At 66.2% G+C, this 55,663-nt stretch carries 53 protein-coding genes (1 of these 53 only partly in view); 28 read left to right on the forward strand and 25 right to left on the reverse strand.

Going from position 1 to position 55,663, the window contains the following annotated elements:
- The 6 genes from murG to lpxC all read left to right on the forward strand — a co-directional run.
- Window positions 1-221, forward strand: the 3' end of a protein-coding gene (gene murG, locus QZ471_RS22900; RefSeq protein ID WP_295468193.1) for an undecaprenyldiphospho-muramoylpentapeptide beta-N-acetylglucosaminyltransferase. 850 nt of this gene lie to the left of the window's left edge; 221 of the gene's 1,071 nt are visible here — the last part of the coding sequence; its start codon lies beyond the left edge, outside the window; its stop codon occupies window positions 219-221.
- Window positions 222-255: 34 nt separating this feature from the next.
- Window positions 256-1,674, forward strand: a complete 1,419-nt coding sequence (gene murC / locus QZ471_RS22905; protein WP_295468317.1) for a UDP-N-acetylmuramate--L-alanine ligase — start codon at window positions 256-258, stop codon at window positions 1,672-1,674.
- A gap of 65 nt (window positions 1,675-1,739) precedes the next feature.
- On the forward strand, window positions 1,740-2,591 hold the full coding sequence (locus QZ471_RS22910) for a cell division protein FtsQ/DivIB (protein ID WP_295468195.1): 852 nt from the start codon (window positions 1,740-1,742) through the stop codon (window positions 2,589-2,591).
- Window positions 2,592-2,607: 16 nt separating this feature from the next.
- Entirely contained in the window at window positions 2,608-3,852 is a 1,245-nt protein-coding gene (gene ftsA, locus QZ471_RS22915) for a cell division protein FtsA (RefSeq protein ID WP_059230295.1), read from the forward strand.
- Between the two features lie 54 nt (window positions 3,853-3,906).
- Window positions 3,907-5,088, forward strand: a complete 1,182-nt coding sequence (ftsZ, locus tag QZ471_RS22920; protein ID WP_295468198.1) for a cell division protein FtsZ — start codon at window positions 3,907-3,909, stop codon at window positions 5,086-5,088.
- 109 nt (window positions 5,089-5,197) lie between these two features.
- A complete protein-coding gene (lpxC, locus tag QZ471_RS22925) occupies window positions 5,198-6,112 on the forward strand; it encodes a UDP-3-O-acyl-N-acetylglucosamine deacetylase (protein WP_295468200.1) in 915 nt (304 codons plus the stop codon).
- A gap of 59 nt (window positions 6,113-6,171) precedes the next feature.
- On the opposite strand, the gene QZ471_RS22930 is transcribed toward lpxC, so the two are convergent.
- The 4 genes from QZ471_RS22930 to QZ471_RS22945 all read right to left on the reverse strand — a co-directional run bounded on the left by QZ471_RS22930 (window position 6,172) and on the right by QZ471_RS22945 (window position 8,170).
- Window positions 6,172-6,510 (reverse strand): HopJ type III effector protein, encoded by a 339-nt coding sequence (locus tag QZ471_RS22930; RefSeq protein WP_295468202.1) that lies wholly within the window; start codon window positions 6,508-6,510, stop codon window positions 6,172-6,174.
- Window positions 6,507-6,800 (reverse strand): DUF1244 domain-containing protein, encoded by a 294-nt coding sequence (locus tag QZ471_RS22935; protein WP_295468204.1) that lies wholly within the window; start codon window positions 6,798-6,800, stop codon window positions 6,507-6,509. The genes QZ471_RS22930 and QZ471_RS22935 overlap by 4 nt, the downstream gene beginning before the upstream one ends.
- Window positions 6,801-6,815: 15 nt before the next feature.
- Window positions 6,816-7,514 (reverse strand): dihydromonapterin reductase, encoded by a 699-nt coding sequence (gene folM / locus QZ471_RS22940; protein ID WP_295468206.1) that lies wholly within the window; start codon window positions 7,512-7,514, stop codon window positions 6,816-6,818.
- Between the two features lie 95 nt (window positions 7,515-7,609).
- Window positions 7,610-8,170 carry an antibiotic biosynthesis monooxygenase gene (locus QZ471_RS22945; RefSeq protein ID WP_295468208.1) on the reverse strand — a complete coding sequence of 187 codons (561 nt, stop codon included), beginning with the start codon at window positions 8,168-8,170 and terminating at the stop codon, window positions 7,610-7,612.
- A gap of 214 nt (window positions 8,171-8,384) precedes the next feature.
- Here QZ471_RS22945 and QZ471_RS22950 point away from each other — a divergent pair, with 214 nt between their 5' ends.
- From QZ471_RS22950 to QZ471_RS22960, 3 genes are all read left to right on the forward strand, one after another.
- A complete protein-coding gene (locus QZ471_RS22950) occupies window positions 8,385-8,846 on the forward strand; it encodes a flavodoxin (protein ID WP_295468210.1) in 462 nt (153 codons plus the stop codon).
- Between the two features lie 102 nt (window positions 8,847-8,948).
- Entirely contained in the window at window positions 8,949-9,332 is a 384-nt protein-coding gene (locus QZ471_RS22955) for a CidA/LrgA family protein (protein ID WP_295468212.1), read from the forward strand.
- The gene (locus QZ471_RS22960; protein ID WP_295468214.1) at window positions 9,325-10,014 is read left to right on the forward strand and encodes an LrgB family protein; all 690 of its coding nucleotides are present in this window, start codon (window positions 9,325-9,327) and stop codon (window positions 10,012-10,014) included. The genes QZ471_RS22955 and QZ471_RS22960 overlap by 8 nt, the downstream gene beginning before the upstream one ends.
- Here QZ471_RS22960 and QZ471_RS22965 read toward each other — a convergent pair.
- The gene (locus tag QZ471_RS22965; protein WP_295468216.1) at window positions 10,011-10,817 is read right to left on the reverse strand and encodes a transglutaminase family protein; all 807 of its coding nucleotides are present in this window, start codon (window positions 10,815-10,817) and stop codon (window positions 10,011-10,013) included. The two genes, QZ471_RS22960 and QZ471_RS22965, sit on opposite strands and share 4 nt — an antisense overlap.
- A 279-nt stretch (window positions 10,818-11,096) precedes the next feature.
- Here QZ471_RS22965 and QZ471_RS22970 point away from each other — a divergent pair, with 279 nt between their 5' ends.
- Window positions 11,097-11,567 carry a phosphate-starvation-inducible PsiE family protein gene (locus QZ471_RS22970; RefSeq protein ID WP_295468218.1) on the forward strand — a complete coding sequence of 157 codons (471 nt, stop codon included), beginning with the start codon at window positions 11,097-11,099 and terminating at the stop codon, window positions 11,565-11,567.
- 230 nt (window positions 11,568-11,797) lie between these two features.
- Here QZ471_RS22970 and QZ471_RS22975 read toward each other — a convergent pair whose 3' ends face one another.
- Window positions 11,798-14,413: a DEAD/DEAH box helicase gene (locus QZ471_RS22975; RefSeq protein ID WP_295468220.1), complete on the reverse strand. Its 2,616-nt coding sequence runs from the start codon at window positions 14,411-14,413 to the stop codon at window positions 11,798-11,800.
- A gap of 124 nt (window positions 14,414-14,537) precedes the next feature.
- Between QZ471_RS22975 and QZ471_RS22980 the strand changes: the two genes are divergently transcribed.
- The gene (locus tag QZ471_RS22980; RefSeq protein WP_295468222.1) at window positions 14,538-14,708 is read left to right on the forward strand and encodes a hypothetical protein; all 171 of its coding nucleotides are present in this window, start codon (window positions 14,538-14,540) and stop codon (window positions 14,706-14,708) included.
- Window positions 14,709-14,801: 93 nt separating this feature from the next.
- On the opposite strand, the gene pyk is transcribed toward QZ471_RS22980, so the two are convergent.
- Entirely contained in the window at window positions 14,802-16,253 is a 1,452-nt protein-coding gene (gene pyk / locus QZ471_RS22985; RefSeq protein WP_295468224.1) for a pyruvate kinase, read from the reverse strand.
- A gap of 196 nt (window positions 16,254-16,449) precedes the next feature.
- Here pyk and QZ471_RS22990 point away from each other — a divergent pair, with 196 nt between their 5' ends.
- Complete coding sequence (locus QZ471_RS22990; RefSeq protein ID WP_295468226.1) at window positions 16,450-16,836, forward strand: hypothetical protein; 387 nt, start codon at window positions 16,450-16,452, stop codon at window positions 16,834-16,836.
- Between the two features lie 56 nt (window positions 16,837-16,892).
- Window positions 16,893-17,255 (forward strand): PilZ domain-containing protein, encoded by a 363-nt coding sequence (locus tag QZ471_RS22995; RefSeq protein ID WP_295468228.1) that lies wholly within the window; start codon window positions 16,893-16,895, stop codon window positions 17,253-17,255.
- Here QZ471_RS22995 and QZ471_RS23000 read toward each other — a convergent pair.
- The 3 genes from QZ471_RS23000 to QZ471_RS23010 are packed head-to-tail and all read right to left on the reverse strand — an operon-like array spanning window position 17,216 to window position 20,252.
- Window positions 17,216-18,052 carry a hypothetical protein gene (locus tag QZ471_RS23000; protein WP_295468230.1) on the reverse strand — a complete coding sequence of 279 codons (837 nt, stop codon included), beginning with the start codon at window positions 18,050-18,052 and terminating at the stop codon, window positions 17,216-17,218. The genes QZ471_RS22995 and QZ471_RS23000 overlap by 40 nt on opposite strands.
- Complete coding sequence (locus QZ471_RS23005) at window positions 18,049-19,044, reverse strand: MoxR family ATPase (RefSeq protein WP_295468232.1); 996 nt, start codon at window positions 19,042-19,044, stop codon at window positions 18,049-18,051. The genes QZ471_RS23000 and QZ471_RS23005 overlap by 4 nt, the downstream gene beginning before the upstream one ends.
- A complete protein-coding gene (locus QZ471_RS23010; RefSeq protein ID WP_295468234.1) occupies window positions 19,041-20,252 on the reverse strand; it encodes a DUF4350 domain-containing protein in 1,212 nt (403 codons plus the stop codon). The genes QZ471_RS23005 and QZ471_RS23010 overlap by 4 nt, the downstream gene beginning before the upstream one ends.
- Window positions 20,253-20,360: 108 nt before the next feature.
- Here QZ471_RS23010 and sbcB point away from each other — a divergent pair, with 108 nt between their 5' ends.
- Entirely contained in the window at window positions 20,361-21,812 is a 1,452-nt protein-coding gene (sbcB, locus tag QZ471_RS23015; protein WP_295468235.1) for an exodeoxyribonuclease I, read from the forward strand.
- A 275-nt stretch (window positions 21,813-22,087) separates the two neighbouring features.
- Here sbcB and mvaT read toward each other — a convergent pair whose 3' ends face one another.
- Window positions 22,088-22,471, reverse strand: a complete 384-nt coding sequence (gene mvaT, locus QZ471_RS23020; protein ID WP_295468236.1) for a histone-like nucleoid-structuring protein MvaT — start codon at window positions 22,469-22,471, stop codon at window positions 22,088-22,090.
- 307 nt (window positions 22,472-22,778) lie between these two features.
- On the opposite strand from mvaT, the gene purU reads away from it, so the two are divergent.
- Window positions 22,779-23,630 carry a formyltetrahydrofolate deformylase gene (gene purU, locus QZ471_RS23025; protein WP_295468237.1) on the forward strand — a complete coding sequence of 284 codons (852 nt, stop codon included), beginning with the start codon at window positions 22,779-22,781 and terminating at the stop codon, window positions 23,628-23,630.
- A 13-nt stretch (window positions 23,631-23,643) separates the two neighbouring features.
- Window positions 23,644-23,832, forward strand: a complete 189-nt coding sequence (locus tag QZ471_RS23030; RefSeq protein WP_295468239.1) for a hypothetical protein — start codon at window positions 23,644-23,646, stop codon at window positions 23,830-23,832.
- On the opposite strand, the gene QZ471_RS23035 is transcribed toward QZ471_RS23030, so the two are convergent.
- Window positions 23,820-24,041 (reverse strand): hypothetical protein, encoded by a 222-nt coding sequence (locus QZ471_RS23035; protein WP_295468241.1) that lies wholly within the window; start codon window positions 24,039-24,041, stop codon window positions 23,820-23,822. The two genes, QZ471_RS23030 and QZ471_RS23035, sit on opposite strands and share 13 nt — an antisense overlap.
- 111 nt (window positions 24,042-24,152) lie before the next feature.
- On the reverse strand, window positions 24,153-25,004 hold the full coding sequence (nadC, locus tag QZ471_RS23040) for a carboxylating nicotinate-nucleotide diphosphorylase (protein ID WP_295468244.1): 852 nt from the start codon (window positions 25,002-25,004) through the stop codon (window positions 24,153-24,155).
- 286 nt (window positions 25,005-25,290) lie between these two features.
- On the opposite strand from nadC, the gene QZ471_RS23045 reads away from it, so the two are divergent.
- Window positions 25,291-27,480: a DUF1631 domain-containing protein gene (locus QZ471_RS23045; RefSeq protein WP_295468246.1), complete on the forward strand. Its 2,190-nt coding sequence runs from the start codon at window positions 25,291-25,293 to the stop codon at window positions 27,478-27,480.
- Between the two features lie 63 nt (window positions 27,481-27,543).
- On the opposite strand, the gene QZ471_RS23050 is transcribed toward QZ471_RS23045, so the two are convergent.
- A complete protein-coding gene (locus QZ471_RS23050; protein WP_295468248.1) occupies window positions 27,544-28,836 on the reverse strand; it encodes an NAD(P)/FAD-dependent oxidoreductase in 1,293 nt (430 codons plus the stop codon).
- A gap of 256 nt (window positions 28,837-29,092) precedes the next feature.
- Complete coding sequence (locus tag QZ471_RS23055) at window positions 29,093-29,572, reverse strand: MOSC domain-containing protein (protein WP_295468250.1); 480 nt, start codon at window positions 29,570-29,572, stop codon at window positions 29,093-29,095.
- Between the two features lie 82 nt (window positions 29,573-29,654).
- Between QZ471_RS23055 and QZ471_RS23060 the strand changes: the two genes are divergently transcribed.
- Both QZ471_RS23060 and ampD read left to right on the forward strand, forming a co-directional pair.
- Complete coding sequence (locus tag QZ471_RS23060; protein ID WP_295468252.1) at window positions 29,655-30,131, forward strand: FAD/FMN-containing dehydrogenase; 477 nt, start codon at window positions 29,655-29,657, stop codon at window positions 30,129-30,131.
- The gene (ampD, locus tag QZ471_RS23065) at window positions 30,131-30,691 is read left to right on the forward strand and encodes a 1,6-anhydro-N-acetylmuramyl-L-alanine amidase AmpD (RefSeq protein ID WP_295468254.1); all 561 of its coding nucleotides are present in this window, start codon (window positions 30,131-30,133) and stop codon (window positions 30,689-30,691) included. Before QZ471_RS23060 ends, ampD begins: the two co-directional genes overlap by 1 nt.
- Here ampD and QZ471_RS23070 read toward each other — a convergent pair.
- Window positions 30,688-31,485, reverse strand: coding sequence for a TatD family hydrolase (locus QZ471_RS23070; protein WP_295468256.1), 798 nt, complete (start codon window positions 31,483-31,485; stop codon window positions 30,688-30,690). The genes ampD and QZ471_RS23070 overlap by 4 nt on opposite strands.
- Window positions 31,482-32,474 (reverse strand): catabolite repressor/activator, encoded by a 993-nt coding sequence (gene cra / locus QZ471_RS23075; RefSeq protein WP_295468258.1) that lies wholly within the window; start codon window positions 32,472-32,474, stop codon window positions 31,482-31,484. The genes QZ471_RS23070 and cra overlap by 4 nt, the downstream gene beginning before the upstream one ends.
- Window positions 32,475-32,754: 280 nt before the next feature.
- Here cra and ptsP point away from each other — a divergent pair, with 280 nt between their 5' ends.
- The 8 genes from ptsP (at window position 32,755) to QZ471_RS23115 (ending at window position 46,659) form a co-directional block, all read left to right on the forward strand.
- Window positions 32,755-35,637 (forward strand): phosphoenolpyruvate--protein phosphotransferase, encoded by a 2,883-nt coding sequence (ptsP, locus tag QZ471_RS23080; protein ID WP_295468259.1) that lies wholly within the window; start codon window positions 32,755-32,757, stop codon window positions 35,635-35,637.
- Window positions 35,634-36,602 carry a 1-phosphofructokinase gene (pfkB, locus tag QZ471_RS23085; RefSeq protein ID WP_295468262.1) on the forward strand — a complete coding sequence of 323 codons (969 nt, stop codon included), beginning with the start codon at window positions 35,634-35,636 and terminating at the stop codon, window positions 36,600-36,602. Before ptsP ends, pfkB begins: the two co-directional genes overlap by 4 nt.
- Window positions 36,599-38,356, forward strand: coding sequence for a PTS fructose-like transporter subunit IIB (locus QZ471_RS23090; protein WP_295468264.1), 1,758 nt, complete (start codon window positions 36,599-36,601; stop codon window positions 38,354-38,356). The genes pfkB and QZ471_RS23090 overlap by 4 nt, the downstream gene beginning before the upstream one ends.
- A gap of 73 nt (window positions 38,357-38,429) precedes the next feature.
- Window positions 38,430-39,785 (forward strand): chloride channel protein, encoded by a 1,356-nt coding sequence (locus tag QZ471_RS23095; protein ID WP_295468266.1) that lies wholly within the window; start codon window positions 38,430-38,432, stop codon window positions 39,783-39,785.
- Between the two features lie 203 nt (window positions 39,786-39,988).
- The gene (locus QZ471_RS23100) at window positions 39,989-42,430 is read left to right on the forward strand and encodes a glycogen/starch/alpha-glucan phosphorylase (protein WP_295468268.1); all 2,442 of its coding nucleotides are present in this window, start codon (window positions 39,989-39,991) and stop codon (window positions 42,428-42,430) included.
- A 187-nt stretch (window positions 42,431-42,617) separates the two neighbouring features.
- Window positions 42,618-44,714 carry a glycogen debranching protein GlgX gene (glgX, locus tag QZ471_RS23105; protein ID WP_295468270.1) on the forward strand — a complete coding sequence of 699 codons (2,097 nt, stop codon included), beginning with the start codon at window positions 42,618-42,620 and terminating at the stop codon, window positions 44,712-44,714.
- Between the two features lie 167 nt (window positions 44,715-44,881).
- Window positions 44,882-45,892, forward strand: a complete 1,011-nt coding sequence (locus QZ471_RS23110) for a class 1 fructose-bisphosphatase (protein WP_058763561.1) — start codon at window positions 44,882-44,884, stop codon at window positions 45,890-45,892.
- Window positions 45,893-46,053: 161 nt separating this feature from the next.
- The gene (locus QZ471_RS23115) at window positions 46,054-46,659 is read left to right on the forward strand and encodes a hypothetical protein (protein WP_295468273.1); all 606 of its coding nucleotides are present in this window, start codon (window positions 46,054-46,056) and stop codon (window positions 46,657-46,659) included.
- A gap of 33 nt (window positions 46,660-46,692) precedes the next feature.
- On the opposite strand, the gene copD is transcribed toward QZ471_RS23115, so the two are convergent.
- The 8 genes from copD to QZ471_RS23155 form a co-directional block, all read right to left on the reverse strand.
- The gene (copD, locus tag QZ471_RS23120; protein ID WP_295468275.1) at window positions 46,693-47,592 is read right to left on the reverse strand and encodes a copper homeostasis membrane protein CopD; all 900 of its coding nucleotides are present in this window, start codon (window positions 47,590-47,592) and stop codon (window positions 46,693-46,695) included.
- Window positions 47,593-47,600: 8 nt separating this feature from the next.
- Window positions 47,601-47,975 (reverse strand): copper homeostasis periplasmic binding protein CopC, encoded by a 375-nt coding sequence (gene copC, locus QZ471_RS23125; protein WP_295468277.1) that lies wholly within the window; start codon window positions 47,973-47,975, stop codon window positions 47,601-47,603.
- A gap of 33 nt (window positions 47,976-48,008) precedes the next feature.
- Entirely contained in the window at window positions 48,009-49,793 is a 1,785-nt protein-coding gene (locus QZ471_RS23130) for a SulP family inorganic anion transporter (RefSeq protein WP_295468279.1), read from the reverse strand.
- Window positions 49,794-50,015: 222 nt separating this feature from the next.
- The gene (locus QZ471_RS23135) at window positions 50,016-51,227 is read right to left on the reverse strand and encodes an ammonium transporter (RefSeq protein ID WP_295468281.1); all 1,212 of its coding nucleotides are present in this window, start codon (window positions 51,225-51,227) and stop codon (window positions 50,016-50,018) included.
- A 196-nt stretch (window positions 51,228-51,423) separates the two neighbouring features.
- Window positions 51,424-52,008 (reverse strand): YigZ family protein, encoded by a 585-nt coding sequence (locus QZ471_RS23140; protein ID WP_295468283.1) that lies wholly within the window; start codon window positions 52,006-52,008, stop codon window positions 51,424-51,426.
- Window positions 52,005-52,661 (reverse strand): TetR/AcrR family transcriptional regulator, encoded by a 657-nt coding sequence (locus QZ471_RS23145; protein WP_295468285.1) that lies wholly within the window; start codon window positions 52,659-52,661, stop codon window positions 52,005-52,007. Before QZ471_RS23145 ends, QZ471_RS23140 begins: the two co-directional genes overlap by 4 nt.
- 70 nt (window positions 52,662-52,731) lie before the next feature.
- Window positions 52,732-54,108, reverse strand: coding sequence for a nucleobase:cation symporter-2 family protein (locus tag QZ471_RS23150; RefSeq protein ID WP_295468287.1), 1,377 nt, complete (start codon window positions 54,106-54,108; stop codon window positions 52,732-52,734).
- 66 nt (window positions 54,109-54,174) lie between these two features.
- Entirely contained in the window at window positions 54,175-54,972 is a 798-nt protein-coding gene (locus QZ471_RS23155) for an outer membrane protein OmpK (protein WP_295468289.1), read from the reverse strand.
- 286 nt (window positions 54,973-55,258) lie between these two features.
- On the opposite strand from QZ471_RS23155, the gene QZ471_RS23160 reads away from it, so the two are divergent.
- On the forward strand, window positions 55,259-55,636 hold the full coding sequence (locus tag QZ471_RS23160) for a hypothetical protein (RefSeq protein WP_295468291.1): 378 nt from the start codon (window positions 55,259-55,261) through the stop codon (window positions 55,634-55,636).
- Window positions 55,637-55,663: the final 27 nt, after the last annotated feature.

Raw genomic sequence — 55,663 nt, forward strand, 5'->3', positions numbered from 1 at the left:
ACGACCACCAGACCAGCAACGCCCGCTTTCTGGAGCGTGCCGGTGCCGGCGTGGTGCTGCCCCAACATTCCACCCGCCCGGCGGATCTCGCCGCGCAGCTCACCGAGGTCCTGATGCATCCCGAACGTCTCGCCGACATGGCCACCCGTAGCCGTGCCCTGGCCAAACCCGAGGCTACCCGTGCGGTAGTGGACGCCTGCCTGGAGGTGGCCCGTGGTTAAGTCGCAAAGCGCCATTCAGGCCGAAGTTCGGCGTATGCGCAGCATCCGGCGCATCCATTTCGTCGGGATCGGCGGCGTCGGCATGTGCGGTATCGCCGAGGTACTGCTGAACCTGGGCTACGAAGTCTCGGGATCGGACCTCAAGGAGTCCGCGGTGACCGCGCGCCTGCAGCAGTTCGGTGCGCGCATCTACATCGGCCATCGCGCCGAGAATCTGGACCAGGTCGATGTGCTGGTGGTGTCCAGCGCCATCAACAAGTCCAACCCCGAGGTATCCGCCGCCCTCGACCAGCGCATTCCCGTGGTACCCCGCGCCGAGATGCTCGCCGAGCTGATGCGTTATCGCCACGGCATCGCCGTCGCCGGTACCCATGGTAAGACCACCACCACCAGCCTGATCGCGTCGGTGTTCGCCGCCGAGGGCCTGGACCCCACCTTCGTCATCGGTGGTCGTCTCAACGCCGCCGGCACCAACGCCCAGCTCGGCACCAGCCGCTATCTGGTGGCCGAAGCCGACGAAAGCGACGCCAGCTTCCTGCACCTGCAGCCCATGGTCGCCGTGGTCACCAACATCGACGCCGACCACATGAGCACCTACGAAGGTGACTTCAATCGGCTCAAGCGCACCTTCGTCGACTTCCTGCACAACCTGCCGTTCTATGGCCTGGCCGTGCTCTGCGTCGACGACCCGGTGGTCCGCGAGATCATTCCCCAGGTCGCCCGGCCCACCGTCACCTACGGCACTGCCGAAGACGCCGACGTGCGCGCCGTGGATATCCGCCAGGAAGGCATGCGCACCCATTTCACCGTGCTGCGCGACGGCCATGCGCCCCTAGCCGTGTCGGTCAACATGCCCGGCGTACACAACGTGCTCAACGCCCTGGCCACCATCGCTATCGCTACCGACGAGGGCGTCAGCGACGAAGCCATCCGCAATGGCCTGTCCGGCTTCCAAGGGGTAGGGCGCCGCTTCCAGGTCTATGGCGACCTGCCGGTCGCCGGTGGCAGCGTCATGCTGGTGGACGACTACGGCCACCATCCGCGCGAAGTCGCCGCGGTGATCAAGGCCGTGCGCGGTGGCTGGCCGGAGCGCCGGTTGGTGATGGTCTATCAGCCGCACCGTTTCAGCCGTACCCGCGATCTCTATGAGGACTTCGTCCAGGTACTGGCCGACGCCAACGTCCTGTTGCTGATGGAAGTCTATCCGGCCGGTGAAGAGCCCATTCCAGGTGCCGATAGCCGTCAGCTCTGCCACAGCATCCGCCAGCGCGGCCAGCTCGATCCCATCTATGTGGAGCGGGGCGCCAACATCGCGCCGCTGGTCAAGCCGCTGCTGCGTCCCGGCGACATCCTGCTCTGCCAAGGTGCCGGCGACATCGGTGCCCTGGCGCCCCAGTTGCTCAAGCACCCGCTGTTCGCCGCTGCCACCGCGCCGGCCGGAGGCTCCTCATGAGCCGTCAACTTTCTTCTTTCCAGCCGGTGACCTCCGTCGCCGGCGCACACGTGGAGGGCTGAACCTTGGTCGCCACCCTACGTCACAGCCAACCCTTCGGCCGTTCGCGGCAGGTCGAGCCGCGCGGTGCGAGCCGCCTGGTCGCCGAAGAGCCTCTATCGGTCCGCCTGCCACGCCCGAGCCTGGGGCTGCTCAAGCGCATCCTCTGGCCGTTCCTGCTGCTGGGCCTGGGCTTCGGTACCTACGAAGGCGCCCAGAAGCTGCTGCCCTACGCCGATCGCCCGATCGCCAAGGTCAGCGTCAAGGGCGATCTGTCCTACCTCAGCCAGCAGGCGGTACAGCAGCGGATCGCGCCCTTCGTGGGCACCACCTTCTTCCAGGTCGACCTGGCCGACATGCGCCACGAGCTGGAGACCATGCCCTGGATCGCCCATGCCGAGGTGCGCCGGGTCTGGCCGGACGAGATCAGCATCCGCCTGGAAGAGCAGATGCCCATCGCCCGTTGGGGCGACGAAGCCCTGCTGAATAACCAGGGTGAGGCTTTTGCCCCGCAGGATCTGGCCAACTATGACAATCTACCGCGGCTGTACGGGCCCAAGCGGGCGCAACAGCAAGTGATGCAGCAGTACCAGATGTTCAGCCAGATGCTCCGGCCGCTCGGTTTCACCGTGGCGCGGCTGGAAATGCAGGAGCGCGGCAGTTGGTACCTCACCACCGGTCAAGGCCTGGAACTGGTGTTCGGCCGCGACCAACTGGTGGAAAAGATGCGCCGCTTCATGCGCCTGTACGATCAGGTGCTCAGGGCACAGATGGACAATATCGCGCGGATCGACCTGCGCTATCCGAACGGTCTGGCCGTGGCCTGGCGCGATCCCGCTATCGCCGCCGCCCCCGTGACCGAACCGGCCAAGCATTGAGGAGAAGTTTCTAACTATGGCAAGCGTGCAAAGCGGCAAGATGATCGTCGGCCTCGACATCGGCACTTCCAAGGTCGTGGCTCTGGTCGGCGAAGTGTCTTCCGATGGTCAGATCGAGATCGTCGGAATCGGCACCCATCCGTCGCGCGGGCTCAAGAAGGGCGTGGTGGTCAACATCGAATCCACTGTCGCCTCCATCCAGCGGGCCATCGAAGAAGCCCAGCTGATGGCCGGTTGCCGGATCCATTCGGCCTTCGTCGGCATTGCCGGCAATCACATCCGCAGCCTGAACTCCCACGGTATCGTGGCGATCCGTGACCGCGAAGTGAGCCCCGCGGACATCGAGCGGGTACTCGACGCCGCCCAGGCCGTGGCCATTCCCGCCGACCAGCGCGTGCTGCACACCCTGGCCCAGGACTACGTGATCGACAACCAGGAAGGGGTGCGTGAACCCCTGGGCATGTCCGGCGTGCGCCTGGAAGCCAAGGTCCATGTCGTGACCTGCGCCGTCAACGCCGCCCAGAACATCGAAAAGTGCGTCAGACGTTGCGGCCTGGAAGTCGACGACATCATTCTCGAACAATTGGCGTCGGCCTATTCGGTATTGACCGACGATGAAAAGGAATTGGGTGTCTGCCTCGTCGATATCGGCGGCGGCACCACCGATATCGCCATCTTCACCGAGGGCGCCATTCGCCATACCGCCGTGATACCTATTGCTGGCGACCAAGTCACAAATGACATCGCCATGGCGTTGCGGACCCCAACGCAATATGCCGAAGAAATCAAGATTCGGTATGCTTGTGCCTTGGCGAAGCTGGCCGGCCCGGGTGAAACCATCAAGGTTCCCAGCGTGGGTGATCGTCCGCCGCGAGAATTATCGCGTCAGGCCCTCGCAGAAGTGGTCGAGCCCCGTTACGATGAGCTATTTACGTTGGTGCAAGCGGAATTGCGCCGCAGTGGTTACGAGGATCTGATCCCGGCAGGGATCGTACTCACCGGTGGGACCGCGAAGATGGAAGGCGCGGTCGAGCTGGCCGAAGAGATTTTCCATATGCCAGTACGCCTGGGGGTGCCCCAGACGGTGAAGGGACTGACGGATGTCGTCAGCAATCCTATCTATTCCACAGGCGTCGGCTTGTTGCTCTATGGTCTGCAAAAACAGACCGATCCTTTGCCGGTTGTTTCTGGCGGATATAGCAGCGAAACCAAATCCACAGTCCTGGAACGCATAAAGCGTTGGGTCCAGGGCAACTTGTAATTCACAATTAAACCGCGGCAGTAGGCGAATTATCCGAAAGGAAGAGAGGGGACCATGTTCGAACTCGTAGACAACATTCCACAAAGCGCCGTGATCAAAGTCATCGGCGTGGGCGGTGGCGGTGGCAATGCCGTCAACCACATGGTCAAAAGCGGTGTAGAAGGCGTCGAATTCATCTGTGCAAATACCGACGCCCAGGCACTGAAGAACGTCACATCCCGTACCGTGCTGCAACTCGGCCCAGGCGTCACCAAGGGTCTGGGCGCCGGCACCAATCCGGAAATCGGTCGCCAGGCGGCCATGGAAGATCGTGAGCGCATCGCCGAAGTCCTCGAAGGCGCCGACATGGTCTTCATCACCACCGGCATGGGCGGTGGCACCGGTACCGGCGCCGCGCCGATCATCGCCGAGGTCGCCAAGGAAATGGGCATCCTGACCGTCGCCGTGGTCACCCGTCCGTTCCCCTTCGAAGGCCGCAAGCGCATGCAGGTCGCCGACGAGGGTATCCGTGCCCTGTCCGAATGCGTCGACTCGCTGATCACCATCCCCAACGAGAAGCTGCTGACCATCCTCGGCAAGGACGCCAGCCTGCTGGCCGCCTTCGCCAAGGCCGACGACGTCCTCGCCGGCGCCGTTCGCGGTATCTCCGACATCATGCAGCGTCCCGGCCTGATGAACGTCGACTTCGCCGACGTCAAGACCGTGATGGGCGAGATGGGCATGGCCATGATGGGTACCGGCCACGCCAGCGGTCCGAACCGTGCGCGCGAAGCCACCGAAGCCGCTATCCGCAACCCGCTGCTGGAAGACGTCAACCTGCACGGTGCTCGCGGTATCCTGGTCAACATCACCGCCGGCCTGGATCTGTCCCTGGGCGAATACGCCGCCGTGGGTGAGATCATCGAGGACTTCGCGTCCGAGCACGCGACCGTCAAGGTCGGTGCGGTGATCGATCCGGAAATGCGCGACGAGCTGCACGTCACCGTGGTCGCTACCGGCCTGGGCGCGCGCATCGAGAAGCCGGTCAAGGTGGTGGACAACACCACCCAAACCCTGGCCGCCGCGCGCCAGGAAACGGCCCCGGTCAACTACGACGACCTCAAGTACCCGACCTCGATGCGCTCCGGTCGTGGTAGCCAGAATCATGGCGGCTCGGCGGCAGCGGCCAAGGTCAATCCCAACGACGATCTGGATTACCTGGACATCCCGGCCTTCCTCCGTCGTCAGGCTGATTGATCGGGTATATTACAAGCGCGGGTGTGATTAGTGGGCATCGATTTTCGCTTCTGTTATCATCGCGATTTCGTTGACCACCATTCGCACCCTGCGACCGAGCGGCCCTGGCATGATTAGACAACGCACCCTCAAGAACACCATCCGCGCGACCGGCGTGGGCCTGCATTCCGGGGAAAAGGTTTACCTGACCCTGAAACCGGCTCCCGTGGACACCGGCATCGTGTTCCGTCGCACCGATCTCGATCCGGTTGTGGAAATTCCGGCCTGGGCTGAGAACGTGGGTGAAACCACCATGTCGACCAACCTGTTCAGCGATGACGGCGTCAAGGTCGGTACCGTCGAGCACCTGCTGTCGGCCATGGCCGGCCTGGGTATCGACAACGCCTACGTCGAGCTGTCGGCGGTCGAAGTCCCGATCATGGACGGCAGCGCCGGTCCCTTCGTCTTCCTGATCCAGTCCGCGGGTCTGCAGGAACAGGAAGCGGCCAAGCAGTTCATTCGCATCAAGCGCGAAGTGACCGTCGTCGATGGCGACAAGCGCGCTACCTTCGTGCCCTTCGACGGTTTCAAGGTGACTTTCGAGATAGATTTCGATCATCCGGTGGTCAACAACCGCACCCAGAAGGCCTCGGTGGATTTTTCGAGCACTTCCTTCCTCAAGGAAGTCAGCCGCGCCCGTACCTTCGGCTTCATGCGTGACCTGGAATTCCTGCGTTCGCACAACCTGGCCCTGGGTGGCAGCGTCGACAACGCCATCGTGGTGGACGAGAAGGGTGTGATCAACGAAGACGGCCTCCGCTACGAGGACGAATTCGTCAAACACAAGATCCTCGACGCCATCGGCGACCTGTACCTGCTCGGCAAGAGCCTCATCGGCGAGTTCCGTGGCTACAAATCCGGCCACGCCATGAACAATCGCCTGCTGCGCGCGCTGTTGGCTGATCGCGATGCCTGGGAAGTGGTGACCTTCGAAGACTCCGGTCTGGCACCCATTTCCTACATGAGACCCGCGGCTGCTGTCTGAGCCTGGCTCCATAAAAAAGCCCTGCAGATGCAGGGCTTTTTTATGGGCGCCGAAAAGCCTCAGCGGCGACTCAGGGGCTCACCCTGGAAGCTGACACCGGCCAGGCCATGGGCGATGAGCGCGCGGATGTTGCCGTGGTCGCTGCCCTCGGGGGTCTGCAGCACGCTGCGATAGTGCTCGCCAAAGGCCAGCAAGGCTTCCTCATCGCTCAGGCCTTCGAGCTTGGCCAGGCCCAGGGTCTTGCAGGAACCCTCGTTCTGGCCGGCAGCGTTCTGCACCTCGCCGTTGCGAAAGGCGGTCGGCTGGTAGTGGTAGTGCGCGGCAACGAAGGCCAGGGTGTCGGCGAAGGCATGAGTGCCGCTGGCGAGGCTCGCGCGGAAGCTGGACAGGTCGCTCATTTGGACTGCTGCTCCTGGAAGGCGGCGGCCTGGGCAGGGCTGGCTTCGGCCTGATACTGGGCCTTCCAGTCGGCATAGGGCATGCCGTAGACCACCTCGCGGGCGTCATCCAGGCTTAACTCCAGGCCCTTTTCATCGGCCGCGGCCTTGTACCACTTGGACAGGCAATTGCGGCAGAAGCCGGAGAGGTTCATCAGGTCGATGTTCTGTACATCGGTGCGCTTGCGCAGGTGCTGTACCAGGGTGCGGAAGGCGGCAGCCTCAAGTTCCAGGCGGTCTTGTTCGGTCATGGGTGACTCCTTTGGCTAACGACGGCCATGGCGCAGGTGGCGCCCGCCGTTGACGGTGAAGGTGCTGCCGGTCGCGTATTGGGTCGACAGCAGATAGAACACGGTATCCACGATGGGATCGGCGCCAGGTTCGAAGTCCAGCAGCGCCTTGTCCAGGGTCGCCTGGCGATAGGCCTCGTCGGCGCCTTCCTTGAAGATCAGTAGGCCAGGCGCGATGGTGTTGACCCGCACGGTGGGGGCCAGGGCTTCGGCGAAGGACAGCGTCAAGTTGTGCAGCGCCGCCTTGGTAGCGGCATAGCCGATGTGATTGCGGCTGCCACGAGTCGCGCTGTCGTCGCCGATGTGGATGATGTCGGCGCGCGGCGCGGCTAGGAACAGGTCCTGCAGGCCTAGGTTGAGGTGATAGGGCGCTTCCAGGTGCAGGCGGTAGAGCAGACGCAGATTGTCCAGGCCGTCTTCCGCCCACACCGAGGCGTTGTGCACGATGCCGCGCAGGGCCTGATGACGTTCGTGCAATTGCTGCAGCAGGGCAGTGCGTGGCCCCTCTTCGGCCAGATCGACCTGATAGGCCTCGATTTCCAGCTCGCGCAATGGCCCTGGATCGTCGCGGTAGACGGCGATGACCGGTTGACCTGCGGCGAGCAGCCGACGGGTCAGTGCGAGGCCGACACGGCGATTGGCACCGGTGACCAGAAGGGGAAGGGTTGCTGACATGGACGGTACCCGATCCTGATGAGCGAAGCGGCCAGGGAACTGATTCCCTATTGTACGCATTCGACTCATCAGGCCGCAGGCCTATCCATGGTGGTCTAGCGGGCACTGCCTCTGAGGTGGCCGGCGCGAGAGGGTGAGCCATGCAGCCAGCCTTTGAGCGCGCGGGTGATCAGCGGAATGAAGACGCAGACCATCACCGGTGTGAGGATCAGGGTGCTCAGCAGGATGCGCGGCAACAGCGGCAAATGTGTGAGGTAGTCCCCGAAGGCGGCGTTGAACAGCAGCGAGATGGGAAAGAAGGCCAGCCAGACGGCGATGCTCTGCTTCCAGCGCGGCGGCGCCTGCAGGCCGGTGCCGAACCAGTCGTCCATGCCCTGGGCACGCCGCGCCTGGGGGGCTTCGAACAGGCCTTGGCCACGTTCCAGCCAATGGCGGCGCGTCTCGGAGTGTTCCCACTCGTCGAGGGTGCGCGGGCAGGCGAAGCGGAAGATGATCTGCACCAGGTTGTCACCGGGCGGTGGGGTCAGGACACCCGAGCCGAGATAACCGGGGTAGGCCGTCGCCAGGGCTTCGCCTTCGCGCAGCCAGACCAGGAAGGCGTCGTATTGGCCGGCCGCGACGCGGCGCGCGACCATGAGGGTAACGGGCTGGTTCATGCATCAACTCCGGGCGATCGGGCCGGATAGGCCGGATGCCGTCAAGCTGCCGGATAGGCGAGCGAGGTGGCGAAAGAATGCCTGGGGTAGCAGGCGCCGCTAGCATAGCAAGCCTTGAGACAGCGTGGCAGCGCCTGACGTTTCCAGGATGGTCGGGGCGCAAAAACGACCTCGTTCGAGGCATACTGGCCGGCCGTCACAGCTTGAGGTCTGCATGAAAGTCGCACTCTTGAATGGATCGGTATTCGGCACCGCGGAAGACATAGCGCGCCAGGTGAAGACTCGGCTGACCGCGGCGGGGCATGAGGTCTGGCATCAGCCGAATGCCGATCTCGCCGCGCTGGAGGCCTTCGCCCCCCAGGCGCTGCTGGCCATCACCTCGACGACCGGCATGGGTGAACTGCCCGCCAACCTGGAAACCCTGTACTTCCAGCTGCGCGATCGCCTGCCGCCGTGGCGCGGCCGGCCGGGCGCCGTGCTGGCGCTGGGTGATTCCAGCTATGGCGATACCTATTGTGGCGGCGGCGAGTTGATGCAGGAACTGTTCGTCGAATTGGGACTGCGTGAGCTGCTGCCCATGCTGAGGGTCGATGCCAGCGAGACGGTGACGCCGGACGTGGACGCCGCGCGCTGGGCCGACCAGGTGGTAGCGGCCCTGGCGACCGACGTTGCCTGACGGGCAAAGAAGCGTTACGCGCCCAGCCAGCGGCTGAGGCATCCCGGTGGCTGTCCTCGACCCACCGGCCTGCGTATCCTTGCAGGCTGAATTCTTTGCGAGATGGGGCCCTGGGTGAATAGATATCTGCGCCTGGCTCTGGAACTGTGCGCCCTGGGGGCGCTGTGGGGGTTGGGCACGCTGTTGGCGAATTACTTCGCCTGGCCGGTACCGGGAGGCGTGGTGGGCTTGGTCATGTTGCTGCTCCTGCTGGCAGCGCGGATCGTCGAGCCGGAGTGGCTGCAGGGTGGCGTCCGATTGTTGCTGGGCGAGATGCTGCTGTTCTTCATTCCGGCCCTGCTGAGCCTGCTCGACTATGGCCCCCTGCTGCGTCAGGAGGGGGTACGTATTCTGCTGGCGATCCTGCTCAGCACCGTGCTGACCATGGTGGCCACCGCCCTGACGGTGGACTTCATGTTCCGCCGCCGAGGACGTCGCGATGCTTGATCTGCCCGGACTCTTTTGGCTATTGCTGACGGTGGCCGGCTACGTGGTGAGTCGCCTGCTCTATGCCCGACTGCGCTGGTACCTGGTCAGCCCGATCATCTTCGTCACCGTGCTGCTCTATGCCACCACGCTCTGGCAGCAGGTCAGCTACGCCCAGTACGCCCACTACAGCCGTTGGCTGATCACCCTGCTGGGGCCGGCGACGGTAGCCTTCGCGGTCCCCATCTGGCAACAGCGACGCCTACTGGCGCGTTACTGGCAGGCCCTGCTGGTAGGGCTGTGCGTCGGCAGTGGGGTCGCCATCGGCAGCTCCTGGCTGCTGGCCCGGCTGCTGTTGCTCGATGACCGGGTGCTGCTGTCCATGCTGCCGCGCTCCATCAGCACGCCCTTCGCCATGCCGATGTCCGCCGACGTCGGCGGAGTGCCCGAGCTGACCGCCGCCTTCGTGATGATCACCGGGCTGGGTGGTGCCATCCTCGGCAGCCTGCTGATCAAGCTGCTGCCGCTCAAGTCGGCCCTGGCCCGGGGTGCCCTGTTCGGCATGGGGGCCCATGGCGTCGGCACCAGCAAGGCCTATGAGGTCGGCTTGGAGGAGGGCACCGTGGCCGGCCTGGTCATGGTGCTCGCCGGTCTGAGCAATCTGCTCGGTGCCCAGCTCGTGCTCTGGTTGCTGCGTGGCTAGTGCAACGTGGTCGCGGGCGCGCCGAGTCGCTCGAGACGCCGCCGCAGCTGATCGCGCTCAGCGTCGTCCTCGCTGATCAGCAGGGCGTGCTGCAAGTCGTAGCGCTCGGCCTGGGGACATTCGAGCTGGCGATAGAGGTCGGCCCGTGCCAGATGGTCGGCGACACCGGCCGCGCCGAGTTCGATGACCCGCTGGGCATCCTTGAGCGCTGCCAGGGGCTGGTCGCCCTGTCGATGCAGCTCGCGCAGGTTGCGTGACAGCCGCTGCATCATCTGGCGGGGCGTGAGGGGGGCCAGGTGGGTGGCCTGCAGGCGCGCATTCGCGCCGAATTGATCCACCAGCAGCTGGCGACAGTCGCTCATGTACAGGCGGCGGCCACCGAAAGGTTCGAGCAGGTGGTCGGCGCCTGGGACCCGCAGCAGGAAGTGACCGGGAAAGCCGATGCCCTGCAGGTTGATCTCCAGGCGCCGGGCCAGTTCGAGTGCCACCAGGGCGATGGACAGCGGCTGGCCACGGCGGCGAGCCAGCACCTCGTCGAGCAGCGCCGCACCGGGACGGAGCGGCCATTCCGCCGCACGGAAGCCCGCCTCGCACAGCTGCCGCAGCAAGGCCTGGGCCCGCTCGGAATGACTGGCATCGCCGTCGAGGCGGGCGTCCAGCTGCAGGGCCAGGTCGTCCAGCGAGCGCAGCAGCACCCGGGGTTCGAGTGCCTGACGATGCTCGGCCGCGATCCACAGGGCGGCTTCCAGCAGCCGCGGATCGGTGCGGTCCAGACAGGCGAGACAGGCAAGGCGCGGCTCCACGGCAGACTCCAGGCCCTCGGGGCTTTTCCTCTCGTTTTTAGCCTGCGCGGGCGCGCTCGTCCAGTCTGCGACAGTTATGCACTGGCCGGCCGTCCGGCTTCTCGCTATAAGAACGGCTGGCCCTGGGGCCAGAGCAACCTGACGAACGGGAGTTTCCAGCATGGACGAATCTTCGAGCGGGCGTCTTTGCCAGCGTGAGTATCTATTGGCCGATGGACGGGACGAGCTGCTGGCAGGCCGGTCCGGTGGTCACTGGCAGTCTGGATGGAGCGACCGGGTATGAAGTGGGCAGATAGCAGTCGCAAACGCATGCACGACGGGGCGAACTCGATCGGCAACCTGATGGTGGAGGGCTTCCACTACTTCGGTTTGTTCGCCATCGGCGCGGCCACGGCCTGGGCGTCGGTGATGGCCTTCATGGAGATGTTCAACAAAGGCCAGGCGAGCATCGATGACATTCTCCTGCTCTTCATCTATCTGGAGCTGGGTGCCATGGTCGGCATCTACTTCAAGACCAATCACCTGCCCATCCGCTTCCTGCTCTACATCGCCATCACGGCGCTGACCCGCTACCTGATCGGCGATGTCTCGCACCACCGACCGCCGGATATCGGGCTGCTGTATCTCTGTGGCGGGATCTTCCTGCTGTCGCTTGCGGTGCTGGCGGTCAGAATCGCCTCGAACAAGTTTCCCTCCAGCAAGGCGATCGATGCGACTGGGGATGTCGTGGGGGATAACGCGGAAAAATAGCCTGGAACGCCAGGCTGGCGCTGCGGATGGCGGCCTGCCGTCGTCTCGTGGCGGACGGCTGCCGGCGGCAGTGCCCCAGTAGGGGCGCCTGCCGCTGTGGGTTTTCGTGGGTAAACACCCTCTGCCGGGCAGCGCTTGAGCTTCACCGGCGCTTCTTGCCCTCTGGTCCTGGCGACATGGCTCGTCCAGCCGGGCGCCGCACCTTCAGCAAGGCGAGCGGGGCAGAACCCCTAGCGATCCAGGGGCGCCAGCAACTGGGCCAGGTCGGCCTCGGTCAGGCGCCAATCGCCAGCGTTCTCGCTGAGGATGCCGGCGCTCAGCCGGGCCTTTTCCTGCTGGAGTTGCTGGATGCGCTCTTCCAGGGTGCCGCGGGCGATCAACTTGTAGACGAACACCGGGCGATCCTGGCCGATGCGGTAGGCGCGATCGCTGGCCTGTTGCTCGGCGGCGGGGTTCCACCAGGGATCGAAGTGGATGACGGTGTCCGCGGCGGTCAGGTTGAGACCGCTGCCGCCGGCCTTGAGACTGAGCAGGAACACCGGTACCTCGCCACTCTGGAAGCGCTGCACCGGCGTGCGGCGGTCGCGGGTCTCGCCGGTCAGGCTGACGTAGTCGATGCCGCGTTGATCGAGATCCGCTGCGATCAGATCGAGCATGCTGGTGAATTGGGAGAACACCAGGACCCGGCTACCGCCCGGGAGCAGGGCGTCGAGTCTTTCGTTCAGCGCCGCCAGCTTCGCCGAGGGCTTGGCCACGGATTCGTCTTCGTTGGGCACCAGGCGCAGATCGCAACAGACCTGGCGCAGGCGCAGCAGGGCATCGAGAATCAGCAACTGGCTACGGCCGATCCCCTGGCGGGCGATTTCGGCGCGTACCCGCTCGTCCAGCATCAGGCGTAGCGCCTCGTAGCGTTCGCGCTGGGCCGTGCTGAGCTCCACCAGCTGGACGATCTCGGTCTTCGGCGGCAATTCGCTGGCCACCCGCTGCTTGGTGCGGCGCAGCATGAAGGGCCGCACCCGCGCCTTCAGCGCTGCCAGGCGCTGGACGTCGCCCTCGCGTTCGACGGGGATGCGGTAGTGCTGCTTGAAGGTCTTCTCATCGCCCAACCAGCCGGGCATGAGGAAGTGGAATTGCGACCAGAGCTCGCCCAGGTGGTTTTCCAGCGGCGTACCGGTCAGGCAGAGACGATGGCGGGCGCGCAGATGGCGAGCGGCTTGGGCGGCCTTGGTGGCGGCGTTCTTGATCGACTGGGCCTCGTCCAGCACCTGCAGGTGGAAGTCATAGTCGGCCAGGCGCTCGGCATCCCGAGGGAGCAGGGCATAGGTGGTGAGCACCACGTCATGCTCGGGAATGCGTTCGAAGCGGCTGCTGCGGGCGCTGCCCTGCAGGGTGAGGACCCGCAGCCCAGGAGCGAAGCGGGCGATCTCGTCCTGCCAGTTGGGAATCAGGCTGGTCGGCATGACGATCAGCGCCGGGGCGGTCAGGCGGCCGGCGGCCTGCTCGACGAGGATGTGCGCCAGGGTCTGCAGCGTCTTGCCCAGGCCCATGTCGTCGGCGAGGATGCCGCCGACCTCCAGTTCGCGCAGAGCCTGCAGCCAGGCCACGCCTTCGCGTTGATAGGGGCGCAGTTCGGCGTGTAGGGTCTCCGGCAGTACCACCGGCTCGGCGGCATAGCTGCGCAGTCGCTCGGCGAAGCTGCGCAGGCGTTCGCCGCCCTCCCACTCCAGGGGGAGGCGTTCTTCCAGCTCGGCGAGGCGTGCGGCGTCCAGACGCGGCAGACGCAGGGCACGGTCATGGGTGAGGCGGTCGGTGGCATAGAGCTCGCCGAGGATCTGCAGGATGGGCTTTAGTCGGCCCAGGGGCACGGCGACCCGCTGGACGCGGCCCTGCTGGCCAGCCAGGCGCGGCGGCTCGATGCGCAGCAGCACGGGTTCGTCGTCGGCGCGCTTGGCCAGGGTCGCGGGTTCGTATTGCGAGGGTTCGCGGCGAATGGCCTCGATCAACAAGGGGATCAGGCTCACCCGGCGCTGCCCCAGGCGGATGCCCAGTTCGACGTCGAAGAGGCCGGTGGCGGTGGTCTTGTCCTCGACTTCTTCGAGGTGCCCGTACCAACCCTCGACCGGGGTGAGGTCGAAGGTGAATTCGGGGTGGGCCTCGATCTGCCAACCGGTCTCGCGCAGGGCGGGAAGCCCCTGCTGGACGAATCTCAGCCAGGCGGGATCGTCGGGCAATTCGAACATCTCGCCACTGTCGTCGGGCAGGGCAGCGCTGCGGCGGGTCGCCGGGCGCAGGCCGAGATCGAGCAAGGTCTGGCGCCAGCGCTGTTCGGCCGGCAGCTGGCGGGCGGGGTAGTCGGCGCCCGGGCTTCTGGGCGGGGCGCCGAACAGCCGTTGCTTGCCGTACTGGAAAGCCAGGGCCGCCCGATGGCGAACGGTCGGCCGCATCTTGCCGACGTGGCGGTCGTAGTCGATCTGGGTGTGGCTGCCCAGGGTCAGCACCGGCTGCGGCAGGTCCGGGTTGACGACCGGCGCGGTCGGCAGGTCGGCCTGGTCGCGCTGCAGGCGTTCCAGTTCGATGAGGGCCGCAGCGGCATGCTTGCACTGGCGGCCGACCGGGCAGGTGCAGCGGGCGTCCACCCGCCACACGCTCTCGCCCGGCCGCAGGCTGATCGCCTGGCGATAGGCCGGGCCGGCCGGACTGCTGCATTCGGCGTAGAGCTGTCCCTTGGCGGCCGAGCGGATACGCACCAGGCCGTCCAGCGCCAGGCGCCGACCGCGCTCGTAGTTGCGCTCCGTGAAGGCGCCTTTCCAGTCCTGCCACTTGAGCCGTTCGAAACGTAACGCCATCGTTCACCCAGGCTGTTCGTACCAAACCGGCTATTCTGCCACAGTCGCTCCGTGGCTCGTCGGACTCCCTTGCACTATGTGAGAATGAGAATATAGTGCAATTAAGGAGATCGAGGGCAAGGCGATGCGCGAGCAACAGTTAGCTAATCTGACTTCGGCCAATACTCGCCCGGTGGAAGACCGGCGAGAAGGGCGACTGCGTTCGTTGCAGCGAGCCCTGCTCGTGGTCTGCAGCCTGGGTGTACTGGTCGCCGCGACGCTGCACCTCGGCTATCTCGCATTTGGCGGGCGCTGATCCTTCCGATTGGCAGCGCCCAGGAAAAAGCCCCGACCAGTCACCTGGCCGGGGCTTTTTCTACCGCGTCGTTGGCAGTCGACGCGGGGCGGATCAGACCAGCAGGTCGCCCACGCGGTACATCTTCATGGTGTTGGTGCCGTCGCGCTTGGTGTAGCTGTCGCCCTTGGTCAGGATGACCCAGTCACCGTGCTCGACGATGCCACGCTTGAGCAGCTCGTCCACCGCCGCCTGGCTCACCTTGTTCGCCGGCATCGAGGTCGGGTCGAAGGGGATGGTGTGCACGTTGCGGAACAGCGCGGTGCGGGCCTGGGTGGCACGGCTGGAAGCGAAGGAGAAGATCGGTACCGAGGAACGCAGGCGCGACATGATCAGCGGGGTGTAGCCGGTGTCGGTCAGGCTGATGATGGCCTTCACGCCGGGGAAGTGGTTGGCCACGTAGATCGAGGCCAGGGCGATACTCTCGTCCCAGCGGGTGAAGGTCTGGCCCAGACGGTGGCTGGACAGCTTGCTGGTAGGCTGCTTCTCGGCACCGACGCAGACCCGCGCCATGGCCTTGACCGCTTCCACCGGGTACTGGCCGGCGGCGCTCTCGGCGGAGAGCATCACGGCGTCGGTGTTGTCCAGCACGGCGTTGGCCACGTCGGAGACTTCCGCACGGGTTGGCATCGGGCTGCTGATCATCGACTCCATCATCTGGGTCGCGGTGATCACCGCCTTGTTGAGGCGGCGGGCGTGGGAAATGATGCGCTTCTGGATACCCACCAGCTCGGCATCGCCGATTTCCACGCCGAGGTCGCCACGGGCCACCATGACGGCGTCACTGGCCAGGATCAGGCCATCCAGGGCTTCGTCGTCGGCCACGGCCTCGGCGCGCTCGATCTTGGCCACCAGCCAGGACTTGCCGCCAGCGGCTTCCATCAGGCGCCGGGCCTCGTTCATGTCTTCGGCGTCACGGGGGAAGGACACCGCCAGGTAGTCCACCTCCATGGAAGCGGCCAGCTTGATGTCTTCGCGGTCCTTGTCGGTCAGGGCCGGTGCGGTCAGGCCGCCACCGCGACGGTTGATGCCCTTGTGGTCGGACAGCGGCCCACCGATCAGGGTCACGCAATGCAGTTCGGTGGCGGTCACGCCTTCCACGCGCAGGACCACGCGGCCGTCGTCCAGCAGCAGTTCGTCGCCCACGCGGCAGTCGGCGACCAGGCCCGGGTAGTCGATGCCGACCACTTCCTCGGTGCCCTCGGTGCGGGGATGGGCGATGGACAGGCGGAAGGGATCGCCGACCTTGAGTTCGATGCGCTTGTTGACGAACTTGGCGATACGGATCTTCGGACCCTGGAGGTCGCCGAGCAGGGCGACATGGCGACCGTGCTTGGCGGCGAGATCCCGTACCAACTGGCCACGGGCTCGGTGCTCGTCGGGCGTTCCGTGCGAGAAGTTCAGGCGGGCGACGTCGATGCCGGCGATGATGAGCTGCTCGAGGACTTCCGGAGAATTGCTGGCCGGGCCTAGGGTGGCGACGATCTTGGTACGGCGATAAATCATGCAGTCTTTCCTTTAGCGGATTGCAATCATGAGTCGACGCCTCAGCGCCGAGTCGACGTAGAACACGGAGCGCGACTCATTGTAGCGCCGTCGCGTGGCCAGCACATGACGGCTTTTTGCAGCTTCGTCACACCTATGGTCGTTTCTGCTCAAGAAGCGGGCACTCGCGCCGATCTAGCGAGCAGGAGGACTTTCCATGCGCCCTTATCTTTGCCTGTTCCTGTTGCTCGGCCTGACCGGCTGCACCAGCGTCTCGATGAATTCCTATCTCGATGCCGCCTACAAATCCTATTCCGAGGGCGACTGCAACGACGCCCTGCTGCAGATCTCCCAGGCCGAGCGCAAGAGCCGCGCCCGGCCCTGGCTGCAGCCGGAGATGTCCATGCTGCGCGGCCAGTGCCTGGAGCAGCAGCAACTCTATGCCGATGCGGCCCAGACCTATCGCTTCATCCAAACTCGCTATCCGGCAAGCGAATATGCCTATCGGGCCCAGGCGCGACTGGACACCCTGCGTCAAATGGGGCTAGATGGAACAGCGGCCGTCGCGACGCCCCAACCGGTGCGCTCCCTACCGCAGCGCTGAGCTTTCCAGGACGTTGTCGGTAAAGTGGCTTTACCGTGTGCAGGATGAATCGCACCATGACCCAGAATCGTCGTATCGAGCGCCACCAACTGCCCTACTACCTGAAGGTGTTCAACCGTTTCACCGACAAGCCCATGGGCTATATCGGCAACATCTCCCGCGAGGGGCTGTTGATGATCAGCCAACTGCCCATGCTGGTGAACGCGCGGTTCGAACTGCGGCTGAAGATTCCCGGCCAGGACGGCCAGTTGCATTTCGTCGACTTCGATGCCCGCTGCCAGTGGAGCCACGAAGACGTCACGCCGGGCAACTACGACTCCGGCTTCAGCGTTGCCGAGCCGCCGCCCGAGTTCGCCGAGCTGATCGGTGTGTTGCAGCACTATTTCACCTTCGGTCGACTCTCCCAGTCGGCGGTCTGACCCTCGTCGGCCGCCTCCCACAGCGCCAGCAGGCGCGTCTGCAGACTGGCTTCGCCGCTCGCCGGCAACCAGGTGATGCCCAGTCGGGCCAGACGCGAGGCCAGGCGTTCGTGGCGAATCTGGGTTTTCCAGCTCTCGGCGTAGGCCCTGGCCGTGCGCGGCCCGCGTAGCTGGCTCGGCTCCAACGGGCCGCGTGGTTGCGTACCGACCAGCCAGAGCGTCAGACCACGCCGAGCGAGCTCCAGGCGCGCGAGCCATTCCAGACACTCTTCTTCCAGCGGCGCGACCACCACGATCAGGCCATCCGGACCGACCTGGCGGCACAGCTGCGCCAGGGCGGCCTTGAGCTCGCCGCCGGTACCGGGCTGCAACGCGACAGTCGGGGGCAGGGGCGGAGTGCGTTCGGGGGCGGTGGCGGCGAGCAGGCGCAAGTCGGGATCGAGTCCATAGACGCGGACGGCGTTGCCGCTGGCGGCGACGCCCCTGGCGAAGCCAAGGGCCTGGTCATGGTCCTGCTGCCAGGCGCTGCGACCCGCCGGCGCACGGTTGTCGATCAGCAGATGCAGGGTGCTCCGGCGGCGTCGGGCACGGTCGGCCGCGAGGGGCCTGGGCGGATGGTGCCAGAGTCCTGCCCGGCGCCAGCGGGGATGCCGGCGTTCCAGCATGGCCAGGGCCAGCAGCAGGATCGCCGCGGCCGCGGGCAGGCCTTGCCAACCTGGTGGCAGGGCGAGTCCCAGCACCAGGCTGGCGAGCGTCAGGCTGGCCAGCCCGAATAGCAGGCGGCGACTCGGCCTCACGGGCGCGGCGCCGGACACTGTCCCAGCAGCCTGAGGATCTGGCCATCGAGGCTGTCGCCCTCGAACTCCCGCTCCGGCGTCAGGCGGACGCGCGGACGCAGGACGCCGGGCAGCGCCTGGCGCACATCCTCGGCCGCGACGCTGTCGCCGCCCCTGAGGAAGGCGAATGCCTGGGCGAGGCGCAGCAGCGCCTGGGCCGCCCGGGGACTGGCACCCTGTTCGAAGGCGGGCCAGTCGCGGGTCAGACGGATCAGGCGTAGGCCGAACTCCAGTACCGGTTCGGCCACCGGCAGACTGGCGACCAGGCGCTGCAGTGGCGGCAGGTCGCGCGCCTGCAGCAGGGGGCGCAGGCCCGCCGCTTCCAGCGGATCGGCATGCCCCTGTTGCACTGCCTGGCGCAAGGCGGCGAGTTCCTGGCTCTCCGTCGGCCAGTCCAGGCGCAACTGGGCGAGGAAGCGATCACGCACCGCCAGGGGCAGATCGCTGCCCGGGCTGCGGGTGGCGATCACCAGGAACGGATTGGGCAGGGGCACGCTACGGCCTTCCAGGATCAGCTGCCGCGTCTGCAGGGCCTCGGTCAGCAGATTCTGGACGACGGCCGGCGCGCGCGGCAGATCCTCGATCAGCAGCAACTGACTGAACAGCGGTCCGCGGCGGAGGCGGGCATTCTCGGCGCCCGCTTCCACGATGATCTCGCCGGCCACCTCGGCCACGGTTTGCCCCGCATGGCCATGCAGGCGGCCAAAGCTGGTTTCCAGGCTGGCCGCCAGGGCGCGGACCAGAAGGGTCTTGCCGGCCCCGGGCGGTCCTTCGAGCAACAGGTGGCCGCCGGCCAGCAGGGTGGCCAGCAGTCCGTCCACCGCGAGCTCCTGCTGTGGCAGCACCCTGAGCAACGCTTGGCGCAACGCCTGCAGCCGCGCCAGGGCGCGTGCCTTGACGCCGGCTTCGCCAGTGTCCGCCACGGTTCCTTCGGGAGTGGAGCTATCGGTCATCGGGAGTCCTCGGAGGTTGGGGTGCGCAAGGCCAGCCGCAGTTGGCGCAGTTGCCTGACGCGCCGGGTGATCTCGCGACCGCTGGGCCGGGGCGGGCAGGGGCGCATGGCTTCGCCCACCACGCGGGTGGACAGACCGCTCACGCGGGCCAGGTATTGCCAGCGCTCGGCCACACCCTGGTCGGCCAGTTCCGGACGGCGGCGCTGCAGTCGTCGCTGGATGTCACGTTGCAAGGTGGCGATCAGCTCCGGCCAGGGCTCCGGCGGTCGAGCGGGCCGGGCCGCCCCGTCGCGCCGGCGTCGCCACTGCCAGGCGATAAGGGTCGCCAGCAGCAGGACCAGCGTGAGGCCGAAGCGCTGTAGCGCCTCTTGCCAAAGGGGGACGGGCGGCGTCGGGGCGATGAGGGCGACCGGTGCGCCCTGGGTCAGATACCACAGCAGCCAGGCATTGTCGTACTGGCCGAGCCGGGCATTGCTCCAGAGCTCGGTGTCCGACAGCAGGGTGACGCTGCCTGCGCCCCAGGGCAGCAGCAGCATGTGGGTGGCGCTGGCACTGCTGGCCCAGGCCGTGGCCTGGTCGCCGACATCGAACAGATGCCGACTGTCGTCGAAGCCCAGGTAGGCCGGGGCATCGTCCTCGGCCAGATAGAGCTGGGTCAGGTTGGGCCACAGGGGTAGCGCCATGATGGGCTGCGCGACACCGCCCAGCTCGCGGGTCGGCATAGGTCGCACGCCCAGGGTGGCGCTCAGGGCCAGGGTGCTGTCGTCCGCGACCGCCACGAGCTGGCCTCCGGCTGCCACCCAGTCCAGCAACTCCTGGGCCTGCTGTTCCTGAAGCGGGGAATTGCCAGCCAGCCAGAGCCGTACGCCTTGGGCCTGAAGATCGTCGAGATGCTCGGCGGAAAAGCGCGTCACCGGACTGCCGAAATGCTGCAGGAAGGCGGCGGCCAGGGCCAAAGGCTCAGGATCGCGAGAGATTGCCGCGGGCAGCTGGGTGACGATCTGGCGGGCCGCCTGGCTATCGAGCCCCTGGCGAGTCAGCCGCAGGCTGGCCGGTCCGCTGTCGGCTTGGGGTGGCAAGGGGCAGGACAGTGGCTCCGCCTGGGCGAGGCAGGTAAGGGGTAGCGTCAGGGCGAAGAGCCAGGCGCCCAGGCGCTGGCCGGCGAGGCGACACCAGGCGCGAGGGAAGAGCCGATCGACTGAACGCATGCAGGAAAAGCTACGCCTGGAAACAAGGACCAGAGCCTAGCGGGTGCGGGTGATCCTGGGCAAGGCGGCAGGCGATGCTAGACTGCGCCGATTCTAGGGGAGGGTAGTGTGACGCAGAGCATCTTCTGGTACGACTTCGAGACCACCGGCATCGATCCTCGCCGGGATCGCCCGCTGCAAGTCGCCGGGGTGCGTACCGATTTGGATCTCAGGGAGATCGGCGAGCCGCTTAATCTGCATTGCCGCCTGAGCGAGGATGTCCTGCCACACCCGGCGGCCTGCCTGGTCACCGGTATCCTGCCGGAAACCCTACAGCGGCTGGGGCTGCGCGAGCGGGACTTCATCCAGCGCCTGCACGCCGAGCTCGCCCGACCGCAGACCTGCACGGTCGGCTACAACAATCTGCGTTTCGATGACGAGATGCTGCGTCATAGCCTCTATCGTAACTTCCACGATCCCTATGGCCGGGAATGGCAGCAGGGCAACAGCCGCTGGGATGTGCTCGGGCTGATCCGGGCGCTCTATGCCTTCCGGCCGGAAAGCCTGAACTGGCCGCAAGAGAACGACCGCCCGTCCCTGCGTCTGGATCGCCTGACCCTGGCCAATGGCATCGAGCACGCCCAGGCCCATGACGCCCTGGCGGATGTCCGGGCGACCGTGGCTCTGGCGCATCTGGTCAGGCAGCGCCAGCCACGGCTCTATGACTATCTCTGGTCGCTACGGCAGAAGAAGGCGGCGCAGGCGCGGATATGCCTGCTCGAGCCCGTGCTGCACGTCTCTGGCCGTTTCAGTGCCGAACGCCACTTCCTCGCCCCCGTCCTGCCGCTAGCCTGGCATCCGGTGAATCGCAATGCCCTGATCGTCTGTGATCTCGCGGCAGCGCCAGACCTGCTGTTCGAGCTGGATGCCGAGGCCCTGCGCCAGCGACTCTACACCCGCCGCGACGCCCTGGCCGCGGGCGAGCTGCCGGTACCGCTCAAGTTGGTGCAGATCAACAAGTGCCCGATCCTGGCGCCGTTCAGCGTCCTGCGCCCGGAAGATCAGGAGCGCTTGCAGTTCGATACGGCTGCGGTATGGCGGACGGTACGGCAGATCCTCGATCGAAGCGAAGTCTGGCGCCCCAAGCTACCGCTGATCTATGCCTCACCCGCTATCCAGACGGAAACGCTGGACGCTGAATTGAGACTTTACGACGGCTTCATCGATGCCGAAGAACGGCAACTGTGCGATCAACTTCGCCAGTGTCCGCCTGCGGAACTTGGCGAACGAACTTGGTCCTTTCGTGACAACCGGCACCCGGAACTTTTCTTTCGTTACCGCGCGCGCAACTTCCCGGAATTGCTGACCGCGCAGGAGGCCACACTTTGGCGACAGTTCTGCCGTCAGCGACTGCTCACAGGAGAGGCCGAGGGGCAGCTGACCTGTGGTCAATTCCTCGCGCTGACCGAGGAGTTTCGTCGCGAGGCGTCCGTCGATCAATTAGCGGTACTCGATGCCTGGTCCGATCATGTTCGACGCCTGGTCGCGTACCTGGATGAAAGTATCGACGATGCGACATGAAGTCGCGCCTGGCTAATTACGGCGAAGTCTGGAGTTTCCAATTGACATGGCGTGGGTAGAAATAGGCGTGGCTATGCTGATTTCAACCGAATCGAGAGGAGCGCTGAAGAGCGGCTGTCGCTGCCAGGGTAGGTAACAGTCTGGCGATTAAAGTGCATTAGCGGAATCGATGCGCAGTGGCTAGTGCCGGGGCCGCGGCCACCGCCGTCTGCCCGAGCCGCCCTGCCAGGCCGCGCAGGGCAAAAAAAACGCCGGCAAGCCGGCGTTTTTTTCGATCAGTCCAGGAGGGTAGCCCAGGACTCCACGTCGTCGGAGCCCCACTTGGCTTTCCACTCTTTGAGCGTCTTGTGATTGCCGCCCTTGGTTTCAATCACTTCACCGTTGTGCGGGTTCTTGTACTGCTTGACCTTGCGCGCGCGCTTGGGGGTGCCAGAGGCATTGCTCTTGTTGGTGCGAGCTTGACGTGCCGGTTTGGCATCGGCATCGAGAATGCCGATGATGTCACGCAGGGACTTTTGATATTCGCCCATCAGCGAACGGAGTTTCTTTTCGAACTCCAGTTCCTTCTGCAGCTTGTCGTCCTCTTGCAGGGACTTCAGGCGCTCCTGCAGTTCCTTGATGGCTTCTTCGGTCTGACGATATTCGTTGATAAGCGACATGATTGGCCTTTGCTCGGTGGTGGTGCAAAAAAGATAAGTGGGCCAATCATAGATTGGCTATTGAGATAAGTAAACAGGGCGGGGAAGACGTTCAATATTTAATATTGGTGTCGCGGAAAGACTTGAAACAAGGGGTGTGACGCCGATTGTTAAACCCAAGCGGTGGAGCGGGAAACTTGTGCTTCGATAATTGTCCGGCTCCGTCTGTCTAGGGTGCCGCGAACTCCCGATGGGATCACCGCTGCGCCGCTCGACGCTGCTGGCGACTGCGCCTAGAATGCAGCCCCTTTTCGCGCGAGGTTTTCCTATGCAAACGTTTCGTCTGGTGATCGCCTGTCCGGACGGGGTAGGTATCGTTGCCAAGGTCAGCAACTTCCTGGCGACCTATAACGGCTGGATTACCGAAGCGAGTCATCATTCGGATACGGAAAGTGGCTGGTTCTTCATGCGCCACGAAATCCGCGCCGATTCCCTGCCGTTCGATCTGGCAGGCTTCCGGCAGGCCTTCGCGCCCATCGCCCGGGAGTTTTCCATGCAGTGGCGCATCACCGACTCGGCCCAGCGCCAGCGCGTGGTGCTCATGGCCAGTCGCGAATCCCACTGCCTGGCCGACCTGCTGCACCGCTGGCACAGCGGCGAGCTGGACTGCGAGATCCCCTGCGTCATCTCCAACCACGACACCCTGCGCAGCATGGTCGAATGGCACGGCATACCCTTCTTCCATGTGCCGGTCGACCCCAGCGACAAGCAGCCGGCCTTCGACGAGGTCTCCCGGCTGATCGACCTGCACCAGGCGGACACCGTGGTGCTCGCGCGCTATATGCAGATCCTGCCGCCCGAGCTGTGCCAGCGCTATGCTCACCAAGTGATCAACATCCACCACAGCTTCCTGCCGTCCTTCGTCGGCGCCAAGCCCTATCACCAGGCGGCGCAGCGGGGCGTGAAGCTGATCGGCGCCACCTGTCACTACGTGACCGAGGAGCTGGACGCCGGGCCGATCATCGAGCAGGACGTGGTGCGCGTCAGCCATAGGGACAATGTCGAAGACATGGTTCGCCTGGGCAAGGACGTGGAGAAGATGGCGCTGTCCCGCGGTCTGAGATACCACCTGCAAGACCGGGTCATGGTACATGGCAACAAGACCGTCATCTTCGACTGACCAGGAATCCGCCATGGCGGCCCCCGGCACGGCCGAGGCGCCGCCGCGACTGGGCGAGGGTTGCCTGGCTCGCTACGACCTGCAGGCCGCAGACGAGCATCTGGGCGCTGACTTCAGCGCGGCAGCGGCCCTGTGGCGTCGCCTGCGGGCGGAAGCGGCAGATTCGGCCGCCGATGACGGGGAAACGGCTCAGTCGTCCTGAGGCTCGTTGTCGGCGACGGTCTTGGCCTTGAGATCGGCGATCTTGCGCACTTCCGAGGCGAACACCTCATCCTGCACGGTAGGACGCTTCTTCCAGGGTTTGCGATCGGGCTTGGGTTGCGCAGCGTAGGTGACGATTTCGCCACCGTAGACATCCTGATAGCGCTGGGCCTGGCGTTCCAGTTCAGCGCGAAGTTGATCTTTGGTCACGGGTTCGATCTTGTTCGAGTGTCGCGAGAGGGGAGCGCTCCTCGTGGAGTGCTCCTGGGTAGGCGCGCCTGGGGCGCGGCTACCGAGTCTAGCCGCCGCGTGGCACTTTGCCTACTGGGCGAGGAGGCGCATCGACAGGTCGATGGACTTGACGTCCTTGGTCAGGGTACCGATGGAAATGTAGTCGACCCCGGTCTGGGCGATACCTAGCAGGGTGGCCTCGTTGACCCCGCCGGAAGCCTCCAGCTTGGCTCGGCCAGCGGTGAGGGTGACGGCGGTGCGCATGTCCGCCAGGCTCAGTTCGTCGAGCATGACGATGTCCGCGCCCGCGGCCAGGGCCTGTTGCAGTTCGCCGAGATCCTCCACCTCCACTTCCACCGGGCGACCGGGTGCGAGCTGGCGAGCGGTCGCCACTGCCTGGGCGATGCCGCCGCAGGCGGCGATGTGGTTTTCCTTGATCAGGAAGGCGTCGAACAGACCGATTCGATGATTGTGGCAACCGCCGCAGGTGACCGCGTATTTCTGGGCGCGGCGCAGGCCTGGCAGCGTCTTGCGGGTATCCAGCAGCTTCACGGCGGTGTCCTGCACCAGATCCGCGTAATGCCGGCAGCGAGTAGCGGTGCCGGAGAGCAACTGCAGGAAATTGAGGGCGCTCCGTTCGCCGGTGAGCAGGGCGCGAGCCGGACCCTGGAGTTCGAACAGCACCTGGTCGGGCGCGACCCGGTCGCCGTCACGGACCTGCCAGCTGACCTCGACGCGGGGGTCCAGCACCCGGAAGACTTCGTCGACCCAAGCCGTTCCCGCCACGACCGCCGCCTCGCGGGTGATGATCCGCGCGCGGGCGCTCTGCCGCTCGGGGATCAGGCCTGCCGTGAGATCGCCGCTGCCGATGTCTTCGCGCAAGGCGGCGGCGACGTTTTCGGTGACGACCTGAGCGAGGTCGGGCAGGATGGTGCTGGACATGAGGGTACTCCGATGAGGGGCTGCAGGGGGCGGACGGGCAACTTTAGGCGACGTTGACGATCTGAGATAGACAACGTTGAATGATTCGAAGGGCAGGCGTCGTCTGACAGGTGCCTTGTGAACCCTGTCATGTACTGTGCAGATGCCGATTGGTCGATGCCTTAGCTGAGCAAATAATGGCACATCGACAACGTTTCACCTCGCGGCCAGGGCGGCCAACGTTGTTCAATGCTCCTGTAGTGGAACGCGATTCAGCCGAACGCAAGAACGGTTGTGGGAGGCGGTGGTGCAGAACGACGTAAATGTGGTTCATTTCAAGGCGCTTGGGGAGTCCTCTTCCCGATTGCCCGCAGTGCTTTTGCCGGTCAGAGATCGCGCCGCTCAGCGACTCAACGCGTCCTTGCAGCAGCTCTTCGACAATGCCGACGATGCTCTGTTCGAGATGGCTGATCGTGCCGGCAGCAATCAGGAACAAAGTCTCTACTTCGAGGCGATGCGTGACCTGCGCCTGAGACGCAAGAGCATAGAGCGCAGTTTTCTCCAGCAGTATTTCGAGCGCTTCGCCGCCCTCAACAACCTGGTCAGCGGCAAGCCGGAGATGCGCCTCGACAGTGTGTCCTACGAAGACCTGAGCCTGGTGCAGAACGATGCCCTCGAAGAGAGCGTCGCAGTGGACACCATGGTGGCCAAGGCGCTGAGCAACAACGCCATGGCCATCAGCCACCTGACCATCAGGTTCAATACCCAGCTGTCGAGCAAGCTCGACGACGCGACCCATCCCCTGGGCCCGCGGCGCCTGTGCGAAGCCTTCGTCGAGGCCTGTCGCGACCTGGATACCGACATCAAGGTCAAGCTGATCATCTACAAGCTGTTCGAACGCTTCGTGCTCAACGGCCTCGGCCAGCTGTACGCGGAATCCAATCGGCAACTGGTGGAGGCAGGTGTATTGCCCCAGCTCAAGGCCGTTCCCCAGCAGGTGCCGGGGCGCAGCGCCAAGGGCTACAGTGGTCGTACCCCGGCTCACGTCAACAGCGAAGAGGACGGCCAGGAACTCTTCGGTACCTTGCAGGGCCTGCTGGCCCAGCTGCGCGTACCCGCCTCGGCGCCCATCGCGGGCGCCTCCAGCGGCAGCGGCGAGGGCTTGGCGGCCGGAGTCGACCAAGCGATCACCAGCTACGACCTCATGCGGCTGCTGTCCCATCTGCAGCAGCAGGTTCCCAGCCAGTCCCTGGACGGCTATGACCTGCGGGCGCAACTGGACATGGCGCTGGGTCGCATCAGCGAACGCTCCGGTCGAAAGCGAGTGGTAGGGCAGGTCGACGAAGACGTCATCAACCTGGTGGGGATGCTCTTCGAATTCATTCTCGACGATCTCACCCTGCCGGATTCGCTCAAGGCGCTGATCGCCCGGCTGCAAATCCCCATGCTCAAGGTGGCGGTGCTCGACAAGACCTTCTTCAGTCGCGGCAGCCATCCGGCCCGGCGTCTGCTGAACGAGATCGCCGCGGCCTCTCTCGGCTGGGGCGAGCAGAGCGATCTGCAGCGCGACGGGCTGTACCAGAAGATCGAGCAGATCGTGCAGCGGCTGCTCACCGATTTCGTCGACGACCCGGAGATCTTCGCCGAGCTGCTGGCCGACTTCATGGCCTACGTCAGCGACGAGCAGCGCCGTAGCGAACTGCTCGAACAGCGCACCCGCGACGCCGAAGAGGGGCGGGCCCGGGCCGAGATCGCCCGGCTGCAAGTGGAGCACGTACTCAGCCAGCGGCTGCAGGAGCACCAACTGCCGGCAGCCGTGCAGCGAGTACTGCGCGAGGCCTGGAGCCAGGTACTGCTGTTGACCTGCCTGAAGCAGGGCTACGAGTCCAGTGAATGGCGCGCGGCGCTCCAGACCATGGACGATCTGATCTGGAGCATCCAGCCGCACCACGACGTGGCCTCGCGCCAGCGTCTGCTGGAGATGGTGCCCGGCTTGCTCAAGGCCCTGCGGGAAGGCCTGGCGAGTGCGGCCTTCGATCCCTTCTCCACCTCGGAATTCTTCACCGAACTGGAATCCCTGCACGTGCAGACCTTCCAGCAGACCCGCACCGACCTCGCCGAGGGTGCTAGCGTCGAGGCGCCAGCCATACCGGCGGCCGGCAGCGTGGTCGATGCGCCCTTCGAACTGCCGGGGGCGGCCGAGCGCATCGCGGGTTTGACGGACGAATCCCTGGACTGGGTGGATAGCCTGTCGGTCGGAGCCTGGCTCGAGATCCAGGACGAGGACCAGAAGCTGCGCTGCAAGCTGGCCGCGGTCATTCGCCCAATGGGCCGGCTGGTGTTCGTGAATCGTACCGGCATGAAGGTGCTGGATCGCACGCGCGACGAGCTGGCCCTGGATTATCAGGAGGGCCGCGTACGGCTGCTCGACGATGCGCTACTGTTCGATCGGGCCATGACCTCGGTGATCGGCAACCTGCGTGGTCAGTCGTCCTGAGTGTTCTGCGGAAAGCAAAAAGCCGTCCCGAGGGACGGCTTTTTTGTGCCTGAGCAAGAAACTCTAGTGCAGCTTGAGGCGCGGCTCGGTCTTGCGTCTCAGGTGATCGCCAGCGAACAGCGCCAGGGCGCGCAACGGGCCGTACAGCGCGACCTGGTGCATGCGGTAGAGGGACACATAGAAGGTCCGGGCCAGCCAGCCTTCCAGGGTCAGGCTGCCCAGGGCACCGCCCATGAGGTTGCCCACCGCGCTGAAGCGCGACAGCGAGATCAACGAACCGTAGTCCTTGTAGACGTATTCGGGCAACGGCTTGCCTTCCAGAAGCGCTTTGAAGGTCTTGACCAGCAGGGAGGCCTGCTGGTGCGCGGACTGGGCCCGGGGCGGCACGGTACGGGTGTCGCCGGGCGTCAGGGGGCAGGCGGCGCAGTCGCCCAAGGCGAAGACGTTCGGGTCGCGGGTGGTTTGTAGCGTCGAGTTGACCACCAACTGGTTGATGCGGTTGGTCTCCAGGCCCGCCAGGTCCTTGAGGAAGGCCGGGGCACGGATACCGGCCGCCCAGACCTTGAGGCTGGCCGGGACGAATTCGCCGGCGGTCTGTAGGCCGTCCGCGCGCACTTCCTTGACCGCCGAGCCGGTGAGGACCCGCACGCCGAGTTTTTCCAGGGTGCGATGCGCCTGGCCGGCGATGCGCTCGGGCAGGGCCGGGAGGATGCGGGGGCCGGCCTCGACCACGGTGATGCGCAGGTCTTCCGGGCGGATGCGATCCAGGCCATAGGCCTGCAGCTCTTCGGCGGCGTTGCGCAGCTCGGCGGCCAGCTCCACGCCCGTGGCCCCGGCGCCAACGATGGCCACCTCGATGAATTCGCCCGGCTGTTCGCTGACATGGGCGCGCAGGTAATGGGTCAGCAGCTTGCGATGGAAGCGCTCGGCCTGGGCGCGGGTGTCGAGGAAGATGCAGTGATCCGCAGCGCCCGGCGTGCCGAAGTCGTTGGTGGTGCTGCCGATGGCCAGTACCAGGGAGTCATAGCCGATCTCCCGCTCGGGTACCAGGATCGCGCCGTCGTCCTCAATGGCCGCCAGTTGGACCTTGCGGCGCTCACGATCCAGACCGGTCATGCGGCCCAATTGGAAGTCGAAGTGATTCCACTTGGCCTGGGCCACGTAGCTCAGTTCGTCGTCGGTGGAATTGAGCGAGCCGGCGGCGACCTCGTGCAGCAGGGGCTTCCAGATGTGGGTGGCATTGGCGTCGATCAGCACGATCTGCGCCTGGCCGCGCTTGCCGAGGCTACGGCCCAGGCGGGTGGCCAGTTCCAGGCCGCCGGCGCCGCCGCCGACGATAACGATGCGATGGGTCATGGAGAGCACTCATAGAGAAGGAAAGCGTAGGCCGGACCGGGCGCGTCGCCGCAAGCGGGCGCAGTCCCGGGTCGGTGGAAATCTGGGGTCGTCGCAGCGCGCGAGAATCGAGACATCTAGCGAGGAAGATGGGCGAAAAGTCGTGACTTTCAAGGGAAGCGGCCTGCATCTGCTCTGGCAAGGACGTCTGCAGCGACGAGAGGTAGCGCTAGTTTAACCGGGCTGGCCGAGCCATTCGACCCTAGGGAAACTGGGGTCAATCCAGCACCTGTACCTGGTCGCCGAGGCGGATGATGCCGCTCTCCAGCACGCGCGCGGTAAGACCGCCGTGGCCGCGCATGGCCTGGAAGGTGCCGGGCCCCAGGCGTTCTTCCAGGCGGGCGCAGGGTTGGCACCAGCCGGTGGTTTCCAGCACGGCCTGGCCGATGCGGAAGCGGCGATTCTTCAGGCTGAAGAGGTTGATCCCGGCGATCGCCAGGTTGCGCCTGAGATCGGCCGGTGCGATTGGCCGGCCGGTCAGGGCCGCGACCACCGGCAGATGCTCCCACTGGATGAGGGTGACCTGGCGCTGGTTACGGGCGGTGGGACGAGCATGATCGCCGGTCAGGCCGGCATCCCGGCGAGCTTCCACGGCGTCGATCTCGACCATGGGTGCACGGCCGGCGGGTCTGACGCCTATCCAGCGGACCGCGCCGCGCTGGGGAACCTGGGCGAGCAATACGTTCAGTGGAATCATGCAGTTCTCGATGCCAAGGTGGTGCCTGCCGAATCGGTAGGGCAGGATAGCGACCTCGTTGGATCACTCAAGAGAGGATGCCATGCGCGCAAGAGCTCTGGCGTTGTTGTTGTCGTGTCTATTGCTGCCCTTGACCGCCCTGGCGCTGGAGCCGGGCGAGCGGGTTGCGCCCTTCACGCTGCTCGACCAGCGCGACCAGCCCTATACCTTCGACGACCGCCTGCAGGTGCTGCTCATCGCCCGCAGTATGACCGGTTCCGGCCTGGTGAAAGAGGCGATGCGCGATCAGCCGGCTGCCTTCATCGACGGCACCCGGGTGGCCTACATCGCCGACATCAGTAGCATGCCGGCCGCCATCACAAAGATGTTTGCCGTGCCGGCGATGCGCAAGTACGGTTACCGGGTGTTGCTGGACCGGGAATCGCGCATCGTGCCGCGCTTTCCTGGCGATGCCGACAAGGTGCTCTGGGTGATGCTCGATCATGGCCGCTTCGTCGGTCAGCGTGAATTCAGCGACGCCACCGCCCTGCGCGATGCGCTCAAGGCCAAGGCGCGCTGATGGCAGGGGCGTTCACCGAGGGTTGGTACCGCGAGGCGCAACGCTGCCCGTCGCCCAACCATAACGAGCGGCCTGTGGGGACGGCGGTGTCCCTGCTGGTGATCCACAATATCAGCCTGCCGCCCGGGCAATTCGGCACGGGCTGCGTCCAGGCCTTCTTCCAGAATGGCCTCGACCACAGCGCCCATCCGTTCTTCCAGGAGATCGTCGACCTGCGGGTGGCGGCCCACTTCCTCATCGAACGCGACGGTGCCGTGACCCAGTTCGTCTCCTGCGACCAGCGGGCCTGGCATGCCGGGGTCTCCCGTTTCGACGGTCGCGAGAACTGCAACGACTTCTCCGTTGGCATCGAACTCGAAGGCACCGACGACCTGGCCTACACCGACGCCCAGTATCTCGCCCTGGGCCGGCTGACGCGGGCGCTGCAGCGGGCCTATCCAGCGATCACTGCCGAGCGCATCCAGGGTCACAGCGACATAGCGCCGGGACGCAAGACCGATCCTGGTCCAGCCTTCGATTGGGCGCGGTTGCATCGCGAACTGGGCGCCGACGGACCTTAGGCGAGGTGGCTGTCGTCCCAACCGAACACCGCGCAGGCATTGCGCGTGGTGGTGGCCGCGAGGGTTTCCGCCGAGACGTCCCATAGCGGCGCCAGGGCCGCGCAGATGGCCGGTAGATGGGTGGGGCTGTTGCGCACGTCCGGATACATCGCCGGCGGCATGTCCGGGGCATCGGTCTCCAGGACGATGGCATCCAGGGGTAGTCGCGGCAGTACCCGCTGCAATCTCCTGGCCTGGGGCCAGGTGGGTGCACCGCCCAGGCCGAGCTTGAAACCCAGGCGCAGGTATTCGCGGGCTTCCTCGTAGCTGCCGGAAAAGGCATGGGCGATACCGGCCCGGGGTGGCCTCAAGCGCTTGAGGATCTTGACCACGTCGGCATGGGCGCGGCGTACGTGCAGCAGCACCGGCAAGTCCAATTCCATGGCCAGGCGCACCTGCTGCTCGAAGAACCAGGCCTGGCGCGCCTTGTCCGGCGCCTCGATGAAATAGTCCAGGCCGATCTCGCCAATGGCGCAAAGCCGTTCATTCTCTCGATGGTCGAGGCAGAAAGCTCGCAGCGCCTCGATATCGGCTTCCTGGTGCCGCGACAGGTACAGCGGATGCAGGCCGGGCGCGGCGTACAGACCCGGATTTCCCGTGGTGACCCGCCAGAGTTGCGGCCACTGCTCGCGCTCCACGCCGATCAACACCTGGCGCACCACGCCCAGCTGCGCGCACTCGGCCAGCAGGGCCGGCCGCTCGGCGTCGAAACCCGGATAGTCCAGGTGGTTGTGGGTGTCGATCAGCGGGCTCATGGCAGGCGGCGCTTGAGCACCCGCGGAATGGCCCGCACGCCGGGCAGGTATTCGTCGTTCTCCAGGGCGCCCAGCATCAGCTCCAGGGCGCGCTCGGTGATGACCTCGTGTTGCTGGGAGATGGCGTTGACCTTGAACGGCAGGTAGTCCAGCAACTGGGTGTCACCGAAGGTGGCCAGGCGCAGACCGGTGCCGTCCGCCAGTGGATGATCCCTCAGTACATCGAGCACGCCCTGCAGCAGGACGTAGGAGGTGGTCAGCAGGGCTTCGGGCCAGTGGCCGAGTTCCTCGATCATCGCCTGGGCCTGGGCGCGGCCGCCGTCACGGCTGTAGTGAGGCGCATGGCGTTCCCAGTGCCGCGCCGGGTGATCGGCGATGGCCGCGGCGAAGCCGGCGGCGCGCTCACGGCTGATGACCAGGTCGGGGCGCGCGCCGATCAGGGCGATGCTGTGGGTGTCGGGGGTGAGCAGGGTGGCTGCCAGTTGTCGGCCGGCAGCGTGATCGTCGCTGACCACCGAGCAGAACTGCGCGGGATCGAGCTGACGGTCGATGGCGATGATCGGGATGTTGTGCTCCTGCAACTGCCGATAGGGCGCGTCGTCCTCGGCCAGGCTGCTGGCGGTGAACAGGCCGTCGCAGCGCCGGGCACGGAACAGCGCGATGAGCTGGCGTTCGCTGTCCGGATCGTCGTCCGTGCAGGCGATCAGCAACTGGTAGCCGCGCGCCCGGGCGCGTCCCTCCAGTTGCTTGGCGAGGCGGGCATAGCTGGGGTTTTCCAGGTCAGGCAGCAGAAAACCGAGGGTGTGGGTCGCCCCGCGGCGCAGACCGGCGGCGCGCTGGTCGGGCTGGTAGCCATGGGCTTCGACCACTGCCATGACGCGTGCCACGGTGGCCGCGCTGATGCGCCGTTGCGCTGCCTTGCCGTTGATGACATAGCTCGCGGTGGTGAGGGATACGCCAGCCAGTTGGGCGATGTCGCTGAGTTTCACGCCTGTTCCTCATCGGACCTGCCCTTGCCGCGCTGTACGACGCGAGCGGGGCGGTCTTAATTGTGTGTTGTGCTTCAAGGATCGGTGATTATCGAGTAACGTTCCAGTCCCATTGGGTGAAACGTTTCAGCTTTCCGTTGTCCGAGGGCTGACACTTATCTGCCCAGGGCTCTGCGCCGCCGCTTCCGGCGCCTTTGCAGGGCCGAGCGAGCCGGCAAGCATCTATTACAAGAAAGGCACGGCGCCAGGATCGGGCGCGCGGCGCCGGAGGTATTCTTCCATGTTCGAACTCAATGCCCAGCATATCCGCATGGCCCAGCAGGCGCCGGACAAGGCGACCGCCCTGGCCATGCTCGCCGAGTCCCTGGTAGCCGACGGCCTGGTCGCCCCGGGTTATCTCGAGGGCCTCAAGGCCCGCGAGGCCCAGGGCTCCACCTACCTCGGCCAGGGTATCGCCATTCCCCACGGAACGCCCCAGACCCGCGACCAGGTGTTCGTCACCGGCGTACGGATGATGCAGTTCCCGCAAGGCGTGGACTGGGGCGACGGTCAGCTGACCTACCTGGCCATCGCCATCGCCGCCAAATCCGACGAGCACCTGCGCATCCTGCAGCTGCTGACCCGCGCCCTGGGCGAGAGCGATCTCCAACAGGCCCTGCGCGAGGCCCGCGAACCCCAGCAGATCCTCGACCTGATGCAGGGGGCGCCTCAGGCCCTGGCGCTGGATGAAGAGCTGGTGCAGCTGGCCATCGACGCCGAGGACCTGGAAGACCTGGCCTGGCAAGGTGCGCGCATGCTCAAGCACATGGAATGCGTGGGGGCCGGTTTCGCCGGTGCCCTACAGGCCAGCCAGCCCCTGCCCCTGGGCGATGGCCTCTGGTGGTTGAACAGCGAGACCGCGGTGAAGCGTCCGGGTCTGGCCTTTGTCACCCCGCTGCAGCCCCTGCAGCATCAGGATCAGCCAGTGCGTGGCCTGTTCTGCCTGGCCAGCCTGGGCGAGGGCCATCGCGCCCTGCTCGAACGGCTGTGCGATCTGCTGGTGGCCGGGCGGGGACAGGAGCTGGCCCAGGCCACTTCCCGGCGTGCCGTACTCGAAGCCCTGGGCGGCGAAGTCGCCCCGGACTGGCCCAGCGCCCAGGTGGTGCTGGCCAATGCCCATGGCCTGCATGCCCGTCCGGCCAAGGAGCTGGCACGGCTGGCCAAGGCCTATGACGGCGAGATCCGCGTGCGCGTCGATGGCGGTGCGCCGGTCTCGGCCAAGAGCCTGTCACGCCTGCTGGCGCTGGGCGCTCGTCGTGGCCAGACCCTGGAATTCCTGGTCGAGCCCGGCACCCCGGCAGAAGCCGCGCTGAACGACCTGATCGGCGCCGTTCAGGCCGGCCTCGGCGAAGAGGTCGAGCCGGTCACCGCCAGTGCTCCGGCCCCGGCCGGTGCCGCCCGAGTCACCGCTATCAGCCTGGTGGACCCCGCAGAGCAACTGCCACTGGCACCGGGCGACCGCGCTCAGGCCGTGGCCGCCGCGCCGGGCCTGGCCGTGGGGCCGGCCCATGTGGTGGCGCCGCAGCACTTCGATTATCCCGCCACGGGTGAAGGCGCCGCCGCCGAACGCCAGCGGCTGGACGCGGCCCTGGCTGCGGTACGCGCCGACATCGAGGCGTTGATTGCGCGCAGCGAAGCCAGCGCCCTGCGCGAGATCTTCCTGACCCACCTGGAGATGCTGGAAGACCCGGATCTGCAGCAGGGCATCGCTACCCGGCTCAAGGCCAACGCCAGTGCCGCCGCGGCCTGGGACGCCCAGATCGAGGAGGCGGCCAGCCAGCAGGAAGCCCTGCACGACAAGCTGCTGGCCGAGCGCGCCGCCGATCTGCGCGACGTCGGTCGCCGGGTACTGGCCCAGCTGTGCGGCGTCGAATCCGTCCGCGAACCCGAAGAACCCTATGTACTGGTGATGGACGAGGTCGGCCCGGGCGATGTGGCGCGGCTGGATCGTGAGCGCGTCTGCGGCATCCTCACCGCTCGTGGCGGCGCCAGCTCCCACAGCGCCATCGTCGCCCGCGCCCTGGGCATTCCGGCCATCGTCGGTGCCGGTCGCCGGGTGCTGGACCTGGCGCCGCGCAGCGTGCTGCTGCTGGATGGCGACAAGGGCACCCTGGAAGTCGCCCCGAACCCGGAGCGCATCGAGGCCGTGCAGCGCGAGCGCGAGGTCCAGGCCGAGCGGCGTCGTGCCGCCGAGGCGCGGCGCTTCGACAGCGCCACCACCCGTGACGGCCACCACGTCGAGATCGCCGTGAACCTGGGCGACACCGCTCAGGCCGCCGCCGCGGTGGAGCAGGGCGCCGAAGCCGTCGGCCTGCTGCGGACCGAACTGGTGTTCATGAGCCATGACAGCGCGCCCGACGAGACCGCCCAGGAAGCGGAATACCGCCGCGCCCTCGATGGCCTGGCCGGCAAGCCGCTGGTGGTCCGTACCCTGGACGTCGGTGGCGACAAGCCGCTGCCCTATCTGCCGCTGCCGCCGGAAGAGAATCCCTTCCTCGGCATCCGCGGCATCCGCCTGACCCTGCGTCGCCCCGAGCTGCTGGAAACCCAGCTGCGCGCCCTGCTCAAGGCCGCCGATGGCCGGCCGCTGCGGATCATGTTCCCCATGATCGGGCGGGTCGAGGAGTGGCGTCAGGCGCGTGACATCCTCGACCGCCTGCGTCAGGAGATTCCGACCACCGATCTGCAGGTCGGCATCATGATCGAAGTGCCCTCGGCCGCCTTGCTGGCGCCGGTGCTGGCGCCGGAAGTGGACTTCTTCAGCGTCGGCACCAACGACCTGACGCAATACACCCTGGCCATCGACCGCGGCCATCCGCTGCTCTCCGGCGAGGCCGACGGTCTGCACCCCAGCGTGCTGCGCCTGATCGACATGACGGTGCGCGCCGCCCATGCCCACGGCAAGTGGGTGGGCGTCTGTGGCGAGCTGGCGGCCGATCCCCTGGCGGTGCCGTTGCTGGTGGGCCTGGGCGTGGATGAGCTGTCGGTCTCGGCGCGTAGCGTGCCGCTGGTCAAGGCGCGGGTGCGTGAACTGGAGCTGCGCCTGGTGCAGTCCTGCGCCGCCCGGGCGCTGGAACTGGCCACTGCCGCGGAAGTGCGGCAGAGCGTGGAGGCCCTGCGATGAGCCGTGTCCTCACTCTGACCCTCAACCCGGCGCTGGACCTGACCGTCCAGCTGCCCGAACTCAAGCCCGGCGCGGTGAACCGCAGCGAGGCGGTGATCGTGCATGCCGCCGGCAAGGGCATCAACGTCGCCCAGGTACTGGCCGATCTCGGCCATGAGCTGACGGTGAGCGGTTTCCTTGGCGCTGATAACGCTGCGACCTTCGAAGCGCTGTTCGCCCGCCGCGGTTTCACCGACGCCTTCGTCCGGGTACCCGGCGAGACGCGTAGCAATCTCAAACTAGCCGAGGCCGACGGTCGCATCACCGACATCAATGGGCCCGGCCCGGAGGTGTCCGCGGCCGCCCAGCAGGAATTGCTGGAGACCCTCGATCGCCTGGCCGCAGGGCATGACGCCGTAGTGGTGGCGGGCAGCCTGCCGCGCGGGGTGACCCCCGAGTGGCTGGCCGCCCTGGTCGGCCGGCTCAAGTCGCTGGGGCTGCCGGTGGCGCTGGACACCAGTGGCGCCGCCCTGCGCGCCGCTCTGGCCGCCGGTCCCTGGCTGATCAAGCCCAATACCGAAGAACTGGCCGAAGCCTGTGGTGCACCCGCCGAGACGGCTACCGAGCAGGCGCTGCTGGTCGAGCAACTGCGTGCCCTGGGCATCGAGCACCTGGTGATCTCCCAGGGTGCCGACGGGGTGCGCTGGTACGGTCAGCAGACCCTGGAGGCCCAGCCGCCCAAGGTCACCGTGGCCAGCACCGTCGGCGCGGGGGATTCCCTGCTGGCCGGCATGCTGCACGGCCTGCTCACCGGCCAGACGCCCGAGCGCACCCTGACCACGGCCACCGCCATTGCCGCCCTGGCGGTCACCCAGATCGGCTTCGGCATCCAAGATCCCGTGCAGCTCGCTGCCTTCGAAGACCAGGTGCGCGTGCGCCGCCTGCCCGACTTTCCGCTAGAACAAGAATCAGGGGTAACCCCATGAACATCGCCATCGTCACGACCTGCCCGACCGGCATGGTCACCAGCGTGCTCAGCGCGCGCCTGCTGGATGCCGCTGCCCAGCGCCGCGGCTGGACCACCAGCGTCGAGATCCACGACGGCCCCGAGGCCACCCTGCTCAGCGACGACCAGGTGGCACGCGCCGAATTGGTCGTCGTGGTCCATACCGGTCCCGTCGATCTGGCGCGCTTCGTCGGCAAGCGCGTCTACCGCGCCACCCCGGCGGAAGCCCTGCGCGACGTCGATGCCTTCCTGCAGCGCGCCGCCAGCGAAGCCAAGGTCCTTGAGCAGGCCCCGACCTCGGGCACTGCCGCTGCCCCGACACCCGCTGGCGCCAGCGAAACGCCCCGGCTGGTGGCCATCACCGCCTGCCCGACCGGGGTCGCCCACACCTTCATGGCGGCCGAAGCCTTGCAGAACGCCGCCAAGAAGCTCGGCTATCGCCTGCACCTGGAGACTCAGGGTTCGGTAGGCGCGCGCAATCCGCTGCCGGCCGAAGCCATTCGCGAGGCCGACGTGGTGCTGCTGGCCACCGACATCGAGGTCAATGTCGAGCGCTTCGCCGGCAAGCGCGTCTATCGCTGCGGAACTGGCGTCGCCCTCAAGCAACCCGAGGCGACCATCAAGAAGGCCCTGGCCGAGGGCGAGACCCTGGCCGGCAGTGCCGCGCCAGCGGCGGGCGAGGGCGCCAAGCCGGCCAAGAAGGAAGGCGCAGGCGTCTACAAGCACCTGCTCACCGGGGTATCCTACATGCTGCCGATGGTGGTGGCGGGCGGTCTGCTGATCGCTCTGTCCTTCGTCTTCGGCATCGAGGCCTTCAAGGAGCCGGGTACCCTGGCCGCGGCGCTGATGCAGATCGGTGGTGAATCGGCCTTCAAACTGATGGTCCCGGTACTGGCCGGCTACATCGCCTATTCCATCGCCGACCGTCCGGGTCTCGCGCCCGGCATGATCGGCGGCTGGCTGGCGGCGAGCCTGGGCAGCGGTTTCATCGGTGGCATCATCGCCGGCTTCCTGGCCGGCTACGTGGCCAAGGCCATCGCCCAGCACGTCAAGCTGCCGGCCAGCGTCGAGGCGCTCAAGCCGATCCTGATCATCCCGCTGTTCGCCAGCCTGATCGTCGGTCTGGTGATGATCTATCTGGTCGGCACGCCGGTGGCCGGCGCCCTGAGTCGACTCACCGACTTCCTCAACAACCTCGGCACCAGCAATGCCGTACTGCTCGGCCTCATCCTCGGCGCCATGATGTGCATCGACTTCGGCGGGCCGATCAACAAGGCCGCCTACGCCTTCACCGTCGGCCTGCTGGCGTCCAAGACCTACGGGCCGATGGCCGCCACCATGGCCGCCGGCATGGTGCCGCCCATCGGCATGGGCATCGCCACGCTGCTGGCGCGCCACAAGTTCGCCCAGAGCGAGCGTGAGGCCGGCAAGGCGGCCTCGGTACTGGGGCTGTGCTTCATCTCCGAAGGGGCGATTCCCTTCGCCGCCAAGGACCCGCTGCGGGTGATCCCGGCCAGCGTCATCGGTGGTGCCCTGACTGGCGCCCTGGTGATGCTGTTCAACTGCAAGTTGATGGCGCCCCACGGTGGCCTCTTCGTGCTGCTGATCCCCAATGCCATCAGCCACGCCTGGCTGTACCTGGGCGCCATCGCCGCCGGCAGTGTGGTGACCGGGGTGATCTACGCCGTGCTCAAGCGCAACGAAGCCGCTACCGAACTGGTCCCCGCGGCCTGATCCAGGTCCTGGCAACACTGCGGTAACAAGCGGTTACACTGGGAGGCTCTGGCCTCCCGGTGCTCTTGCGTCCATGTCCGATCCCGTCTTTCCCGATACCGATCCCCAAGTCGCTGCCCGCCGCCAGTTGCACCTGCAGCGTCACCGTCGACGTCGTCGGCTGCGCGAATGGCGCCAGCGCATCGCCTTCTGGGTCGGGGCCGTACTGGTGGGCCTGGCCGGTCTGGCCTTCGCCTGGTTGGCCGACGCCTCCTTCGGCCTGTTTCAGCAGATGCTGCAGCACAGCGCCGTCTGGCCGTGGCTAGTGACGCCCCTGGGCTTCGCCTTGCTGGTCTGGCTGACCCAAGGCGTGCTGCGCGACGCCCGTGGCAGCGGTATTCCCCAGGTCATCGCCACCCTCGAACGTCCCGAGGCGGACCTGCGCGCCCGGCTGCTGGCGCCCCCCATCGCCCTGGCCAAGCTGCTGCTCACGGCCGGTGCCCTGCTGGTGGGCGGCTCGGTAGGGCGGGAAGGACCCACCGTTCATGTCGGCGCCGCCTTGCTCTACGGCTTCGGCAAGCGGCTCGGCCTGCATGGCCGCCGCACCCTGTCCGGACTCATCCTCGCTGGCGGCGCCGCCGGGATCGCCGCGGCCTTCAACACGCCCCTGGGCGGGGTGGTCTTCGCCATCGAGGAGCTGACCCACACCTTCGAGCAGCGCTTCAGTGGCCTGGTGCTGACCGCCGTACTGCTCGGCGGGATCGTCACTCTGGGCATCGTCGGCCCCTACAGCTACCTCGGCGCCCTGGATCTGCACCTGAACTGGGGGCTGGGTTGGATCGCCGTGGCCGTCATCGGCCTGGTCGGCGGCCTGCTGGGCGGCGGCTATGGACGCCTGGTGCTGCCCACCGACCAGGGCTGGCTGGGCCGGCTGAACGCCCTGCGTCGGCGACGCCCGGTGGCCTTCGCCGCCGGTTGCGGCCTGATGCTGGCGGCGTTGGGATTGGTCTCCGGCCAGCACGTGTTCGGCACTGGCTATGCCGAGACCCATGCCATCCTCGCCGGCGAACCCATGACCGGGAACGACTTCCTGCTATGGAAATTCCTCGCCAACGTCGTTTCCTACCTGGCCGGCGTGCCGGGCGGGCTGTTCTCGCCCTCGCTGGCGGTGGGCGCCGCCCTGGGCGCCGGGCTGGTCGACTGGCTGCCCGGCATCGGCCTGGCCCAGGGCGCCCTGCTGGGGCTGGCCGCCTATCTCGCGGGTGTCACTCGCACGCCGCTGACCGCCACCGTCATCACCCTGGAACTCGCCCACAGTCCGGACATGGCGCTGCCGGTACTGGCTGCCTGCCTGCTGGCCGCCGCGGTGTCCGGTTGGCTGATGCCGGTACCCCTCTACCACGCCCTGGCGCGGCAGGTACTGGACGCGGTGACGCCCCGGCACCCCTGAGCCTGGTCGTCCCGTTCCGGTAGCGGGCGTCTGGGAAAAGCTGACGATAGAGAGGGTGGTAGGGGACCTTCCGCCGCCTGGCTGGTCGAAAAAAGCTTGGAGCTGCCCGGCGTTTCGCCTACAAGTAAGGGGAAAGGCTCCAGCCGCGCTGTACGCGGCCACTTCGCGATCTGATTCCTAAGCGCTTGCAGAGGTCAATCCTGATGACGAGACCCCGCTTCATCTCGCCCAACGAAGTTTCCGCCCTGCGTACCAACATCCTCTCCAAGCTCACCTATGCCGTCGGCAAGGACCCGGACAACGCCCTCGACCACGACTGGTTCCAGGCCACCGCCCTGGCCGCGCGCGACTACATCGTCGACCGCTGGATGAGCCGCACCCGCGAGGCCTATCGCACCGGGCAGAAGCGCGTCTACTACCTCTCCCTGGAATTCCTCATCGGTCGCCTGCTGATCGACAGCCTGTCCAATCTCGGCATCCTCGAAGAGACTCGCCGCGCCCTGGCTGATCTCGGGGTCGACCTGGAGCGCATCCGCGGCCTGGAGCCGGACGCCGCCCTCGGCAACGGCGGTCTCGGCCGCCTGGCTGCCTGCTTCATGGAGAGCATGGCCACCCTGGGCATCGCCAGCCATGGCTACGGCATCCGCTACGAACATGGCCTGTTCCGCCAGGTGATCGCCGACGGCTTCCAGCTGGAGCAACCGGAAAACTGGCTGGACTTCGGCAACCCCTGGGAATTCGAGCGTGCCGAGGTGGTGTACGAGATCGGCTTCGGCGGCAGCGTCGCGCCTTACGGCGAAGGCGATCCGCGGCGGCAGATCTGGCATCCCGGCGAGCGCATCCGCGCGGTGGCCTACGACACCCCGGTGATCGGCTGGGGCGGGGAGGGCGCCAACACCCTGAGACTCTGGCGAGCCCGGCCGCTGGAGATCCTCCACCTGGAAACCTTCAACGCCGGCGACCACGTCGGCGCCGTGGCCAACGAGGCGCGCGCCGAGAGCATCTCGCGGGTGCTCTATCCGGCCGACAGCAGCGAGGCCGGCCAGGAACTGCGCCTGCGCCAGGAATATTTCTTCGTCGCCGCCTCCCTGGCCGACCTGACCCGGCGCCACCTCAAGCAGCACAGCGACCTGCTCAGCCTGCCCGAGCACGTGTCCATCCAGCTCAACGACACCCACCCGGCCATCGCCGTGGCCGAGCTGATGCGGCTGCTGGTGGACGTCCACGGCATTCCCTGGGACGCAGCCTGGAGCACCACCGTCGGCACCCTCAGCTACACCAACCACACCCTGCTGCCCGAGGCCCTGGAGACCTGGCCGGTGCAGCTGATGGAACGCCTGCTGCCGCGGCACATGCAGATCATCTACCTGATCAACGCCCAGTTCCTCGACTCCCTGCGCGCCCGTGGCGAGACCGACGGCGGCATGATCTCCTATGTCTCCCTGATCGACGAAAGCCAGGGCCGCCGGGTGCGCATGGGCAACCTGGCCTTCCTCGGTTCCCACAGCATCAATGGCGTGTCGGGGCTGCATACCGACCTGATGCGCAAGACGGTCTTTCGCTCGCTGCATCGGCTCTACCCCGAGCGGATCAACAACAAGACCAACGGCATCACCTTCCGCCGCTGGCTGCACCAGGCCAACCCGGCGCTCACCGACCTCTTGGTGGACACCCTGGGCCAGGGCGTGCTGCACGATCCCGAGAAGACCCTGCCGCAGCTCAGGCCCTATGCCAACGACAGCACCTTCCGCGAGCGCTTCGCCCTGCAACGCCAGAGAAACAAGGACACCTTCGTCAGTCTGGTCAAACAGCGCCTGGAGATCGATCTCGATCCCGCTGCACTCTTCGATGTCCAGATCAAGCGCATCCACGAGTACAAGCGGCAGTTGATGAACCTGCTGCAGACCATCGCGCTGTACCAGGCGATCCGGGACAACCCCAACGGCGACTGGACGCCGCGGGTCAAGATCTTCGCCGGCAAGGCCGCCGCCAGCTATCACCAAGCCAAGCTGATCATCAAGCTGGCCAACGACGTGGCCAAGGTGGTCAACAACGACCCCCTGACCCGCGACCTGCTCAAGGTGGTCTTCCTGCCCAACTACAACGTCAGCCTGGCCGAGGTCATGATCCCGGCGGCGGATCTGTCCGAGCAGATATCCACCGCCGGCATGGAGGCCTCGGGCACCAGCAACATGAAGTTCGGCCTCAATGGCGCCCTCACCATCGGCACCCTCGATGGCGCCAACGTGGAGATGTGCGAGCTGATCGGCGCCGAGCACATGTTCATCTTCGGTCTCAAGGCCGCCGAGGTGGAAGAGCGCCAGCGCAGCGGCGGCATTTCCTCGGACATCATCGAGAATTCGCCGCGCCTCTCGCAGGTGCTGGCGGGCCTGCGCGGCGGCCAGTTCTCGCCCGAGGATCCGGCGCGCTACAACAGCCTGCTGGACGTCCTGACCTGGCACGACCGCTTCCTGGTCTGCGCCGACTTCGACGCCTACTGGGACGCCCAGCGCCAGGTCGAGAATCGCTGGCAACAGCCGGACAAGTGGTGGCAATCGGCGGTGATCAACACCGCCAGCATGGGCTGGTTCTCCTCGGACCGGACCATCCGCGAATACGCCACGGATATCTGGAAGGCACTGTAGTCAGACGCATGCGGCGGCAACCGCGGCCATGGCGGTCCGCCGCTGCGGCCGCTCCTACGGATGCTCGATATTCCTGTAGGAGCGGCCCATGGCCGCGATCAGCGGTGCGCCGGCTGAGAACCACCGTTTATCCCAGCGTCTACATCCTTGAAGCACCCGCCCCGCAAGCCGTCCACCTGGAGCCTCCATGCCCCGCACCCCCACCCGCCTCGAAGCGGGCACCCCCACCCACTACGGAGCAACCTTCGTCGAGGACGGCATCAACTTCGCCGTCTGGTCGCCCGCCGCCGAAGCCGTTGAACTCTGCCTCTACGATGCCAAGGGCGAGGCTGAAACCCTGCGCTTGGCTTTTCGTGAGCACGAAGGCGGCGTCTGGCACGGCTTCCTGCCCGGCGCCAAGCCGGGGCTGAGATATGGCCTGCGCGCCCAGGGCGCCTATCGACCCCAGGACGGCCTCAGGTTCAATGCCCACAAGTTGCTGGTGGACCCCTGGGCCCTGGCAGTGGATCGACCCTTCCAACTGCACCCCAGCACCTACGGCTTTCACCCCGACGACCCCAACCGCCCGGACGAACGCGACAGTGGCCCCCACGTGCCCAAGGCCATCGTCCTGGCGCCCGTGCCAGCCCTGACACCGGCGCCCAAACGCCGCGACGCCGGCCTGATCTACGAACTGCACGTACGCGGCCAGACCAAGCTGCACCCCAAGGTCCCGGCCCGCCAGCGCGGCACCCTTGCCGCGCTGCGCCATCCGGAGTTGATCGAGCACTGGCAGCGCCTGGGCGTAACCACCCTGGAACTGCTGCCCATCGCCGCCTGGGCCGACGACCGCCACCTGCCGGCCCTGGGGCTGGCCAACTACTGGGGCTACAACCCGGTGGTCATGGCCGCCGTCGATCCGCGCCTGGCCGGGGCCGATGCCCTGGGCGAGTTGCGCGAGACGGTCGCCACCTTGCAGGCGGCCGGCTTCGAGGTCTTGCTCGACGTGGTCTTCAACCACACCGGCGAAGGCGACGAACTCGGTCCCACCTTCAACCTGCGCGGCCTGGACAATGCCGGTTACTACCGCCTGCAGCCGGACGATCCGGCGCGCTACATCAACGACATGGGCTGCGGCAACTGCCTGGCGCTGTACAGCCCGCCGGCGCTGCGCCTGACCCTGGACAGCCTGCGCCACTGGGTCACCGCCGCGGGCGTCGATGGCTTTCGCTTCGACCTGGCACCGGCCTTGGGACGCCTGGAGAGCGGTTTCCACCGCGATGCGCCGCTGCTCCAGGCCCTGGCCCAGGACCCGCTGCTGCGCCAGGTAAGGTTGGTGGCCGAACCCTGGGACATCGGCCCCGGCGGCCATCAGGTCGGCGCCTTCCGTGCGCCCTGGCAAGAGTGGAACGATGCCTTCCGCGACGACGTGCGCCGTTTCTGGCGCGGCGACGAAGGGCTGCGCGGCGCCCTGGCTACCCGGCTGGCTGGCAGCGCCGACCTGTTCGGCGCAGGCGATCGCCTGCTGCACGCCAGCGTCAACTTCATCACCGCCCACGATGGCTTCACCCTGGCCGACCTGGTCAGCTACGCCGAAAAACACAACGAGACCAATGGCGAGGGCAATCGCGACGGCACCACCGACAACAAGAGCTGGAACAACGGCGTGGAAGGGCCGAGCGACGATCCGGCCGTGCAGGAGGCCCGCGCCGCCGATCAGCGTGCTCTGCTGGCGACCCTGATCCTCGCCGGGGGCGAACCCATGCTTACCGCCGGCGACGAGTTCGGTCGTACCCAGCAGGGCAACAACAATGCCTATGTGCAGGACAACGCACTCTCCTGGCTTGACTGGCAGCAGGCCGCCAGCCCTGCAGGGCAACGGCAGAGCGCCTTCGTCGGTCGGCTTATGGCCTTGCGCCGCGCCCATCCCGCCCTGCAGGCCCGGCGCCTGCTTGGGCGGCCCGACCCCAACGGTTGGGTCCACATCGAATGGTTCGATGCCGACGGCAGCCCCATGGATGAAGGTCGCTGGCAGGCCGCCGGCAGCCAGCCGCTCGCCCTCACCCTCGAACCCCTAGACGGTGAGGGTCAGCCCCAGGCGGCCCGACTCTGGCTGGCCTTCCAACCGCGTCGCGAGCAAATCGCGTTGCGCCTGCCCCCGTCACGTGACGGACATCACTGGCTGATACAGCTGGACAGTCGCCACCCTGAACTGGAACCTGACTCGGCAGTCTATCCCAGCGCCGAAAATCTCCGTACTGGCCGAGGCGTACTGCTGGCCGTGGAGACCCCGGACGCGTCCTGAACGCCTGCGCGACGTCGCCCCTGGTGATGTCGGCGACGCCCGCCCTGGGCCGGCGTCGCTTCCTGGCGTGCAGTGCGTCCCGGCCCTGGCTGGTCCCTTCGCTCTGCTTGAGACGGAGCTTGAGCTTTGGCGCTACACTCGCGCCCATCATTACAAGGAGCACCGCGATGTCCCGGATATCCCTCAGTCGTTACCTCATCGAGCAGACCCGCAGTCACAAGACCCCGGCCGACCTGCGCTTCCTCATCGAAGTCGTGGCGCGGGCGTGCAAGCGCATCAGCTACGAGGTGTCCAAGGGAGCGCTGGGTGGCGTGCTCGGCAGCATGGGCACCGAGAACGTCCAGGGCGAGGTGCAGAAGAAGCTGGACGTGCTGTCCAATGAAATCCTGCTGGAAGCCAACGAATGGGGTGGCACCCTGGCCGGCATGGCCTCCGAGGAAATGGATCAGGTCCATCAGATCCCCGGTCACTACCCCAAGGGCGCCTACCTGCTGATGTTCGACCCGCTGGACGGCTCGTCCAACATCGACGTCAACGTCTCCGTCGGCACCATCTTCTCCATCCTGCGCAAGGACTTCGTCAGCAGCACCACCGGTGACGTGACCGAAGAAGCCTTCATGCAGAAGGGTACCGAGCAGGTCGCCGCCGGCTACGCCATCTACGGTCCCCAGACCATGCTGGTGCTGACCCTGGGCGACGGCGTCAAGGGCTTCACCCTGGATCGCGAGCTGGGCAGCTTCGTGCTCACCCACGAAGACATCTCCATCCCGGAAAGCACCGCTGAATTCGCCATCAACATGTCCAACCAGCGCCACTGGGATGCCCCGGTCAAGCGCTACGTCGACGAGATGCTGGCCGGCAAGGAAGGCCCCCTGGGCAAGAACTACAACATGCGTTGGATCGCCTCCATGGTGGCCGACGTCCATCGCATCCTCACCCGTGGCGGCATCTTCATGTACCCCCGCGATGCCCGCGAGCCCGAGAAGCCCGGCAAGCTGCGCCTGATGTACGAAGCCAACCCCATGGCCATGCTGGTCGAGCAGGCCGGTGGCGCCGCCACCAATGGCCACCAGCGCATCCTCGACGTCCAGCCCGACGCCCTGCACCAGCGGGTAGCCGTGTTCCTGGGCTCCAAGGAAGAAGTCCTGCGCGTGACCGAATACCACCGTCAGCGCTGATCCCCCCGGCCGGGCCGCCTGCAAGGGGCGGTCCGGTTGCCTTCCTGCCTCATGCCGTTCAGCTTCGATTCAGTACCGTTAATCCGCCGATAACCTGCGCGCCGCGAAGATGGCCTCGCAGCCGGTCAGGCTGTATTCGAATCGCGTGAGGATCTATCAACATGAACGCTTTGAAATCCCGTGTCGTCCTCTTCGGTCTACTGGCCCTGGCCAGCCATTCGGTCTTCGCCGCCGGTACCCAGAACTTCGCCGGCCTCACCTACGGCAGAAGTTACGACAACTTCGACAACAGTCACGCGCTCAACAGCAACCTGAACAGCCCCGACACCGATGGTGCCATCGACGGCAACAACACCTGGGGTCTGCGCCTCGGTCAGCAGAACGACGCCGGGCGCTACTATGCGACCGTCGACCAGGTCAGCGGCAGCAGCGATGGCATCAAGCTCCGGCAGCAGGATCTCACCGGCAGCTACGACGCCTTCTACCCGTTGAGCGACAGCACCAAGCTGTTCGGCGGCGGCACCCTGGGCCTGACGCGGGTTACCCAGGATGGCTCCAACTACAGCCACAACGGCGATACCGGCTACCTGGCCGGGGTCCAGGCGGGCATCCTGCAGCAGGTCAACGACCGCACCTCGTTGGAGGCCGGCTATCGCTATCTGCGCAGCAACGCCAAGCCCGACATCGACGAAGACGGTACCAAGCTTGGCTCGACCGAGCTCGACAGCACCAAGGAAATCTATCTGGGCATGAACGTCTACTTCTAAGGCGTGCCGGGGCGGTGCGCGCCGCCCCGCGTTTCAGCGGTAGGGATCGAGGCCGGAAAAAATCGCTACCAAGGCCACGGCTATCACGCCCAAGGCGATCTCCACCAGGGTGGCCCGACGGAGCCACTGCAAGGCACCCGGTCCTTGCGCCAAGCGCGGCACCAGCCCATAGCGATTGAGCAGCGCCAGCCCCACCATCCCTGCCACCACCAGCACCTTGGCCAGCAGCAGGGCCGAGTAGGGAGTCAGCTGCCACAGTCCCTCGGGTCCGAGGATCAACAGGCTGTTGAGGACACCGCTGAGCAGCGCCAGCGCCACGCTCACCTGGCCCGGCAGCGAATAGCCCCGCAGCAGTTCGCGGAGCTCGTTTTTCAAGGTGGCAGGTGGCCGATACAGGCATAGCAGCACGCCGGGCAGACTGCCCAGCCAGAGACCGCTGCTCAGCAGGTGCACCCCTTGATTCACCTGATGCGCGATGCCCAGGGCGCCACCCGTCGCCGCCGCATGGCCGCCCAGTGCCAGACTGGCCAGTAGTGCGCCGCTCAGGACCCAGAGCACCCCAGAGCCTCGTTCGCGTGGCCCTGCCAGCAACCACAAGGCCACCAGCAGCCCCAGGGGCAGTTGCCAGCGCCAAACCTGCCCGGCGTCGGTGGCCAGGACCAGGCGCCATAGCGTCAGGTTGCCGGCGTCCGTCCAGCCATCACCGATCAAGGCGGCCTGCAACGGCAATTGCGCCAGCACGCCGAGTGACAACAGTCCGCCCAATAGCCGTGCGCTCGACCTGGCCCGTGCCAGCAACCAGGTACGCAGCCTGGGCTTGGCGAGCCAGAGCGCCAGGGACAGATAACCCCAGGTCAGCAGCAGCGGCAGTAGCAGCAGGGTACGGGTGAGCGGACGCCAGGCCTCGGGCGTCGCCAGTCCGGCGTCGATCACGGGTAGGCTTATTGGACGGTAAAGCGGTAATCACCCTGGGTCTTGTGTCCATCCTTGGCCAGTACCCGCCATTTCACCTCATAGCGACCGGCCGGCAGCGGCGCTTCCAGCGGCACCTCCAGGGTGCGGGCATCGGTGCCGGAAATGACCTTGCCGGTGGTGATCGCCGTGCTGGCCTGACCATCCAGGCGTTGCAGCTGCACCTGGCTGAGCGATGCCTCGATGCCCTCGGAAAAGGTCAGGCTCAGTTGCTTCGGTGCCTGGCTGCTAGTGCTGTCGGGCGCCGGCTCTGCACTCTTGAGATGACCATGGGCCAGCGCCAGGCCCGGTAACAGCAGACAGGCCAGGGCGAGCGAACGGGCACGAGACAGGACGGCAGGCATGAGCTTCTCCAGCGGCAGGGTAAAACCGCCAGCTTAGCAGTCCGTCCGGGTCCCGTCCTTAGGGGACTCCGCCGCCCGCGCCGCGCACTCCACGAAGGTCCGCGCCGTACAGGTGCGGCACACCTCCGGGTCCAGCCGTGGATAGATGCTGCGCAAGGCCTGGTCCTTGGACGAGAACACATGGCCCTCGCCCAGCTCCTTGAGGAAGCCGGTCTTGGCGAACAGCTGTAGCACCGGCGTCCGTGGGCGATGGAAATAGAGATCGCCGCCCTGGGCGCGGCGCTCGCGCCACTCGCGGCGCCAGAGGTCGTTACCGGCCAGATCGATGAAATTCATGCTCTTGGTCATGAACAGCGCGTGCTTCTGGCTCGGCTGGGCACGGCGGAAGCCGTCCAACTGGTCGGTGACATGCTGCACGGCGCCGAAGAACACCGAACCTTCCACCCGTACCAGCTTCAGTTGCGGGCACTCCTGCACCGTCCGCCCCAGCTCGTCCAGTGGCGTGAAACGGCGCTCGGGCGTACTCGGGTCCGGCACCAGTGGCCGGATCGCCGGATGCGAGGTGCGATAGAGATAGGCCACCAGCGACACCAGGGTACCCAGTAGCACCGCCCGGTCCAGCGCAATGGTCAGGGTCGCCAGGAAGGTCACCCCTGCCACCAGCGCCTCGGTCCGGCTGACCCGCAGCACCTCGCGCCAACGCCCCACGTCCAGCAGGCCGCGGGCCACCAGCAGCAGGGTGGCGGAAATCGCCGCCAGCGGAATGGCGGCGATCAGCGCGCCGCCGAAGGCTACCAAGGCCACCACCAGCAGGGCGGCGAATACCGCCGCCAGCGGTGTGCGGGCGCCGGCTTCCAAGTTGGGCATGGATCTGTTCAGCGACCCGCAGGATACGTAGGCCGAGAAGCAACCACCGGCCAGATTGCCCAGCCCCTGCCCGATGAATTCGCGATTGATGTCCAGCCGCTGGCCGGAGCGCTGGGCGACTGCCTTGGCGATGGACAGCGACTGCCCCAGCGCTACCAGGGTCAAGGCCACGGCGATCCCGGAGAGATTGCCCAGGTCCGTCAGGGTGACATCCGGCAGATGGAAGGGCGGCAACGCCGAAGGGATGCGTCCCACCGTGGCGATCCCCTGGGCCGCGCCGGGCAGGCCACGCTCCAGCAGCCAGGCGCACAGGCAGCCGGCCAGCAGACCCAGCAGCATGGTCGGCCAGCGGGGGCGGAAACGGCGTAGGAGGAGGGTAGCCGCCAGGGTCACTAGGCCGATCACCAGTGACGGCCAGTGGATCGCCAGTGGATGAGCGAAGAGGTAGCCGAGGATGCCGAACGCCGAGGTGCCCAGGGGCGGCGACAGCCTGAACAGATCCTTCAGCGAATAGAGGCCGATCAGCACGGCGGCGCCGCTCATGAACCCCAGCAGCACCGACGGCGAGATGAAGTTGGCCACCGCGCCGAGACGCAGCGCCCCCACCGTCAACTGCAGCAGGCCGACCAACAAGGTCACCGCCAGGGCCAGGTCGATGTAAGGCCCGGAGCCGGCGAGCGCCAACGGCGAGAGGGCGGCGAGCAGGGCTAGCGAATTGGCGTTGGTCGGCCCGGTGACCACATGGCGGCTGGAACCCGCCAGGGCGGCGACGATGCAGGGCACCACGGCGCCGTATACCCCGTACTGCGGCGGCAATCCGGCCAGGGTGGCGAAGGCCACGCCCTGGGGCAGCGCCAGCACCGCCCCTAGCAGGCCCGCGCCCAGATCGGCTTTCAGGGTGCTGCGGTCCACCTCGCGAAGCCAGGGCAGCAGGGCGGAAAGGGCGGACATGGGGCGCTCCTGGAAAAGGGGTCGCTCACTCTACCGACTCCAGCGGTCAGCAGGCTACCGATGTCCCGCCGTCCACGGTCGTCGCCACGACATGCTGGGTCGACGGCGCAGCGTGTTCATTTCTTCACCAGCCGCCGCCGGCCCCGTGCCCATGGCGCTCTCGTGGCTTCATGCACGGGTTATCCACATCCCTGTGCACGGCCCCTGTGGGTAACTGCGCGCTCAGCCGTCCTGGCTGTTGGCGGCGATGCGATGGATCGACAGGTCGGCGCCCTGGTATTCCTCTTCCTGACTCAGGCGCAGACCCAGCACCGCCTTGAGCAGTCCGTACACCGCCAGCCCGCCGACCAGGGCGATGGCGATACCCAGCGCCGTGCCGGCCAGTTGCGCCAATAGGCTCACGCCGCCCAGCCCGCCGAGCGCCGTCTGGCCGAACAGGCCGCAGGCGATGCCGCCCCAGGCGCCGCAGAGTCCGTGCAGTGGCCAGACCCCCAGGACGTCATCCAGCTTCCAGCGCGTCTGCACCGCGGTGAAAGCCCAGACGAACAGTGCTCCTGCCACCAGTCCAGTCCCCAGCGCGGCGATGGGATGCATCAGATCGGAACCGGCGCAGACGGCTACCAGTCCGGCCAGCGGTCCGTTGTGCAGAAAGCCTGGGTCGTTGCGGCCCAGCAGCAGGGCGGCGACTGTCCCGCCGACCATGGCCATCAGCGAATTCAGGGCTACCAGGCCACTGACGCCGGCCAGGCTCTGGGCGCTCATCACGTTGAAGCCGAACCAGCCGACGATCAGGATCCAGGAGCCCAGCGCCAAGAAGGGAATGTTCGACGGCGGAAAGGCCACCAGCCGCCCTTCGCGATACCGCCCCTGCCGCGGCCCCAGCAGCAGTACCGCCGCCAGCGCCAGCCAGCCGCCTACGGCATGCACCACCACCGAGCCGGCGAAATCATGGAAACGCGCGCCGAACAGCGCTGCGAACCTGTCCTGCAGGCCTAGGTTGTTGTTCCACATCAGGCCCTCGAAGCACGGATAGACGAAGGCCACGATCAGCGCGGTAGCGCACAGCTGTGGTGCGAAGCGCGCGCGTTCGGCGATGCCGCCGGAAATGATGGCCGGGATAGCCGCGGCGAAGGTCGCCAGGAAAAAGAACTTCACCAGTCCGTAGCCACTGTCGGCGGTCAGTGCCTGCGCCGGGGCGAAGAAGGTCACGCCATAGGCGATCCAGTAACCGATAAAGAAATACACCAGGGTGGAAATGGCGAAGTCGGCGAGAATCTTGGACAGGGCGTTCACCTGATTCTTGTGACGCACCGTGCCGGCCTCGAGAAAGGCGAAACCGGCATGCATCGCCAGCACCATCACGGCACCCGCCAGCAGGAACAGGGTATTGGCACCATGGACCAGGGTGGCCACAGCGGAAGGCAGTTCGTTCATCAGGGCAGTCTTCTGAAAGGGTTTGCACCAAAAACATGCTCATCGGCCGTTTGATGCGCTATTTTTGTGCGCAATACGGCTCTCGGCAGGTCTATTCTTGCCGCCAGACAGAACTCAGGACTGGAATGGCGCAGGGGTGCGCCAAGGCGGTGCGGTTCGTTAAGGCGTGCACCGCCAAATAGCAAGGGTCGTGCCGCTAGAGGGCGTGCAGGATGATGCGTCCACTGCTCACATTGCTCAGGAGCGTCGCCACCTCGTCCCGTCGCTGCGGCTCCACCGCGATCCGCAGCGCGACCTCCAGGGCCTGGTAGTCCTCGTCGAGCACCATGACCGCCAGGGTCGCCAGTCGTGCCTTGAGCAACGGCCACTCCGCATAGGTGCAGGCGAAGCCGAACTCCTGGCGCACTACCAGCGGCTGCTTGCCCGCCTGTTGCAGACAGCGCGCGGCACAACCGCCATAGGCTCGCACCAGTCCGCCCGTTCCCAACTTGATACCGCCATACCAGCGAATGACCACTACCACGACCTGATCGCAATCCTGCCCCTCGATGGCGGCCAGAATGGGGCGGCCGGCGGTACCTCCGGGTTCGCCATCGTCGTTGAAGCGATACTGGTTGCCGAGCTTCCAGGCCCAGCAGTTGTGGGTCGCGGTCGGCACGCTCACCCGCTCGATGAAGGCCATGGCGGCGTCCACGCTCGCCACGGGGGCGGCAAGGGCGAGAAAACGGCTCTTGCGTACCTCTTCTTCGCAGGAGGCATCCTGCGTCAACGTGAACGTCATGGTGCCTGGAGACCCAGTCCCTTCAGCACGACATGGGTCAGTGTTCGGGACGCCTCCTCGAAATCCTGCCGCGTCAGGCGCGTACGTCCAGTCACCCGGCAGATCTGGCTGGCGAAGTCGGCATAGTGCTGGGTGCTGCTCCAGAGCAGGAAGATGAGGTGGATGGGGTCCACCGGGTCCATCTTCCCGGCAGCGATCCAGGCCTCGAACACCGCTGCCCGGCTGCGGAACCAGGCCTGGTAGTCCTGGTTGAAATACTCGTACAGGCAGGTGCCGCCGCCGATGATCTCCATGGCGAAGATCCGCGAGGCCAGTGGCTGGCGGCGAGAGAACTCCAGCTTGGCGCGAATGTAGCGGGCCAGCGCCTCGGCCGGATCGTCATCCACCGTCAGGTGGTTGAAGGTGCTGTCCCACAGCTCGAGGATATTGCCCAACACCGCCATGTAGAGGCCGAGCTTGTTGTTGAAATAGTAGTGGAGATTGGCCTTGGGCAGCCCCACGCGCTGGGCGATGGTGTTCATGCTGGTGCCCTTGAAGCCATTGCGGGCGAATTCCTCCTCCGCCGCGGCGAGGATCAGTTCCTCGTTCTTCTGCCGGATGCGACCGGCCGGTTTGTCCTGGCCGGTGTAGTGGGCGGGTACGAGTAGGGTCATGACGACTGCAGGGTCCGAAGGCGGGGCAGGCATCAATAGCGCACCCCTTGCCCTGGACACAAGTCTCCGCTCAAGGGTGCTGCGCCGAAGGATTGCCCTCGGTCACCGGTGCGGTGCGCTCCTCGGGCAGCAGCAGGTTGAGGAGGATGGCGGTGATGCCGCCACTGGTGATCGCGGTATCGAACAGATTCTTCACCAGCGGCGGCAATTGATCCAGCAGTGTCGGCTGGCTGGCTACGCCCAGCCCCACGCCTAGGGAGGTGGCGATGATCAGCAGGCTGCGGCGGTCCAGGCTGCACTGCGCCAGCAGGCGGATGCCCGCCGCAGCGACGCTGCCGAACAGCACCAGCGTCGCACCGCCCAGCACCGGCTTGGGGATCTGCTGCAGGACGGCGCCCAGTACCGGGAACAGGCCGAGCAGCAGCAGGATGCCGCCGATCCAGTAGCCCACGTAGCGACTGGCCACGCCGGTGAGCTGGATCACACCGTTGTTCTGCGCGAAGGTGGTGCTGGGAAAGGTATTGAAGGTAGCCGCCACCAGGCAGGCGACGCCATCGCCCAGCACGCCGCCGCGGATGCGCCGCAGATAGGCCGGTCCTTCGATCGGCTGCCGCGAGATCAAGCAGTTGGCGGTCAGGTCGCCGGTGGTTTCGAGGGTGCTGATCAGATAGATCAGCGCCACCGGCAGGAAGGCCGACCAGTCGAAGGCGAAGCCGAAGTGGAAGGGGAGGGGAACGCTCACCCAAGGCAGCGGTGGCAAGGGCTGGGGTTTCAGCAGGCTGCAGGCCCAGGCGGCCAGAGAGCCGACCAGCAGGCCGATCACCACCGCCGACAGCCGTAGCCAGGGCCGTCGTGACAGATTCAGGCCGATGATGACCACCAGCACCAGTCCGCCAAGCGCCAGGTTGGTCGGTGCGCCGAAGTCAGCCGCCTTGGCGCCGCCACCGAGGTCGGTGACGCCCACCCTGATCAGGCTTACACCGATCAGGGTGATGACGATACCCGTCACCAGGGGCGTGATCACCCGGCGCAACAGCCCCAGGCACTGGCTCAGACCGATCTGCACGAAGGCGCCGAAGAAACAGACGCCGAAGATCATCGCCAGGATGTCCTCCGGCGTGCCGCCACGCTGCTTCACCAGCATCCCCGCCGCCAGTACCGCCGACAGGAAGGAGAAACTGGTGCCCTGCAGGCAGATCATGCCCGCACCCAGCCCGCCAGGGGCCCGCGCCTGCAGGAAGGTGCCGACGCCCGACACCATCAAGCCCATGCTGATCAGATAGGGCAGGTGTTCTTGCAGGCCGAGGGCGCCGGCGATGATCAGCGGCGGGGTGACGATTCCCACGAAGCTGGCGAGCACATGCTGCAGCGCGGCGCAAAAAGCCGCGAGGGGCGCTGGGCGATCCTCCAGGCCATAGAGAAGATCGTCCCGGGAAGGAGTGGTCATGGATGATTACCTCGCATCGGATCCGCGGGTGCGGACGGCGGCAGGACCGTGGACGGCCCGGGCGACTTAGAATTGATACTTCACCAGGAAGCTGAAGACGCTCTGGTCGGTACGGAAACCTTCGCTGTCCTTAATGCCGTACTTGTCCGACCAGTAGTCGTACTCGGTACCTACATAAAGGTGCTTGGCGTCGTAGCCCATGGCCTTGCCCAGGTCGTACTTGATCTGCGGATTGAAGTGCAGGTTGGCGTGGTAGCTGCCCTTGTTGTTCATCACCCAATCCATATAGCCATCGATGAGCAGGTCCGAGTTGCCCAGCGGCAGGGTATAGGCCCATACCGGCGTGAGCTGCCAGGCCCCGGAGGAAGCGCTGCCGCCGTCGGGCTTGCGGTAATAGAGATTCAGCTGGAAATAGTCGAAGCCCGGCACCTTGAGATCGAAGCCTGGGCCCACCAGATAGTTGCGCTGGTCGCGGCCGGCGCCCCTGCCATCGTTCTGGTCGTATTCCAGCGTCGTGGCCAGCAGGACATCGCTGACCGGTCCGAAGGAGAGATCCTTACCGGACAACTTGCCGAACGACAGCCGCGGACTGACCTCGCCATAGAAGCCCTGGTGTCCGTCGCTGGCATTGCTCGCGCCGTTGAACCAGATGCTGTCGACGAACAGGAAGAGGTCGCCCCAGGTCCAGGCGCTGGCGTGCTCGAAGGTGATGGTCTGCTGAATATGCGGATCGACCCGGAAATCCTTGCCATATAGATAGGTGAGGCTTTCGCCATGCCACAGCAGCGGGCTGTCATCGGCCTCGACTGTAGCCGTGGCCAGCAGGCAGCCCATCAGTAGTGTGGTGGTTAAGATTCTGCGCATTTCAGTTCCCCAGATGACTTTCTCGTTATGGCTTCCTGTCCCTATGGTCAGGTATCGCCGTCTTTAGCAATATCGAAGCCACTTTCGTGAAAGCGAATAAAGTTATTTTTTTTCAATGATATAGACATTGATAGGGATGACTGCAGGCGACTGTTCCGAGCTGGAACCTGACCGCTCGCTCAGTTTCTGTGCAGGGCAGGCGTCCGCTTGGGTAGCTGTGCTTCGAAAGAGAGCGCGGTTCCGGCTGGCCGGTGCTAAGGTTCGTAACGACTCGGAGGAGACCGTCATGAAGTGGCTCGCTGGTATGTTCGCCGTCCTGCTCTGTAGTACCTCTGCGCTTGCCCAGGTCGCCCAGGGCGGGACCGGGCAGCCGGGCATCCTGATGATCACGCGCAACGACGCCTACTCAGGTTCGGGGTGTGATATCGGCCTGGTGATCCAGGGCCGCCTGGCCGGGACGCTCATGGCCGGCCAGAGTGCTTCCTTCAACCTGCCTCCGGGTGAGGTCGTGGTGAGCCTCACCTCGTCCGGGCCTGGCGCCTGCGCCGCCCCCATGGCCAGTGCCGTGTCCCAGTCCATCCTCTTGGCGCCCGGCGAGATCAAGCAATACCGGATCATCGGCACCGAGGCGGGCTATCGCCTGGCACCAATTCCCCTTTATTGAAGAATCTTGAAATAACCTGTTGACCTG

This window comes from uncultured Pseudomonas sp. (assembly GCF_913774235.1).
GTDB lineage: Bacteria > Pseudomonadota > Gammaproteobacteria > Pseudomonadales > Pseudomonadaceae > Chryseomonas.

Excerpts from the sequence above, each read along its gene's own strand:
- murC (WP_295468317.1), top strand. The coding sequence starts at position 256 with ATGCGCAGCATCCGGCGCATCCATTTCGTCGGGATCGGCGGCGTCGGC.
- ftsA (WP_059230295.1), top strand. The coding sequence starts at position 2,608 with ATGGCAAGCGTGCAAAGCGGCAAGATGATCGTCGGCCTCGACATCGGC.
- ftsZ (WP_295468198.1), top strand. The coding sequence starts at position 3,907 with ATGTTCGAACTCGTAGACAACATTCCACAAAGCGCCGTGATCAAAGTC.
- lpxC (WP_295468200.1), top strand. The coding sequence starts at position 5,198 with ATGATTAGACAACGCACCCTCAAGAACACCATCCGCGCGACCGGCGTG.
- QZ471_RS22930 (WP_295468202.1), bottom strand. The coding sequence starts at position 6,510 with ATGAGCGACCTGTCCAGCTTCCGCGCGAGCCTCGCCAGCGGCACTCAT.
- QZ471_RS22935 (WP_295468204.1), bottom strand. The coding sequence starts at position 6,800 with ATGACCGAACAAGACCGCCTGGAACTTGAGGCTGCCGCCTTCCGCACC.
- folM (WP_295468206.1), bottom strand. The coding sequence starts at position 7,514 with ATGTCAGCAACCCTTCCCCTTCTGGTCACCGGTGCCAATCGCCGTGTC.
- QZ471_RS22945 (WP_295468208.1), bottom strand. The coding sequence starts at position 8,170 with ATGAACCAGCCCGTTACCCTCATGGTCGCGCGCCGCGTCGCGGCCGGC.
- QZ471_RS22950 (WP_295468210.1), top strand. The coding sequence starts at position 8,385 with ATGAAAGTCGCACTCTTGAATGGATCGGTATTCGGCACCGCGGAAGAC.
- QZ471_RS22955 (WP_295468212.1), top strand. The coding sequence starts at position 8,949 with ATGGGGCCCTGGGTGAATAGATATCTGCGCCTGGCTCTGGAACTGTGC.
- QZ471_RS22960 (WP_295468214.1), top strand. The coding sequence starts at position 9,325 with ATGCTTGATCTGCCCGGACTCTTTTGGCTATTGCTGACGGTGGCCGGC.
- QZ471_RS22970 (WP_295468218.1), top strand. The coding sequence starts at position 11,097 with ATGAAGTGGGCAGATAGCAGTCGCAAACGCATGCACGACGGGGCGAAC.
- QZ471_RS22975 (WP_295468220.1), bottom strand. The coding sequence starts at position 14,413 with ATGGCGTTACGTTTCGAACGGCTCAAGTGGCAGGACTGGAAAGGCGCC.
- QZ471_RS22980 (WP_295468222.1), top strand. The coding sequence starts at position 14,538 with ATGCGCGAGCAACAGTTAGCTAATCTGACTTCGGCCAATACTCGCCCG.
- pyk (WP_295468224.1), bottom strand. The coding sequence starts at position 16,253 with ATGATTTATCGCCGTACCAAGATCGTCGCCACCCTAGGCCCGGCCAGC.
- QZ471_RS22990 (WP_295468226.1), top strand. The coding sequence starts at position 16,450 with ATGCGCCCTTATCTTTGCCTGTTCCTGTTGCTCGGCCTGACCGGCTGC.
- QZ471_RS22995 (WP_295468228.1), top strand. The coding sequence starts at position 16,893 with ATGACCCAGAATCGTCGTATCGAGCGCCACCAACTGCCCTACTACCTG.
- QZ471_RS23005 (WP_295468232.1), bottom strand. The coding sequence starts at position 19,044 with ATGACCGATAGCTCCACTCCCGAAGGAACCGTGGCGGACACTGGCGAA.
- QZ471_RS23010 (WP_295468234.1), bottom strand. The coding sequence starts at position 20,252 with ATGCGTTCAGTCGATCGGCTCTTCCCTCGCGCCTGGTGTCGCCTCGCC.
- mvaT (WP_295468236.1), bottom strand. The coding sequence starts at position 22,471 with ATGTCGCTTATCAACGAATATCGTCAGACCGAAGAAGCCATCAAGGAA.
- purU (WP_295468237.1), top strand. The coding sequence starts at position 22,779 with ATGCAAACGTTTCGTCTGGTGATCGCCTGTCCGGACGGGGTAGGTATC.
- QZ471_RS23030 (WP_295468239.1), top strand. The coding sequence starts at position 23,644 with ATGGCGGCCCCCGGCACGGCCGAGGCGCCGCCGCGACTGGGCGAGGGT.
- nadC (WP_295468244.1), bottom strand. The coding sequence starts at position 25,004 with ATGTCCAGCACCATCCTGCCCGACCTCGCTCAGGTCGTCACCGAAAAC.
- QZ471_RS23050 (WP_295468248.1), bottom strand. The coding sequence starts at position 28,836 with ATGACCCATCGCATCGTTATCGTCGGCGGCGGCGCCGGCGGCCTGGAA.
- QZ471_RS23055 (WP_295468250.1), bottom strand. The coding sequence starts at position 29,572 with ATGATTCCACTGAACGTATTGCTCGCCCAGGTTCCCCAGCGCGGCGCG.
- QZ471_RS23060 (WP_295468252.1), top strand. The coding sequence starts at position 29,655 with ATGCGCGCAAGAGCTCTGGCGTTGTTGTTGTCGTGTCTATTGCTGCCC.
- ampD (WP_295468254.1), top strand. The coding sequence starts at position 30,131 with ATGGCAGGGGCGTTCACCGAGGGTTGGTACCGCGAGGCGCAACGCTGC.
- QZ471_RS23070 (WP_295468256.1), bottom strand. The coding sequence starts at position 31,485 with ATGAGCCCGCTGATCGACACCCACAACCACCTGGACTATCCGGGTTTC.
- ptsP (WP_295468259.1), top strand. The coding sequence starts at position 32,755 with ATGTTCGAACTCAATGCCCAGCATATCCGCATGGCCCAGCAGGCGCCG.
- pfkB (WP_295468262.1), top strand. The coding sequence starts at position 35,634 with ATGAGCCGTGTCCTCACTCTGACCCTCAACCCGGCGCTGGACCTGACC.
- QZ471_RS23090 (WP_295468264.1), top strand. The coding sequence starts at position 36,599 with ATGAACATCGCCATCGTCACGACCTGCCCGACCGGCATGGTCACCAGC.
- QZ471_RS23095 (WP_295468266.1), top strand. The coding sequence starts at position 38,430 with ATGTCCGATCCCGTCTTTCCCGATACCGATCCCCAAGTCGCTGCCCGC.
- QZ471_RS23100 (WP_295468268.1), top strand. The coding sequence starts at position 39,989 with ATGACGAGACCCCGCTTCATCTCGCCCAACGAAGTTTCCGCCCTGCGT.
- glgX (WP_295468270.1), top strand. The coding sequence starts at position 42,618 with ATGCCCCGCACCCCCACCCGCCTCGAAGCGGGCACCCCCACCCACTAC.
- QZ471_RS23110 (WP_058763561.1), top strand. The coding sequence starts at position 44,882 with ATGTCCCGGATATCCCTCAGTCGTTACCTCATCGAGCAGACCCGCAGT.
- QZ471_RS23115 (WP_295468273.1), top strand. The coding sequence starts at position 46,054 with ATGAACGCTTTGAAATCCCGTGTCGTCCTCTTCGGTCTACTGGCCCTG.
- copC (WP_295468277.1), bottom strand. The coding sequence starts at position 47,975 with ATGCCTGCCGTCCTGTCTCGTGCCCGTTCGCTCGCCCTGGCCTGTCTG.
- QZ471_RS23130 (WP_295468279.1), bottom strand. The coding sequence starts at position 49,793 with ATGTCCGCCCTTTCCGCCCTGCTGCCCTGGCTTCGCGAGGTGGACCGC.
- QZ471_RS23135 (WP_295468281.1), bottom strand. The coding sequence starts at position 51,227 with ATGAACGAACTGCCTTCCGCTGTGGCCACCCTGGTCCATGGTGCCAAT.
- QZ471_RS23140 (WP_295468283.1), bottom strand. The coding sequence starts at position 52,008 with ATGACGTTCACGTTGACGCAGGATGCCTCCTGCGAAGAAGAGGTACGC.
- QZ471_RS23145 (WP_295468285.1), bottom strand. The coding sequence starts at position 52,661 with ATGACCCTACTCGTACCCGCCCACTACACCGGCCAGGACAAACCGGCC.
- QZ471_RS23150 (WP_295468287.1), bottom strand. The coding sequence starts at position 54,108 with ATGACCACTCCTTCCCGGGACGATCTTCTCTATGGCCTGGAGGATCGC.
- QZ471_RS23155 (WP_295468289.1), bottom strand. The coding sequence starts at position 54,972 with ATGCGCAGAATCTTAACCACCACACTACTGATGGGCTGCCTGCTGGCC.
- QZ471_RS23160 (WP_295468291.1), top strand. The coding sequence starts at position 55,259 with ATGAAGTGGCTCGCTGGTATGTTCGCCGTCCTGCTCTGTAGTACCTCT.